Raw genomic sequence first — 57,009 nt, forward strand, 5'->3', positions numbered from 1 at the left:
GAGCCGCCGGCCAGGACGAGCTTCGCCGGGTCCGCGAGGCCGGACTTCACCGCCCACTCCCGTACCGCCGCGATGTCCTCCAGCTCGATCAGCCCCACCCGGTGCTTGAGCGCGTCCGTCCAGGCCCGTCCGTAGCCGGTCGAGCCGCGGTAGTTGACCCGGACGACCGCGTAGCCGTGGTCGACCCAGGCCGCGGGGCCGGCCGCGAAGGCGTCGCTGTCGTGCCAGGTGGGGCCGCCGTGGATCTCGAAGACCGTCGGGAACGGCCCCTCGGCGGGGGCCGCCGGACGCTGGACGAGCGCGTGGATCCGGCCGCCGGGCCCGTCCACCCACACGTCCTCGACGGGCACCGAGGCCGGGGCCTTGGCACCCGGCGGGTCGAGCACCACCGCGCCGGTCGTGGAGCGGACGACGGGCGGCTCGGCCGCCGACGACCACAGGTATTCGACCGTTCCGTCCGGGCGGGCTGTGGCGCCGGAGACCGTGCCGGTCGGCGTTTCCACCCGGACCGGCTTGCCGTCGGCTGCGGCGGGCTCGTACCGCCAGAGCTCGCTGCGGGCCTCGAAGCCGTGCTCGATGAGCAACGCGGAGCCGTCCGGATACCACTCGGCGCCCACATCGCCCGGCAGGTCGATGGCCAGGTCCGTCTGCGTGCCCGCCACCGGGTCCCAGATCATCGGCTCCCAGCGTCCGCGCCTCTGGTGTCCGACCAGCAGCCGGGTGTCCCCGGCGACCGGCGCGAAGCCGAGGACCGCGAGGCCGAGCTCCTTCGTACCCCCCTCGGTGTCGTCCAGCTCCGCGACCGTCGTCCCGTCCGGCCGGACCACACGCAGCGCGGAGTGCATCGCATCCCCGTGCTCGGTGTGCTCCAGCGCGATCAGCGTCCCGTCGTGGCTCAGGTCGCCGACCCCGGCCGACTCGCGGTGCCGGTAGATCTCCACGGGCGCCTCGCCGGGCCGTACGACGTGGACCGTCGTGCCGTCCTCGTCCGTCGAACGGCCGATCACCGCCGTGTTGTCCCGGCCGATCGCGAGCCCGGCCGGATAGGACGGGCCGAGACCGGGGGCGGCCGGGGAGGACTCGGTGTCGACGCCGCCGTGGAACGGCCGGCGCATCCACACCCCGAACTCGTCCCCGTCGGTGTCGTCGAACCACCACACGGCCTCGCCGTCCGGTGTCAGCACGCCGTCCGTCGTCCCGTTCGGCCGGTCGGTCACCTGGCGCTGCTCACCGGTCGCCCGGTCCCACGCGTACAGCTCATAGGTCCCCGTCGCGTTGGAGACGAACAACGCGCGGTCCGGCGCGTCCTCTGCCCAGTCGGGCAGCGATACCCGGGGAGCGCGGAAGCGCTGCTCCCACAGTGGAACGGATGCGGTCGTCGGCGAACCAGTGGCCTCAGTCATGACCCCATTCTGCGCAGAACCCCCGACAATCCGTTCGCTTCGTCCGCAGCCTGTGGATAACCTCGCGCACATGTCCACCGCTCCGATACCGCCCGACTGGCGCGAGGCCAACCGCAGGATGTGGGATGAGCGTGTGCCCATCCATGCAGGCGGTGACTTCTACGACCTGGGCTCCTTCCGCGCGGGGAAGGACGCCCTGAGGCCCTTCGAGCTGGCCGAGGTCGGTGATGTGACCGGCCGGTCGCTGCTGCACCTGCAGTGCCACATCGGACTCGACACGCTCTCCTGGGCGCGGCACGGCGCGGCGCAGGTCGTCGGCCTGGACTTCTCCGAACCGGCCGTCGAGACCGCCCGCGCCCTCGCCGAGGACCTGGGGCTCGGCCCCGACCGCGCGGCCTTCGTCGCCGCCGACGTGTACGACGCGGCCCAGGCCGTGCCGGATTCCTCGTACGACATCGTCTATACGGGCGTCGGCGCGCTGAACTGGCTGCCCGACATCGAGCGCTGGGCCGAGACGGCTGCGTCGCTGGTGAAGCCCGGTGGCTTCCTCTACCTCGCGGAGTTCCATCCGCTCACGGACTGCCTGGACGACGAGACGGGTTCGCGGATCGTGCACGACTACTTCAGCCGCGAGGCATGGGTGGACGAGACACCGGGTACGTACGCGGACTTCGATGCCCCGACCGTCCACAACCGCAGCGTCGAGTGGCAGCACCCGGTGGGCAGCGTGGTGTCGGCGCTGGCCGCCGCCGGTCTGCGGATCGAATTCCTCCACGAGCACGATGTCTCGCTTTTCGCGCGTTTCCCGGTCCTGAAACGAGGCGGGGACGACTTCTTCCGCTTCCCGTCGGACCGTCCGCGCATCCCGCTGATGTACTCCCTCAAGGCCACCCGCCCGGCGGCCTGACGGTGGAGCGGCGCCCCGGCTCTCCACCGGGGCGCCGCCTCCGTGTTACGCCGCCGAGCGGAACGCCGGCAGGTAGCCGCCGGACTGACCCTCGGGCTTGGGGTGGTACGAGTTGGAGACCGGGATCGAGACGCTGTGCAGCCACGGGTCTCCGGAGCACAGCTCGTGCCCGGTGAACTCGTCGGCGACCCCGGAGAAGGTGAACCCGGCGTTCGCCGCCTGCTTGGCGATGACACCGTTCAGCACGTCGGACGCGTTGTTGATGGCCGTACGCGCCTTGTCGGACAGGCCGACGACGCAGCTCCCGCCGATCTTGTAGAAGCGCGGGTACCCCAGCACCACGACATGGGCCTGCGGCGCCTTGGAGTGGATGGAGGAGTACAGCGAACTCAGCCCTGACGGCAGGGTGTTGTTCATCTTCCCGACGGCCGCGTTCACGGCCGAGATGCAGGCGGACTCGCCGGACAGTACGCAGTCCTGCATGACATCGGCGAACCCGACGTCATTGCCGCCCGCGGTGACGCTCACCAGCGAGGTAGACGAGCTGAGCGCCCCGAGCTGACCACTGGCCACGGTGCTCGAGGTGGCGCCCGAACAGGCGACGAAGGTGAACGAGGACGGCGAGTTCGCCGCCGCCCAGAGGTACGGGTACGCCTTGGTGCTGCGCTTGCAGTCACCGCTGTCGGACAGATAGCTTCCCGCGCCGACACCGGACGAGTACGAATCGCCCAGGGCGACGTACCCGCCGGCGGCGGCCGAGGAGGACGCCGAAGCCGGCTGGGCGATCCCCAGAGCGGCAGCGGCGGCGAGGAGCAGAGTGGATGCGGACGCCCAGAATCTCCGTACTGACATAGCTGTCAGCCCTCCGAAGTGTGGGGGGTGGGTGGGGGGTTGAGTGAGCGGTCCCTGTTGTAGCAGCTACCGGTACCAGTCGGTAATAGCTCTGCGAGAACCCGCCTGAATTGCCCGAATGATCGGTCGGCAGTCGTAGCTCCGCGCGTAGATAAACCCACAACTGCCCCTGAAATAAAGGTTCTAGAGCACTTGCTCCGCTACTTCGCAGGGGTGCCCTCTTCGGGGTTCCGAGCCCCGGGTGGCGTCTGTACCGGTCGAGTCGTGCCGCGTCATCGCTTCCTCGGCGTTCATCAGATCGGGGGAAGTGGATCTCGTTCCGTAGCTCGGATCGTCACTTGCGATTACTCTCAGTGACATTGCTGCTGACCAACGGCTGCCGGAGATCGGGGGAACCGCTCGCCATGGACGCCATCCTTCGCGCCACGGGCCTGGAGTTGAGCTATGGCTCACAACGCGCTGTGTCCGGAGTGGACTTCACGCTGAGGGCAGGTGAGGTGTGTGCGATCACGGGCAGCAGTGGATCAGGGAAGTCCTCGCTCCTCCACTGTCTGGCCGGGGTCGTGGCGCCCACGCGAGGGGACGTCTACTTCGGCGGAGTGGGGTTCCGGAGCCTCGGGGACGACGAGCTGAGCGCTGTGCGCCGAGAGCGGTTCGGGTTCGTCTTCCAGTACGGGGAACTGCTTCCGGAGCTGACCGTCGAGGAGAACGCCGCCCTTCCGCTGCGGCTGGCCGGGCGACGCAAGGCGGCTGCGCACGACGTGGCGGGGGAGGTGCTCGGCCGGCTGGGCCTCGCCGAGCTGCGGCAGCGCAGGACTTCGCAGATCTCGGGAGGCCAGAGCCAGCGGGTCGCGGTGGCCAGGGCGCTCGTCCACCGCCCCGCCGTGGTCTTCGCAGACGAGCCGACAGGTGCTCTCGACAGTGCCAACGCCGATGCGGTGCTGGAGGAGTTCCTGAACCTGGCGCGCTCCCAGGGCACCGCCGTGATCATGGTGACCCACGATGCCGCGGTGGCCGCCCGCGCCGACACTCGGTACACCATGACCGACGGTGCCCTGACCAGGCAGGCAGCGGCGTGAAGGCGCGTCCCGCGATCAGCCTGCTGATCGGGATCAGACTCCTGCGCGGTGCCGGCCGTGCCGGCCTGGCGCGCTTTCTTCTGATGTCCCTGGGCTGTGCGATGGGCGTCGCTTGCCTTGCCGCCGTGCTGACCATCCCCGCGATCCTGTCGGCGCACGACAGCCGGGCCGCAGCGCGCGAACCCCAGCCCGTGACCGGGGCCTTGCACGCCCGGTCCGCCGCTGACACCGTCTTCCTGACACGCCAGGACCCCTACGGCTCACAGCCGTTCACCCGGGTCTTCGTCGGGCATGTGGCCGGTGCCCACGTGCCCCGACCACCTGGCGTCGACCGCGTGCCGAGTCCCGGCGAGGTGCTCGTCTCGCCACACCTGCGAGAGGTCCTGGCCGGCCAGCCCGGACTCGCCGGACTACTTCCCGGCCGGATCGTCGGCACGATTGGACCCGCAGGGCTCACCGGGCCCGACGAGCTCTATGCCTACATCGGCCGCACTCCCGGGCAACTACCCCCCTCCGCAAGGCCGCTGGCCGGCTTCGGCTCGAAGTGGGCTCCGACTCCCGCGGTGGACTCCTCGACCCTCGACATCCTGCGCTTCGCCCTCGCCTGCCTCGTGCTGCTGCCCCTGGCCGTGTTCCTGTCCGTCTGCGCCAGGCTCTCCGCCGAGGCGCGGGCGCGCAGACTGGCCGCGCTGCGTCTGCTCGGACACAGCGTGAAGGGAACCCTGTGCGTCAACGCCGTGGAGACGGTGGCCGCCGCACTCCTGGGCGCGGTGATCGGCGTCGGCGTTTACGCGCTGGCCAACGAAGTTCTCGCGGAGGCCGGCCTGCCGGGGCTCCAGTGGTATCCGCCCGACGGACGCCCCACCACCACCGTCCTGGCCGTGTGTCTGATCGGCTGTCCCGCCCTGGCATGGTTTGTGGGACGCCACCGAGCCCGTGAGGCCGCGCTTCGCCCGCTCCAGGTACGGAGAGGGGCACGGCCGCGGTCCCCGAAGAAGTACGGGCTGCTGCTCCTTCTGCCGGGACTGGGCGTCATCTGCGGCTATTGCGTCCTCGGTGTCCTCGGCCGTGATCCCTCCGAGGGGCCGGCCAATTCGGTCTTCGTCCCCGTCGGGGTCCTGCTGACGGGGGCCGGCCTCGTCCTGGCACTCGCGCCGGTCACGGCGTGGCTCGCCCGTCGACTCGCCGGCACCACCGAGTCGTTGCCCATGGCCCTCGCCATGCGCCGCAACGAAGTCGAACCCGGCAGCTCACTGCGCGTCGTCACGGGGCTGGTCCTCCTCGTCTACGCCGCATCCCTCGCCCAAGGCCTCCTGGTCGAGCTCGCCCACATCAGCCGCCCCACCTCATCCACCCAGGAATACGCGATCCCGCTCAGCGATCTGAGTGACAGCCGCCGTGTACGGATGGGGCAGGTCGAAGGCGTGAAGGGGCAGGCGGTCGCCATGGGCTCCTGGATCCCGGATGCCGGTTCTTCCGAGCCCCGCATCACCGCCGTGGTCGCCGACTGCGCCCAACTCGCGGCGTTCAGCGCCGTGCCGCCCCGAGGATGCGTAGAAGGCAGGATCCAGCGCCTCACCGACCCCGAGGTGGCCGAGGACCCGGGCATCCGGCCCGGCCGCAGCTACCCCTTCCTCCTGAGCGGCAGCGGACGAGAGGGCGATACGGAGAAGTTCCGCGTCACACTCCCGCGCGATGCCCTCACCATCCGGGCGCATCAGCCCTCGGCCTTCGTCGGCGCCGACGTGCTCATCCCGCCTTCCGCCCTCCCCGCCGGCAGCCGGCCCACGGCGGGCAGCTTCCTCCTGCTGTCGGATTCGGACCCGGACACCGTACGCGCGGTGCTCGACGGCCTCGGAGCTCTCGCACCCACCGCCGAGGTGGAGGCGGTGGGCGTCAACGTGGAGGCGCTTCAACAGATCACCGTCGTCAAGAGTCTCCTTGCGGCCGGAATGGTCCTCGGACTCGCCATCGGTGTCGCCGCCTTCGCCGTGTCCGCCGCAGACCGTGCGATGGAGCGCCGAGGTCGGCTCGCCATGCTGAACCTCCTGGGTGCCCGTCCCCTGACCGTCCGCGCGGCCCAGTGCATCCAGGTCCTGCTCCCGCTCGCCGTCGGCCTCGTCGGTGCACTGGTCGCAGGCCGCCTGGCCGAGTCCAGCTACCTGATCACCGGAGGCGGGACCGTCCACTGGGACGCCGACGGGCTTCCGCTCCTGGTGGTCTGCACCGGCGGCATCCTGCTCGCAGCAGCCCTGGCCTCCCTGCCGCTCACCCGGCGCCACGTCGAGATCCAGCACATCCGCCGCGACTGACCGAGGTGCGCGCGAACACCGGCCGCGGGCGTTCGTGGCGCATCCCTGTCGATCACGGTCGTCACGCAGATAGACACGCACAAAGCAAGAGGGCCGGTACTGAGATCAGTACCGGCCCTCTTGCCTGCTGCTTAGCTGTCGGGGTGGCGGGATTTGAACCCACGACCTCTTCGTCCCGAACGAAGCGCGCTGCCAAGCTGCGCTACACCCCGATCGCCGCCGGTCTCCCGGCGACATCGACAACTCTAGCCCACCGGCGCCCGGAGACGAAATCCGGTTTTTGTCGTGATCGGCGGGAGCGCGGCGGTCAGGCGTCCCGGGGTGTCAGGGTGAGCAGGGTCGCCTCCGGGGGGCAGGCCACGCGGACCGGGGCGTAGCGGCTCGTACCGCAGCCCGCCGAGACGTGGAGGTAGGAGCGGTTGCCGCCGGAGTAGTGGGTGGAGAGGCCCTTCACGCGGTCCGTGTCCAGGTCGCAGTTGGTGACCAGGGCGCCGTAGAAGGGGATGCAGACCTGGCCGCCGTGGGTGTGACCGGCGAGGATCAGGGGGTAACCGTCCGTCGTGAACGCGTCCAGGGACCGCAGGTACGGGGCGTGGACCACGCCGATCGAGAGGTCGGCGCCGGTCTCGGGGCCGCCGGACACCTCGGCGTAGCGGTCGCGCTTGATGTGCGGGTCGTCCAGGCCGGTGAAGGCGAGCTCCAGGCCGTCCAGCTTCAGGCGACCGCGGGTGTTGGACAGGTTCAGCCAGCCCGCCTCGTCGAAGGCGTCACGCATCGGCTCCCACGGGTTGTGGACGACGCCGGTCGCCGGGGCGTTGCCGTTGAGGCCGTGCTTGCCCGACGCCTTCTCGAAGAGATAGCGGACCGGGTTGCGCAGCTTGGGGCCGTAGTAGTCGTTGGAGCCGAACACGTACACGCCCGGGAGCTCCATCAGCGGGCCGAGCGCGTCCAGTAGCTCCGGCACGGCCTCGGGGTCGGAGAGGTTGTCGCCGGTGTTCACCACGAAGTCGGGGCGCAAACCGGCCAGGGACTGCAGCCAGGCGCGCTTCTTGCGCTGTCCGCTGACCATGTGCACGTCGGAGACCTGGAGGACGCGCAGCGGGCGCGCCCCACTCGGAAGCACCGGGACCGTGACCCTGCGCAGGCGGAACGAGCGGACCTCGAAGCCTGCCGCGTAGGCGAGACCGGCGGCGCCGGCCGCGGCGGTGACCGCCGTGATTTTCAGGGGTACTCCGTAGCGTGCGCGCATGCGCCCATCGTCGCAGACGTCGTGCGCCCGCAGGAAAACAGGCGGGCGCCGGGCGCCCCGCACCTGCCACAATCACCTCATGACCACGCTCAAGTCCAAGCTCAAGGAAGACCTCACCACGGCCATGAAGGCGCGTGACGAGCTGACCTCGTCCACGCTCCGGCTGACCCTCACCGCGATCACGAAGGAAGAGGTCGGGGGCAAGACCGCCCGCGAACTCTCCGACGACGAGGTGCAGAAGGTGATCGCCAAGGAGGCCAAGAAGCGCCGTGAGGCCGCCGACGCCTTCGCCAAGGGCGGCCGGACCGAGCAGGCCGAGCGGGAGAAGAAGGAGGGCGCGATCCTCGACGCGTACCTTCCCCAGCAGCTGAGCGACGAGGAGCTGACCGCGATCGTGGCCTCCGCCGTCGAACAGGCGAAGGCCGCCGGGGCCGAGGGGCCGCGCGCGATGGGCGCCGTCATGAAGATCGTCAACCCGAAGGTCGCGGGGCGCGCCGAGGGCGGCCGGGTGGCCGCCACGGTGAAGAAGCTCCTCGCGGGCTGAGCGGAGCCGAAGCCGGAGCCGGACGGACCGGCCGTACGTAAGAGGGCGGGGCGCCCCGGATGATCCGGAGCGCCCCGCCCTCGTATGCGTAACGGCTGATCAGGGGCCGTTCGTACCGCCGTCGTTCTGACCGCGGCCGTGGCCGTTGTTCCCGCCGAGGATGTCCGGCGGGATGCTGATGCCGGGGAACGGGTTGTCGTCGCCGCCGGGCTTGTTGTCGCCCGGCTTCTTCTTGTCCCCGCCCTTGTTCTTGTCCTTGTCCTCCTTCTCCTTCGCCCGCGGTACGTCGACCGGGTTGAAGGAAGGGGTCTCGGACGGGCTCAGGGCGCCGGTCATCGCCGTCCGCCAGATCGGACCGGGCAGGCAGCCACCGCAGACCTTGTCGTAGTACTGGCCGCCGATGGTGATGCCGGTCATATCGTCCTGGTGGGCGCCGTCGCTGCCGACCCATACCGCCGTGGACAGGTTCGGCGTGTAGCCGACGAACCAGGCGTTCTTGCGCCCGTCGGTGGTACCGGTCTTGCCCGCGTTGTCACGGTCGCTGAGGCCGGCCTGCGTGCCGGTGCCGTCCTCGACGACGCCCTTGAGCATCTGGTTTATGGTGTCGGCCGTGTGCTCGCTCATCGCGCGGTTGCACTGCGACTTCGGTACGTCGATCGGCTTGCCGTCCGGCTTGGTGACCGAGAGGAGCGCGACCGGGGTGCAGTACGTGCCGCGGTTGGCGAAGGTGGCGTACACCGAGGCCATGGCCAGCGGGGTCGACTCCTGCCCGCCCAGCGTGGTGTTGGCGACCTGCCACAGCGGCTTGTTGTCGCCGCGTTCGTAGCCGACCTTCTTCGCCATCGCGAGCGTCTCGCAGAGGCCGGTCTTCTGTTCCAGCTTCGCGAAGTAGGTGTTGATCGACTTGCCCAGCGCGCTGGTCATGTCGAACATGCCCTTCTCCGACTCCGTCTCGTTCTGCACCTCCCACGGCTTGTCGTCCGTGGGGGCGCCCTCACAGGTGCGGAAGGCGTCGGCGGGCAGGCTGATCTTGCGCGGGGTGTCGAAGCTCTGCGCCGGGCTGATGCCCTTCTCCAGTGCCGCCGCCGCGGTGATCGGCTTGAACGTCGACCCGACCTGGAAGCCGACGTAGCTGCCGCCCATCGCGTGGTCGACGGAGAGGTTCAGCACGGTCTGGTGCTTGGAGGCGTCGAGACCGTACGGCCGGGACTGGGCCATCGCCAGGATCCGTCCGGTACCGGGCTGGACCTGGACGACCGCGTCGGCGACCTTGTCGTCCTTGTTGACCCGGGAGACGGCGGCCTCGTTGGACGCGGCCTGCGACCTCGGGTCCAGGGTCGTCTTGATGGTCAGACCGCCGGTCGCCCAGAGCTTCGCGCGGTCCTTCTCGGTCTTACCGAAGGCCGGGTTGTTCTTGACGATCTTCGAGACGTAGTCGCAGAAGAACCCGGCACCGCTCACGGCGGTGATGCAGCCGTTCTGCGGTCGCTTGACCTTCAGCTTGATCGGGGTGTTCTTGGCCTTGTCCGCCTCTTCCTGCGAGACCTTGCCGATGTCCGCCATCCGCTGGAGCACGGTGTTGCGGCGCTTGGTCGCTTCCTCCGTGTCGTTGATGGGGTCGTAGCGGCTGGGCGACTGCACGATCCCGGCCAGCAGCGCCGCCTCCTCCAGCTTCAGGTCCTTCGCCGACTTGGAGAAGTAGCGCTGGGAAGCCGCCTCGACGCCGTACGCCTGCTGCCCGAAGAAGGTGATGTTGAGGTAGTTCTCCAGGATCTTCCGCTTGCCAAGCTCTTCCTCGACCTGGATCGCGTACTTCAGCTCCTGGACCTTGCGGCCCAGCGTCTGCTGGGTGGCCTCGGCGACCTTGGCCGGGTCGTCGCCGGCCTCCTCCACGAAGACGTTCTTCACATACTGCTGGGTGAGGGTCGACGCGCCCTCCGCCGTACCGCCCGTCTGAACGTTTCGGTTGAGCGCGCGCAGGATGCCCTTGAGGTCGACCGCGCCGTGCTCGTAGAACCGGGCGTCCTCGATCGCGATGATCGCGTTCTGCATGTACGGGGAGATGCTCGTGAGCGGCACCACCGTGCGGTCGCGCGAGTAGACCGTGGCGATCAGGCCGCCCTTGCTGTCGAGGATCTTGGTGCGCTGGCTCAGCGGCGGGGTCTTCAGGTTGGCCGGGATCTCGTCGAACCCGTCGACCGTCCCCTTGGCCGCGAGGCCCAGTGCTCCGGCCGCCGGCAGCGCGATGCCCGCCAGGACGACTCCGGAGAGTGCGGCGACACCGAGGAACTTGGCGGCCTGCTGGGTCGTGGTGAGACCCCCGCCCGAGCGCTTCTTTGGCATGGGGGCAGCCTAATCCGTAGATATGAGCGTTCCGTAGGACCGGGGGTCTCTCGGAGCGTTCGCGTACCGGACCGTGACATTCGGAACCGGCGTGGGTGCCGCGCTGCGGCTGCTGGACCTGGTGGCATGGTGACGCGAGGCGGCTACGTTCCCATTCGCCGGACACACGGATATGCCTTGGCCTAAGCTGCTCTCAACTGTCACAGCAGTCCGGTTCCGTATCAACCCCCCGTGCACGATCCGGCCACACGCCCGGCGCTCCCGAATTCGCCCGGTGTGTCACCGAACGTCCGATGCGGTTCTGGCAGACTGTCCCGATTCTGACGGGATAGTCCTTCATGTCCTCACCTCACTCCCCTGGGTGATCTGCCGTATACGCATAGTCCGTTCGGGCCATTCAAGATTGGGCCCGAAGGGGGTGTTGTGCTGTCGCCACCTTCCGTAACGTCCTCAACTGGCAGCGGTGAATATGCCGCTGCCGCCGTGGGGGAGCCTCGATTCGGGAGAGGACGGCGCCGGGATGGGCTGGGTAACCGACTGGAGTGCGCAGGCAGCCTGCCGCACTACTGATCCGGATGAACTGTTCGTACAAGGGGCAGCGCAGAACAGGGCCAAGGCGGTGTGCACCGGATGCCCGGTGCGGACCGAGTGTTTGGCCGATGCGCTGGACAATCGCGTCGAATTCGGCGTGTGGGGCGGGATGACCGAGCGGGAGCGCCGCGCGCTGCTGCGCAGGCGGCCGACGGTGACGTCCTGGCGCCGGCTGCTGGAGACCGCCCGCAGTGAGTACGAGCGTGCCTCGGGCATCCTGCCCGTGGCGATCGGGCTGGAGGGCAGCGAGGAACTGCACGAGACGTTCGCCGCCGTCGGCTAGTCCCCGGCGGTCCGTACGCTGTACGGCTTACGCAGGACGAGGGGCTAGGCAGCTCCGGCCGGTGCGGAACCGGTCGCGAGGCGGTCCCCGATGGTGCGCAGGCCCGAGAGGTCATGGACGTCTCCGGGCAGCGCTGCCACGGCGGTCACGGCCACCTCGGGGTGCAGCGCGGTGAAGCGGTCGCGTGTGTTCTGTTCGCGCGCGACCACCTGCATCCGCTCGGCGTGCAGACGGAGCAGGCCCGCGGTCAGTTCTTCGGTGGTGACGGCCGCCGTGCTGTCCGGCCGGGGTTCGGAGTCCGTGGTGGGTGCGTGCCCGGCCGCGGGGGAGTCGGCGGGCTCACGAAGTCCAGCCTTCCCGGCCGCCTGATCCACAATGCCGTCGGTTTCAAGATTTTCTGCTTCAAGTTTCTCCGCGCCGGCGAGCGCCTGCTCGGCGGAGAGCCGCGCCGCCTCGCTGCCGTGGACCCGGTTGAGCACCAGCCCCGCGAGCGGCATGTCCTCCGCGGCCAGGCGCTCCACGAAGTACGCCGCCTCGCGCAGGGCGTCCCGCTCCGGAGTCGCGACGACGAGAAACGCCGTACCGGGTGCCTGAAGTAGTTTGTACGTGGCGTCCGCCCGGGTACGGAAGCCGCCGAACATGGTGTCCATCGCGGCGACGAACGTCTGTACGTCACGCAGGAACTGACCGCCCAGCAGCTTGCCCAGGGTGCCGGTCATCATCGACATGCCCACGTTGAGGAACTTCATCCCCGCGCGGCCGCCCATCTTCGCGGGTGCCATCAGCAGTTTGATGAACTTCCCGTCCAGGAACGACCCCAGACGCTTCGGGGCGTCCAGGAAGTCCAGCGCGGACCGCGACGGCGGGGTGTCCACGACGATGAGGTCCCACTCGTCCCGCGCCCGGAGCTGCCCCAGCTTCTCCATCGCCATGTACTCCTGCGTGCCCGCGAAGCCCGCCGACAGGGACTGGTAGAAGGGGTTCTCCAGGATCGCGCGGGCCCGCTCGCCGTCCGCGTGCGCCTCGACGATCTCGTCGAAGGTCCGCTTCATGTCGAGCATCATGGCGTGCAGCTCACCGGAGCCCTCGATGCCCTTCACCCGGCGCGGGACGTTGTCCAGCGAGTCGATGCCCATGGACTGGGCGAGCCTGCGGGCCGGGTCGATGGTGAGGACGACGACCTTGCGGCCGCGCTCCGCCGCCCGCACCCCGAGCGCCGCGGCGGTGGTCGTCTTGCCGACGCCGCCGGAACCGCAGCAGACGATGATCCGGATGCCCGGATCATCGATCAGGGCGTCGGTGTCCAGTACCGGCACGGGATCCGCCGCGTCGCCCCCGGCACCGCTCTCCGCCCCCGTCTTCGTGCGCGCTGTCATGAACCCGCCCCTCGTCCGGCTCCCGGTTGGCCCGCGCCCTGTTCGCGGAGTGCGGCCGCCAGGTGGTCGAGCCCGGCCCGGTCCACCCCCTCGCCGATCAGCGGCAGCTCGTACCCCGGCAGACCGAGCCCGGCCAGCACGCCGCGCTGTTCCCGCTCCAGCGCGACCCGCTGGGTGTGCTCGGCGGCCTGCTCGACCAGCGGGCGTACGAGCCCCGCCGCGCCGGTCACGCCCGCCCGCGTCAGCGTCTTGGCGATCTCCTTGCGCCGCCCGCCCACCGTGGCGCGCAGCGCGTCCCCGTCCAGCAGTTGCGGGCGCACCATGTTCACGATGACCCGGCCCACCGGCAGCTCGGCGGCGCGCAGCTCCGCGATGCCGTCCGCGGTCTCCTGGACCGGCATCTCCTCCAGCAGCGTCACCAGGTGCACCGCGGTCTCTGGCGACTTCAGCACCCGCATCACGGCCTGCGCCTGATTGTGTATCGGGCCGATCCGGGCGAGCCCGGCCACCTCGTCGTTCACGTTGAGGAAGCGCGTGATGCGGCCGGTCGGCGGGGCGTCCATGATCACGTAGTCGTAGACGAACCGGTTCTGCCGGTCCTTGCGGCGGACCGCCTCGCACGCCTTGCCCGTCAGCAGGACGTCCCGCACCCCGGGCGCGATGGTGGTGGCGAAGTCGATCGCGCCGAGCTTCTTGAGCGCCCGGCCCGCGCTGCCGAGCTTGTAGAACATCTGGAGGTAGTCGAGGAGCGCCAGCTCCGCGTCGATGGCGAGTGCGTAGACCTCGCCGCCGCCCGGAGCGACGGCGATCCTGCGCTCCTCGTAGGGGAGGGAGTCCGCCTCGAAGAGCTGGGCGATGCCCTGTCTGCCCTCGACCTCCACGAGGAGGGTGCGCCTGCCCTCGGCCGCGAGGGCGAGCGCGAGGGCGGCGGCGACCGTGGTCTTACCGGTACCGCCCTTGCCGCTGACGACCTGGAACCTGCTCACGTATTCGAGCCTAACCAGTCGCACCGCAGGCTACGCACGAGGCTGCGCGTGCCCCGGATTGTGCAGGCATTACAGTCGGGCCATGACCAAGTGGGAATACGCGACCGTGCCCCTTCTCGTGCACGCGACCAAGCAGATTCTGGACACCTGGGGCGAGGACGGCTGGGAGCTGGTCCAGGTCGTTCCCGGCCCGAACAACCCCGAGCAGCTCGTGGCCTACCTGAAGCGGGAGAAGCAGTAGTGGCGGGCGCCGTCGAGGCGAAGCTCGCCGAACTCGGACTGCCGCTGCCTGCCGTCGTACCGCCGCTGGCCGCGTACCAGCCGGCCGTGCAGTCCGGGGTGTACGTGTACACGTCCGGGCAGCTGCCCATGGTCGACGGCAAGCTGGCGGTGACCGGCAAGGTCGGCGCCGAGGTCACGGCCGACGAGGCCAAGGAGCTCGCGAAGACCTGCGCGCTGAACGCGCTGGCCGCCGTGAAGTCGGTCGCGGGCGACCTGGACCGGATTGCCCGGGTCGTGAAGGTCGTCGGCTTCGTCGCCTCGGCCACCGACTTCACCGGCCAGCCCGGTGTGATCAACGGTGCGAGCGAGCTGCTCGGCGAGGTTCTCGGGGACAAGGGTGTGCACGCCCGCAGCGCCGTGGGCGTCGCCGTGCTGCCGCTGGACGCGCCGGTCGAGGTCGAGATCCAGGTCGAGCTGACCGGAGCCTGATCCGTACCGTCTCCGCCCCTGATCCCGTCCGGCCGTGAGGACCGGGCGGGATCTTGTGTGTACACGCCATGTACGGATCCGGGGACCCCTCGAACATCGACGCGGTTCCGGATAGCCTCCGGCCATGTCCAATGGTCAGTGGTACCCCCCGGAATGGCCCGGCCGGATCAGGGCCCTCGCCGCAGGCGAGCTGACGGCCGCCGAGCCCCGGCGGGCCGCCACCGTGATGCTGCTCCGGGACGACGCCACCGGCGCGGGGGGCGCGCCCGCCGTCCACATGCTGCGCCGGCGCACCTCGATGGCCTTCGCCGGAGGGGCGTACGCCTATCCGGGTGGCGGCGTCGACCCGCGCGACGACGACCGGCTCGTCCGCTGGGCCGGGCCCGCGCTGGAGACCTGGGCGGACCGGCTGGGGGTCGGCACGCCTGCGGAGGCGCAGGCGATCGTCTGCGCCGCGGTCCGCGAGACGTACGAGGAGGCCGGGGTCCTGCTGGCCGGTCCGACGCCGGAGACCGTCGTCACCGACACCACCGGGGACGACTGGGAGGCCGATCGCACGGCGCTGGTCGCCCGGGAGCTGTCGTTCGCCGAATTCCTGGAGCGGCGCGGGCTGGTGCTGCGCTCGGACCTGCTGGGCGCGTGGGCGCGCTGGATCACGCCGGAGTTCGAGCCGCGCCGCTACGACACCTGGTTCTTCGTCGCCGCGCTCCCCGCGGGCCAGCGCACCCGGAACGCCTCGACGGAGGCCGACCGCACGGTGTGGATCACCCCGGGCGACGCGGCCGACGGATACGACCGGGGCGAGCTGCTGATGATGCCGCCGACCGTGGCGACGCTGCGGACCCTGCGGCCGTACGCCACCGCCGCGCGGGCGCTGGAGGCGGCGTCGGACCAGGACCTCACCCCCGTACTCGCGCAGGCGCGTCTGGACGGTGACGAGCTGGTGCTGAGCTGGCCGGGGCACGAGGAATTCACCAAGCACGTCTCCACGGCCGGGGCGGACGAAACGCACGGCGGGGAGAAAAAGGGCGACGCGGAAGGCGGTGCGGCATGAGTGACGCGGCGGCGCTGCCCGGACAGCCGCGCGGCAGTGTGCTGTCCGGTCCCGCCACGGCCCGTACGGTCAACGTCCTGGCGCCCAACCCCTCGCCGATGACGCTGGACGGGACCAACACGTGGATCGTCGCCGAGCCCGACTCGGACCTGGCGGTGGTCATCGACCCGGGCCCGCTGGACGACGCCCATCTGCGGGCCGTCATCGACACCGCCGAGCGGGCGGGCCGCCGGATCGCGCTGACGCTCCTCACCCACGGCCACCCCGACCACGCGGAGGGCGCGGCGCGGTTCGCGGAGCTGACCCGGACCAAGGTGCGCGCGCTCGACCCGGAGCTGCGGCTCGGTGACGAGGGCCTGAGCACGGGTGACGTGATCACGACCGGCGGCCTCGAGATGTACGTGGTGCCGACGCCGGGCCACACGGCGGACTCGCTGTCGTTCCACCTGCCGGCCGATCAGGCGGTGCTGACCGGGGACACGATTCTCGGACGCGGAACGACGCTGGTGGCGCACCCGGACGGGCGGCTCGGGGACTACCTCGACTCGCTGCGGCGGCTGCGCTCGCTGACGGTGGACGACGGGGTCCATACGGTGCTGCCCGGCCACGGGCCCGTGCTGGACGACGCGCAGGGGGCGGTCGAGTTCTATCTCGCCCATCGCGCGCACCGGCTGGCCCAGGTGGAGACCGCGGTGGAATCGGGCTACCGGACCTCCTCCGAGGTGGTGGCCCATGTCTACGCGGACGTGGACCGTTCGCTGTGGCCGGCGGCGGAGCTGTCGGTGCGGGCGCAGCTGGACTACCTGACCGAGCACGGGCTGATCTGACAGGCATGCATGAGAGAGGGGCCCGGCCGGCTGTCGGCGGGGCCCCTCACTCATGGCGTACGACGGGTCAGCGCGACCGCTTGGCCAGCCGCTCCACGTCCAGGAGGATCACCGCGCGGGCCTCCAGGCGCAGCCAGCCGCGGCCGGCGAAGTCGGCGAGGGCCTTGTTGACCGTCTCGCGGGAAGCGCCGACCAGCTGGGCCAGCTCCTCCTGCGTCAGGTCGTGCACCACGTGGATGCCTTCCTCGGACTGGACGCCGAAGCGGCGCGACAGGTCCAGGAGGGCGCGGGCGACGCGGCCGGGCACATCGGAGAAGACCAGGTCGGACATCTGGTCGTTGGTCTTGCGCAGGCGCCGGGCGACGGCACGCAGGAGGGCCGTGGCCACCTCGGGGCGCGCGTTGAGCCAGGGCTGGAGGTCGCCGTGGCCGAGGCCGAGGAGCTTCACCTCGGTCAGCGCGGTGGCGGTGGCGGTGCGCGGGCCCGGGTCGAAGAGCGAGAGCTCACCGATCAGCTCACCGGGGCCGAGGACCGCCAGCATGTTCTCGCGACCGTCGGGGGAGGTGCGGTGGAGCTTCACCTTGCCCTCGGTGACCACGTAGAGGCGGTCACCCGGGTCACCCTCGTGGAACAGCGCGTCACCGCGCGCGAGGGTCACCTCACTCATCGAGGCGCGGAGCTCCGCGGCCTGCTCGTCATCGAGCGCCGCGAAAAGCGGGGCGCGCCGCAGAACGTCGTCCACGAGTTCTCTCCTTGTCGGCCTGTTCAGGGAACCGTGGTCCCCATCATGCCGGACGGTAAAACAGTGCGATCAATCACAAACCAGTTTGACGCACGCGCGTGCCGAGGGGTACGGCAGGGGGCCGATTGGGGGCGGATCACCCGTGACCGGGGCGGATGTCAGTGCCGGGCTCTAGGCTGGCCGAGTGTCCGAATTGCCGGTGAGAGCGCAGGCCAAGGGGGCTGATGGGGTGTCGGAGGGCCGTGATTCCGCTGTGGGCGAACAGGGTGCGAGCAAGAGGAAAAACCTGAAGAAATCGGCTGAAAGCGGCTCCGAGGCGGCGAAGAGTCGGTCCGCCGGGGCGCCCGCAGCGGCCGCGCCGAAGAGGAAGCCGGGGCGGCCCGAATCGCATCTGGCCATGGTCCGCCGCGCCCGCCGGATCAACCGCGAGCTCGCCGAGGTCTACCCGTACGCCCATCCGGAGCTGGACTTCCGGAATCCGTTCGAACTGCTCGTCGCCACGGTTCTCTCCGCCCAGACCACCGACCTGAGGGTCAACCAGACGACGCCCGCCCTCTTCGCCGCCTATCCCACCCCCGAGGACATGGCCGCCGCCGTTCCGGAGAAGCTGGAAGAGATCATCCGGCCCACCGGCTTCTTCCGGGCCAAGGCGAGGTCGCTGCTCGGCCTGTCCGCCGCGCTCCGCGACGACTTCGGCGGCGAGGTGCCGGGGAGGCTCGCGGATCTCGTGAAGCTGCCGGGGGTCGGCCGCAAGACGGCCAACGTCGTGTTGGGCAATGCCTTTGGAGTGCCCGGAATTACCGTAGACACCCATTTCGGGCGGTTGGTCCGACGGTGGAAGTGGACCGAGCAGGAGGACCCGGAGAAGGTCGAGGCGGAGGTCGCGGCGATCTTCCCCAAGAGCGAGTGGACCATGCTCTCGCACCGCGTCATCTTCCACGGCCGCCGCGTCTGCCATGCCCGTAAGCCCGCCTGCGGCGCCTGCCCGATCGCCCCGTTGTGCCCGTCGTACGGTGAGGGCGAGACGGACCCGGAGAAGGCCCGCAAGCTCCTGAAGTACGAGATGGGCGGCAAGCCGGGCCAGCGGCTGAGCCCGCCGCCGGACTACCCGGGAAGCCCGGCACCTCCCCTGGGCGCCGACTGACGCGGACCGCCGCTGCGGAACGAATCGCGGGACGACGGGCGTTGTGAGACGGAGGGGTGCCTATGAAGACGCATGAGACCGGCACGGAGCGCGGTGGGCCGGACGGCCCTGCGGCCATGGTTTCGGAGGAGGGGCTGCCCGACTGGCTCGATCCCGTCGCCCGTGCCGCCCGCACGGTGCGGCCGCAGCAGCTCAGCCGCTTCCTGCCGCCGGAGAACGGGGCGGGACGCCAGTCGGCCGTGCTCGTCCTGTTCGGCGAGGGCGCGCGCGGTCCCGAGCTGCTTCTGATGGAGCGCGCCGGAAGCCTGCGCTCCCATCCGGGCCAGCCGTCGTTCCCCGGCGGCTCGCTCGACCCGGAGGACGGCGACCAGGCGACGACCGGGCCGCTCAGGGCCGCGCTGCGCGAGGCGGAGGAGGAGACCGGCCTCGATCCGCGCGGAGTGCAGATCTTCGGTGTGCTGCCCCGTCTCTACATCCCCGTGAGCAGCTTCGTGGTGACGCCGGTCCTCGGCTGGTGGCGGACGCCCAGCCCGGTCGATGTGGTCGACCCGGGCGAGACGGCGCGGGTCTTCACGGTCCCCGTGGCGGATCTCACGGACCCGGCCAACCGGGCGACGGCCGTCCACCCCAGCGGTCACCGGGGCCCGGCATTTCTGGTCGAATCAGCACTCGTCTGGGGGTTCACGGCCGGTGTGATCGACCGGATTCTGCACTTCGCGGGCTGGGAACGCCCGTGGGACAGAGCCAGGCAGGTGCCGCTCGACTGGCGCGCATGACAGGCTGACTTCCGTGCTCCGCCGATCCGGGACCGCCCGGACCACGGAGACGTACGGGCCCGGTGACGAATCTGCGAGGCTATAGACGGTGAACGTGCTGGACATCCTGCTGCTGGCCGGAGCCGTGTGGTTCGCGGTCATCGGCTATCGCCAGGGGTTCGTCGTCGGCATTCTGTCGGTGATCGGGTTCCTGGGCGGCGGTCTCGTCGCCGTCTACCTCCTGCCGGTCCTGTGGGACCAGATGACGGACGGTTCGGAGGTCTCCTCGACCGCGGCCGTCGTCGCGGTCGTCATCGTGATCGTGTGCGCGTCGATCGGCCAGGCGTTCACCACTCATCTGGGCAACAAACTCCGCCGCCACATCACGTGGTCGCCCGCGCGCGCCCTGGACGCGACCGGCGGCGCCCTGGTCAACGTGGTGGCGATGCTGCTCGTCGCCTGGCTGATCGGCTCCGCCCTGGCGGGCACCTCGCTGCCGACGCTCGGCAAGGAGGTCCGCAGCTCCTCGGTCCTGCTGGGCGTCTCCAGGGTGATGCCGCCCCAGGCGTCCACCTGGTTCACGGACTTCTCCTCGGTCCTCGCGCAGAACGGCTTCCCGCAGGTCTTCAGCCCGTTCGCCAACGAGCCCATCACCGAGGTCAGGGCCCCCGACCCGGCGTTGGTCGGCAGCCCCGTCGCCGCGCGCGCCAAGCAGTCCATCGTGAAGGTCGTGGGTACGGCCCCGAGCTGCGGCAAGGTGCTCGAAGGCACCGGGTTCGTGTTCTCCGACCGCCGGGTGATGACCAACGCGCACGTCGTCGGCGGCGTGGACGAGCCGACCGTGCAGATCGGCGGCCAAGGACGCCTGTACGACGCGAAGGTCGTCCTGTACGACTGGCGGCGCGACATCGCCGTACTCGACGTCCCGGACCTCGATGTGAAGCCCCTGCGGTTCACCGGGCCCGACAGCGACGCGGAGACGGGCGACAGCGCCATCGTCGCGGGCTTCCCGGAGAACGGCGCGTACGACGTACGCTCCGCGCGCGTCCGGGCCCGCATCGACGCCAACGGCCCCGACATCTACCACCGGGGCACGGTCCGCCGCGATGTGTACTCGCTCTACACCACGGTCCGCCAGGGCAACTCCGGCGGCCCGCTGCTGACCCCCGAGGGCAAGGTGTACGGGGTCGTGTTCGCGAAGTCGCTCGACGACCCGGACACGGGCTACGCGCTGACGGCGGACGAGATCCGCGACGACATCACGCAGGGCCGTACCGCCAACCAGCAGGTCGACAGCCAGGGATGCGCGCTCTGAAGGTCTCCGGACGGCCCGTGCGGGACCGTCGGTGCGTCAGTTACGGGGATGGCGCAGCCGCGCCGAGACCCAGCGGGCCCTGCGGCGGAGGATGCGTGAGATGCCGAGCCGAGGATCATGCATGACGTGCAAAGCGTGCACCCGGCCCTGAAGGCCGTCCCCCTCGTGAATGCCCGGATCCGCCGTGGCGGTCGAGCGACGGTTGCGTGCTGCGTCACCGAAGTCGTGCGTCCAGCCCATACCCGGACGTCTGCCCGTGCCTCATGGTCCGTAACCGCCTATCCGTCAGCCAATTGGCTTATGCGCCGGGCACGTGGCCGTTCGTAGGACATGTGTGCCAGAACGGCTAGCGATCCGGCTCGGAATCCTTGAGCCAGTTGATGAGTTCGGCCGAGAACCCCGCCGGATCCTCCTCGTGGGGGAAGTGGCCAAGACCGTCGAAAAGTCGCCAACGGTAGGGCGCCTCGACGTACTCGCCGGACCCGGCCGAGCTGCGCGTGCGGACCGCCGGATCGAGTGAACCGTGAAGGTGCAGCGTCGGCACCCGAACGGGCCGCTTCATGCGCCGGTTGAACTGGATGCCGTCCGGGCGCGCCAGCGAGCGCACCATCCAGCGGTACGGCTCGATCGAGCAGTGCGCCGTCGAGGGGATCGTCATGGCCCGCCGGTAGACGCCCAGCGTCGTCTCGTCGGGGAATTCCGCCTTGCCCGGCCCCGGCCCCGCCCACTCGCTGATCAGCCGGCCCACCAAGGCGCCGTCGTCGGCGACGAGCTGACGCTCCGGCACCCAGGGCCGCTGGAAGCCCCAGATGTACGAGCCGGCCCGGGACTGCGCGAAGTCGGAGAGCATCGAGGAGCGCCACCGCCGCGGGTGGGGCATCGAGGAGACGACCAGTCGGCGCACCAGCTTCGGGCGCATCACGGCGGCCGTCCAGGCCAGGTATCCGCCCATGTCGTGGCCGACGAGGGCGGCGTCCGGCTCGCCGAGGGACCTGACCACGCCTGTGATGTCGAGCGCCAGGTTGGCGGGGTCGTAGCCCCGGGGCGTGCGGTCGCTGCCGCCGACGCCGCGCAGGTCCATCGCCACGGCCCGGAATCCGGCCTCGGCGAGCGCCGGCAGCTGGTGGCGCCAGGTCCACCAGAACTGCGGGAAGCCGTGCAGGAGGAGGACCAGCGGCCCTTCACCCATTTCGGCGATGTGGAAGCGGGCGCCGTTCGCCGCGACGTCCCGGTGGGTCCAGGGGCCGTCGAGGCGGACGGGGCCGCCGGTCGGGGCGGACGGTGCGGGAACGGTCATGTGGACGAGCGTGCCACAGCCGACGCCTTGTCCTGGACCGGTGCGCTCTCGATGGCGCGGTCGGAGCGGGTGCTGCCACCCACCGGGAGGATCGCGTCGGCGGCGGTCTCGGGGCGCGGGTGCGGCTTGACGCCCTGGAGGACGGCGGCGGTCTGCTTGGCGGAGGCGATGGACTTCTCCGGCGGCTTGACCTTCTTGATCTTCGCGTACCCGAAGAGCGCGAGCAGAATGCCCAGCAGGATGAACGCGCCGCCCACGATCAGGAACGACCAGGCGAGGCCCAGTCCCAGGTTGTGGATGCCGTACGCGGCCGCGAAGCTCAGCACCGGGATCGCGAAAAGGATCAGCACGCCCGTGACGATGAACGCCACGCTGCCGATGACGCCGCGCTTGACGTCCTGCCGCACCTCGGCCTTGGCCAGGGCGATTTCGTCGTGCACCAGCGCCGACAGTTCGGCCGTCGCCGACGCGACCAGCTGGCCGAGACTGCGGTCGGCGCTGCCCGCGTAATTGCCGGGGTCGCTCATCCCTGACTCCCTCTCCTGTTCAACACGTCCGATGTCAGATCATGCCGGACTGTCCGGCCTGTTGCTCGCTGCCCCCGCCAGTCGGGCAAGGCGGCGGTGCTCGGCCGCCTTCTCCTCGTAGATGGCGGCCATCCTCAGGTGGTAGGCCGGATCGTCCTGTTCGTAGACGTCCGGTACCCCTGAACCGTCCTCGTCGAGCTCCTCGGCGTCGGACAGTGCCCTGTATCTGCGTACCCGGAGTTTGAGCAGTACACCGGAGAGTACGGCGGCAATGAGGGAGCCGAGCAGAACCGACGCCTTGATCTCGTTGATCATGTCGTCGTCACCGGCGAACGCGAGCTCCCCGATCAGCAGCGACACGGTGAAGCCGATGCCGGCGAGAGTGGCGATCGCGAAGACGTCCGCCCAGGCCAGGTCCTTGTTCAGTTCGGCCTTGGTGAGCCTGGTGGTCAGCCACGTACCGCCGAAGACGCCGATGGTCTTGCCGGCGACGAGACCCAGGACGACCCCGAGGGTCTCCGGGCGGTCGAACACGGAGGCCACCGCGCCGCCGGCGAGGGAGACCCCTGCGGAGAAGAGCGCGAAGACCGGCACGGCGAAGCCCGCCGACAGCGGGTGCACCAGGTGTTCGATGCGCTCACCGGGCGAGTGCTCCTCGCCCTCGCGGCGGGTGCAGCGCAGCATCAGGCCCATGGCGACACCGGCGATGGTGGCGTGGACGCCGCTGTTGTACATCAGCCCCCAGATGACCAGGGCGAGCGGTACGTAGACGTACCAGCCGCGCACTCCGATGCGGAGCAGCAGATAGAAGAGGCCCAGGCCGAGGAAGGCGCCGCCGAGCGCGAGGAAGTCGATGTCCTCGGTGAAGAAGACGGCGATGATGAGGATCGCGAAGAGGTCGTCCACGACGGCGAGCGTCAGCAGGAAGGCCCGGAGCGCGTTGGGCAGCGAGGCGCCGATGACGGCGAGAACGGCGAGCGCGAAGGCGATGTCCGTGGCGGTGGGGACGGCCCAGCCGCCCTTCGAGCCGTCGCCGAAGACGTTCACCAGGGTGTAGACGAGCGCAGGGACCGCCATGCCGCAGAGCGCGGCGGCCACGGGGAGCGCCGCGGCCTTGGGATCGCGCAGTTCTCCCGCTACGAGTTCGCGTTTGAGCTCGACGCCCGCGACGAAGAAGAAGATCGCGAGCAGCCCGTCGGCGGCCCAGTGCTCCACGGAGAGGTGCAGACCGAGGGTCTTGGGCCCGATATGGAAGTCACTGACGGCCGAGTAGCTCGAACCCGCGGTGTTCGCCCACACCAGCGCGGCCACGGCCGCGACCAGCAGGATGACGCCCCCGACGGTCTCCGTACGCAGGGCGTCGGCGACGTAATTGCGCTCGGGGAGCGGCAGCCGCCCCAGAAGGGTGCGGCGCGGGCCGGCAGGCGTAGGGGTGGGTGTGGCCACGGGGGGAGACCTCCGGGTCGGTACGGCAGCGATGGCATGGCTGATGCACTTGCCGACCAGACTTCCCGGCACCCCTGTGAAGATTTTCTTATCGTGTTGTCGATCAGCTGCCACTGTACCCGCGGGGCGTGGCGGTGAGGATGCTTGGGAGCGGTGCTCTCACCGTAAGCGCCCGAAGGGCACCCGGCGCGCTGCCGGGTGCCCTTCGGATCGTGCGTCGCTGTCAGTCCTCGGAGGAGGCCGACGGCAGCTGGCTCTGGATCAGATCCATGACCGAGGAGTCGGTCAGGGTCGTGACGTCGCCCAGGGCCCTGTTCTCCGCCACGTCACGCAGCAGACGGCGCATGATCTTGCCGGAACGGGTCTTCGGCAGCTCGGCCACCGGCATGATGCGCTTCGGCTTGGCGATCGGGCCGAGGGTCGCCCCGACGTGGTTGCGCAGCTCCGCGACCAGCTCGTCGGAGGCGGTCGCGGTGCCCCGCAGGATGACGAAGGCGACGATGGCCTGACCCGTCGTCTCGTCGGCGGCGCCGACCACGGCGGCCTCGGCGACCGAGGGGTGCGAGACGAGCGCCGACTCGACCTCGGTGGTCGAGATGTTGTGACCGGACACCAGCATGACGTCGTCCACCCGGCCGAGCAGCCAGATGTCGCCGTCCTCGTCCTTCTTGGCACCGTCGCCGGCGAAGTACTTGCCCTCGAAGCGCGACCAGTAGGTGTCGAGGAACCGCTGGTCGTCGCGCCAGATGGTGCGGAGCATCGACGGCCACGGCTCGGTGAGGACCAGGTAGCCGCCTCCGCCGTTCGGGACCTCGTTGGCCTCGTCGTCCACGACGGTCGCGGAGATGCCCGGCAGGGCGCGCTGGGCGCTTCCCGGCTTGGTCTCGGTGACGCCGGGAAGCGGCGAGATCATCATCGTGCCGGTCTCGGTCTGCCACCAGGTGTCCACGATCGGGCACTTGTCGGCACCGATGTGCTTGCGGTACCAGATCCACGCCTCGGGGTTGATCGGCTCACCGACCGAACCGAGGACACGCAGGGACGACAGGTCGAACTTGGCGGGGATGTCGTCCCCCCACTTCATGAACGTACGGATCGCGGTCGGCGCGGTGTAGAGGATCGTGACCCCGTACTTCTGGACGATCTCCCAGAAGCGCCCCTGGTGCGGGGTGTCGGGGGTGCCCTCGTACATCACCTGCGTGGCGCCGTTGGCCAGCGGTCCGTAGACGATGTAGGAGTGCCCGGTCACCCAGCCGATGTCGGCGGTGCACCAGTAGACATCGGTCTCCGGCTTGAGGTCGAAGACCGCGTGGTGGGTGTACGCCGCCTGGGTGAGGTAGCCCCCGGAGGTGTGCAGGATGCCCTTGGGCTTCCCGGTGGTGCCCGACGTGTACAGGATGAAGAGCGGCTGCTCCGCCTCGAACGCCTCGGGCGTGTGCTCGGCGGACTGGCGGCCCGTGATCTCGTGCCACCAGACGTCCCGGCCCTCGGTCCACGCGGTGTCCTGGCCCGTACGGCGGACGACCAGGACGTGCTCCACGCTGTCGATACGGGAGACGGCGTCGTCGACCGCGGGCTTGAGCGCGGAGGGCTTGCCGCGGCGATAGCCGCCGTCGGCGGTGATGACGACCTTCGCGTCCGCGTCCTGGATGCGGGCGGCGATGGCGTCGGCGGAGAACCCGCCGAAGACCACCGAGTGCGCGGCGCCGATGCGGGCGCAGGCCAGCATCGCGAAGGCGGCCTCGGGGATCATCGGAAGGTAGACGGCGACCCGGTCACCCTTGCCGACACCGAGCTCGGTGAGGGCGTTGGCGGCGCGGGAGACCTCGTCCTTCAGCTCCGCGTAGGTGATGGCGCGGCTGTCGCCGGGCTCGCCCTCGAAGTGGATGGCGACCCGGTCGCCGTTGCCCGCCTCGACGTGACGGTCCACGCAGTTGTACGCGACGTTGAGCTCGCCGTCCGCGAACCACTTCGCGAAGGGCGGGTTGCTCCAGTCGAGGGTTTCGGTCGGCTCGGTGGCCCAGGTCAGGCGGCGGGCCTGCTCGGCCCAGAAGCCCAGCCGGTCCGCTTCGGCCTGCTCGTACGCCTCTGCGGTGACGTTGGCGTTGGCGGCCAGCTCGGCAGGCGGAGCGAACTTCCGCTCTTCCCGAAGCAGGTTGGCCAGGCTCTCGTTGCTCACGACTTCTCCCAGTCCCAGGGTGTCCGTTGTGTCCCGGGGCATAGCTCATCAGTCCCAAGGCCAGGTGACAAGTGTCTGCCGGGAATTGGTTTAGACCTGTGTCTCGTGTATAGAGGCATGATCCCGCCTCCACGCCATGGCGGCGCGGTGGAGCACACCGTCGGTGCGGGCGCCGCCGACACGGAAACGGGATCACCAGGTCTTACGGATCTGAGCTGCCTGCGGTTCAGCCTCCGGTACGGGCCAGCTCGGCCGGGTCCGCCGATGCGGCCGGGTCCGCTGGTGTGATCGGGTGCGTCGGCGTGGCCGGGTGCGTTGGTGTGGCGGGGTGATCCGGTGCGATCGGGTCGAACACCTCGGCCGTGCCGCTCTGCGTGCTCGCGCCCTCGTCCAGCAGATACGACTGGGCCTCGGCCACGTGGAAGTACATGCCGTGGAGCTGAAGGGTGCCGTCGGTGATCCGGCGCGCCACCGATGGGTGGGCCCTCAGATGGTCGAGCTGCTGGACCACGTTGGTCAGGCAGAGCTGCTCCACCGCGTCGGCGGGCAGCCGTCCGGAGAGCCGGACCGGGGCGTCGCCGGCCGAGGTCACCCGGGCCAGGCTGGGCAGCCCATGCCGGAGCCAGCGCCACAGCGAGGTGTCCGGGGCTTCCGGGGCGGCCCCCAGCAACGCGTTCATCGCGCCGCAGTCCGAGTGGCCGCAGACGGTGATGGACTCGACGCCGAGCACGTCCACCGCGTACTCGATCGCGGCCCCCACAGAGTGGTCGCCCTCCTCGGCGTCGGGTGGTGGCACCAGGTTGCCGATGTTCCGCACGGTGAACAGGTCGCCCGGGCCGCTGGCCGTGATCATGCTCGTCACGAGGCGGGAGTCCGCGCAGGTGATGAAGAGTTGCGAGGGGCGTTGGCCCTCCCTGGCGAGCCGCGCCAACTCCCCCCGGACCAGGGGCGCCGTGTCCCGCTGGAACGAGCTGAGACCTCTGACCAGCCGGTGATCGCGGGCGGGGCGCGTGGGCCGGTCGGTGGATGCGGGCTGCCCGGTGGGGGCGGATTGGGCGGGGCGATCCGCGGGCGGGGCGGTGAGTGCTTGGGGGGAGGGGGCTGCGGGGGTGGCGGCGGTAGAGGTGCTGCTGCCGGTGTGAGGCGGGACGGGGGCGCGGCTGCCCGGGGCCGGGCCGGTGGAGGTTGCGATCCCGGTGGGGGTGGCTGTCGCGGGCCCGGTGGTGGCTGCGGGGCTCGGCGGGTGGACCATGCCCGGGGCGTTCGCCGGGTGCTGCGGGACCTCGGTCGCGGTGGCATCCGCGCCGGTGTCGGCCTCTGCGGGAGGGGCATGCTCGGGCTGGTCGTGGCAGTGGTGGTTGCGCCAGGGGGTCCATGGCCGGCAGCAGGAGTGGGCTGCCACGGCGGGCTCGGCGATCCTGCCGCCCGACCTCCCGGCGAACGCCACCTGGCCGCCGTGGGCCGCATGGGCGCTGGACCAGTCCTGGATCGTCTCGTATGCGGCGTGGTCCATGAACGACCCGTCCAGTTCCAGGACCACATCGGCATCCTGGGGGAGCCGGCCCAGTACCCGGCTGAGGCGAGGGACGGCCAGGAAGGTCAACTGGCCCCGTACGACCACGAGATGCTGCCCGTTCCGTTCGGACACCGAGATCCGGGTCTGGCCCAGCCGGTGCAGGGCGACGGCCACCGCTACGGCGATGCCGATCACCACGCCCTTGAGCACGCCGACGACCAGCACCCCGGCGATGGTCGCGCCGTACACCAGGAACTCCCGGTGCTTATGGACGTTGCGGATGTGCGCCAGGCTCACCATCTTGAGGCCGACCATCATCACCAGGGCCCCCAGGGCGGCGAGCGGGATGCGCTCCAGCAGGGTGACGAGCAGGCCGGATGCGACCAGGATCCATACGCCGTGCAGCACGGTGGATGCGCGGCTGGTCGCCCCGGCTCTCACATTCGCCGAACTGCGCACGGCGCCACCGGAGACCGCGAGTCCTCCCAGCAGGCCCGATACCGCGTTGGCGACGCCTTGTGCGCGTAGCTCCCGGTCGAGGTCGGACCGTTTGAGCAGGGGTGGCGCGGGTCGCTTGGTGCCGTCCGGGCCGGCGTGGGTGGTGGCTGCCCCGGAAGCGGCCGGGCGGTCCCCGTTGTCGCGGGCCGCGTCGCCTCGTACCTCACCGGGCCGCGCAGGAGAGTCTGCCGAGTGGGCGCGGCTCCGGTCAGCGGCCAGTTTGTCCACGGCGACGGCGGCGAGCAACGACTCCAGGCTGGCCACCAGCATCATCGTGAAGACGGCTGTGGCCAGGCCGAGCACCGGTCCATGCGGCATTTCCGGGAGGGCGTGCGAGCGCCAGGACGGCAGATCGACCCGGGCGATCGACGGTGCCGCCCACGCGGCCACGGCCGTGGCGAGGCCCACAGAGGCCAGGGCCGCCGGAACGCGGCGCAGGAGCCGCCCGGTCCGGCCGGGCAGCAGTGGCCACAGGACCAGGACGGCCACGGTGAGCGCGCCGATCAATGGGGCGGCGGGACTGACACGTGCAAGTTGGTCGGGGAGATGCAGCACGTTGGAGATCGCCGAGCTCTGCGGGGAACCGCCCAGCACGATGTGCAGTTGAGCCAGTGCGATGGCCACGCCGATACCGGCGAGCGTGCCGTGGACGATGGCGGGGCTGACGGCGAGTGCGCTGCGGGCCGCCCGCAATGAGCCGAGCGCGAGCTGAAGCAGGCCCGCCCCGATGGTGATGGCGCAGGTGGTGCGCCAGCCGTAGATCTGGATCGTCTCGGCGGTGACCACGGTCAGTCCGGCGGACGGGCCGGAGACCTGTAGGGGGGTGCCGCCGAGGAGTCCGGCGACGATGCCGCCGACCGCGGCGGAGATGAGGCCCGCCTCCAGAGGGGCTCCCATGGCGACAGCCAGACCGAGCGACATGGGGATGGCGAGCAGAAAGACAGTGATGGACGCGGACACGTCGGCGCCCGAGATGCGGAACCGTCCGCCGCGCGGCGGCGGTGGCGGGCTGTGTGGTCGCTTGACTCCCGAGGACCGGGAGGGGCGCGAGCTGCGGGATGAGTGGTCGTGGCGAGTGGGTACGCAGGCAGACATATTTCCCGTCTCTTCCTGGGCAGCGCGGTCGCGGAACTCGATGACGCGGCCGTGGGTCATGGCATGCAGCGGCGGGATTTCTCAACTCTCAGTAAACAGACAGTAATGGAGAGTAAAGAGGGGTGTCCAGGATTAAGGGCAAATGGGCCATCCGGCCACTCATTCCGGTGAATAGTCAGCTTTTCATTCGGCCTGTCGTGCTGGCTCTTGGACAGTGCGTGCGACTTTGGCGGCGCCGTGTCGGCACCCGGCGCAAGCTACCTGCGAGAAAGAGGTGGGCGGATGATGGCCGCCGCGAAGAAGTCGATGGGCGCCACGAGAAGGATCGGCCTGGGCGTCGTCACCGTCGTACTGGCCGTGGGGGCGGCCGGGTGCGCGGGGACCGGCTCCGGCGCGGAGGGCTCCGGCCTCGGGGCCGTGAACGGCGCTGCGGGAGAGAAGAAAAAGGGTGCTGAAGCCGCACCCAAGCGCGTGTTCCGGGCCATTGGCGATGGTTCCACCGCGTTCACGGGTGTCCAGCCCAAGCAGCCGGCGGTGGCGCGCCTGACGACCGGCCAGAAACCCCCGCAGTTCGTGGTGTTCTCGTGGGACGGGGCGGGCGAGGACAGCCAGCGGCTCTTCTCGCACTTCCGCGAGGTGGGCAAGAAGTACAACGCCGCCATGACGTACTTCCTCAGCGGCGTATATCTGCTGCCGGAGGGGAAGCGGGACCAGTACGACCCGCCCAAGCACAACGCCGGGGCCTCGGACATCGGCTTCAACGACACCAAGGGCATCCGCGACACCCTGACCCAGCTCCGCGGCGCTTGGCAGGACGGCGACGAGATCGGTACCCACTTCAACGGGCACTTCTGCGGGAAGGACGGCGGCGTCGGCACCTGGTCCGTCGAGGAGTGGAAGAGCGAGATCAGCCAGGCCAAGTCATTCGTGAAGGGCTGGAAGACGAACGACCCGGTCCTCAAGGACGAGAAGGCGCTGCCCTTCGACTACGACAAGGAGCTCGTCGGCGGCCGTACCCCCTGCCTGGAGGGTCAGAAGAACATGGTGGAGGCGGCCCGCACCATGGGGTTCCGCTACGACTCCAGCGGTGTCAACGACCAGGTGTGGCCCCAGAAGAAGAACGGTGTCTGGGACCTCTCCATGCAACTGGTGCCGGTCCCGGGGCGCGCGTTCGAGACGCTGTCGATGGACTACAACTTCATGTTCAACCAGTCCGGAACGACGCAGGGCGACCCCGACAAGCACGAGTACTGGGGGAACCAGATGCGGGACGGCCTGCTCCAGGCGTTCGACCGCGCGTATGACGGCAACCGCGCGCCGCTGATCATCGGCAACCACTTCGAGTCCTGGAACGGTGGCACGTACATGCGGGCCATCGAGCAGACGATCGCGACGGTCTGCACCAAGAAGGACGTGCGCTGTGTCTCGTTCAGGCAGCTGGCGGACTGGCTCGACGCCCAGGACCCGGAGACCCTGGCGAACCTCCGGACGCTGAAGGTCGGCCAGGCGCCCAAGGCCGGCTGGCCCGCCTTCCTCGAGGCAGGCCGGGAGCAGTCGCCCTCAAAGGCTCCGGCCGCTGCCGCGGGCAACCCGGCCGGTCGTTAGATCCGGTGGCTCCGGGCGCCGGGCAGGAGACACGCCCGGCGCCGTCCGGTGCGCCTCTCGGAGCCGCGGCGGCGCCGCGACCGGCCCGCCCGGGACCTCAGTCGCTCACGCGGGCTGGGCGGCTTCGGCGCGGATGAAGCGTTCGTCCAGTACGAAGCCGGGGTCGACCTGCGCGGCGAGGTCGGCGCCGGTCTTCTCGTTCCCCCAGCTCTCCGCGTTCCTCAGGTGGAAGTGGACCATCTGGCGCGTGTAACGGCCCCAGTCCCGGCGCTCGTACGAGTCCTCCGCCGCGTTCTGCAGGGCCTGCAGGGCCATCCGGTTGTCCGCCTCGAGCAGCTCGAAGCGAGCGGGACGGCCCTTCTCCATGGCCCGCACCCAGTCGGAATGGCCGACGGTCACCAGCAGGTCGTCGCCCACCTCGGAGCGCAGGAAGTCCAAGTCGTTTTCGTCCTGCACCTTGTTCCCGACGACCTTCAGGTCCACGCCGAAGTCCCGCGCGTACTCCTTGTACTGGCGGTAGACGGAGACGCCCTTGCGGGTCGGTTCGGCGATGAGGAACGTCATGTCGAAGCGGGTGAACATCCCCGAGGCGAAGGAGTCCGAACCGGCGGTCATGTCGACCACCACGTATTCGTCGGGGCCGTCCACGAGGTGGTTGAGGCAGAGCTCGACCGCTCCGACCTTCGAGTGGTAGCACGCCACGCCCAGGTCCGATTCGGTGAACGGCCCCGTGGCCATCAGCCGGATGTCTCCGTCGTCGAGCCGGACCGTACGGGCGCAGGCGTCGAAGATCGGGTTGTCCTCGCATACGCGCAGGAGGCGGGAGCCCTCACCCGGCGGCGTCGTCTTGATCATCGTCTCGGCCGAGGCGATGCGCGGATTGCTGCCGCGCAGATACTCCTTGATCAGGGGCAGCTGGGCGCCCATGGCGGGCAGCGCTGCGGATTCGTCCTCGTCGAGGCCGAGTGCGGCCCCGAGGTGCTGGTTGATGTCGGCGTCCACCGCGACGACGTGGGCTTCATTGGCTGCGAGGTGGCGGATGAAGAGCGAGGACAGCGTGGTCTTTCCGCTGCCGCCCTTCCCTACGAAAGCGATCTTCATGTTCACCTAGGGTAGTCGATTGCTCGCTATGAGTTGTGTGGTTTCGTGAAGAAGGCCACTCCCGGCGGGTAGGCGGGCGGGAGGCGCGTAGCCTCGCTACTTATGAGTACGACTTCCTCGGACCCGCTCGTCGCTCTGGGCGCTCTGCCGGGCGTGACCGACGCGGTGGACTCCGTACGCAAGGCGGTGGACCGCGTCTACGGCCACCGCGTGATGCGGCGCCGCAGCAACGAGGTCACGGCGGAGGCCGCTCTGCGGGGCGCGCGCGGATCTGCCGCCCTGTCCGGCGCCGATTGGAACCTCGAAGAGGTGCGCCGGCGCACCGATTTCAGCAGTGACGACGAGGCGCGTGTCGTCGGAGCCGCGCTTCGCCTGACGGCGGAGGCGGGGCAGCTTCTCTCCATCTGGCGGCAGTCGCCACTGCGGGTACTGGCCCGGCTTCACCTGGTGGCGGCCGGCAGCGCGGCCCCGGAGGATGCGGTCGGACGGCCCCGGCTCGCGGGCGAACCGGTGGACGAGCCCCTGATCGAGACACCGCTGCCGAACGCGGACGAGGTCGCAGGCCGACTGGACGGCCTCAGCAGGATCATCCTTTCGGGGAGTGAGGCGCCCGCTCTGGTGACCGCCGCCGTCGTCCACGGAGAGCTGCTGGCGCTGCGTCCCTTCGGTTCGCACAACGGCCTGGTGGCGCGGACCGCGGAGCGGATCGTGCTGATCGGAAGCGGGCTCGATCCCAAATCGATCTGCCCGGCCGAGGTCGGGCACGCCGAGCAGGGGCGGGCCGCCTACGTGGCCGCCTTCGACGGCTACCTGTCCGGTACGCCGGAAGGCATGGCGGCCTGGATCGGTCACTGTGGACGCTCGGCGGAACTCGGCGTCAGGGAATCGACAGCGGTGTGCGAGGCGCTGCAGCGAGGGGCTGCATAGGGCGGGCCGCCACGCGCCACCGGCGCGGGGCGGTGACTGCCCTGTACGGGGCGTCGCTGTCGTATGGGTCGAGCATTGTTGCGGCGGTACCGGTCCCGGTACCGCCGCTGGCACGTCCGCCCAGTTACCAAGCGTCCTCGATATGTGCCCATCAGGGCGGAGTCTTTGCCCGCTCCTGGTGTGGCTGGCCCGTAATCGACGGGTCGACGTCGCGTGGGTGCCGGGTTTTCATGCGCGGTCCGTGGGGCCTTTGCTGCGTAATTCAGGTCATCCTCGCGGATGTCCTTGGTCTCGCGGGCAGTGAATCCTTTGTACTCCAGGGGCCCGTGGAGCGGTAGTGGTGGCCGCACTTCTTTACTTTTAGGTTCAATTACGGACGAGTTGGTTCAATCGGTCGGTCGGGTCAAGCGGTAGCGGCGCCGGCCCGTCGGCGGGCCGCGTACCAGACAGCTCCCGCCGTCAGTGCGGCCGCGCTCACGGCAGCCGCGGCCACAAGTGCCGGTCGGGGCGGCAGGGAGAACGCCGAGAGGCGCTGCTTGAGGCGGACGGGCCGGTCGAAGGCGAGAATCGGCCACTCGCGGAGCGTGGCCTCCCGTCGCAGCGCGCGGTCCGGGTTGACCGCGTGGGGGTGTCCGACGGATTCCAGCATCGGGACATCGGTGGCCGAGTCGCTGTACGCGTAGCAGCGGGCCAGGTCGTATCCCTCGGACTCCGCGAGCGCCTTGATGGCTTCGGCCTTCGTGGGGCCGTATGCGTAGTACTCCACCTCGCCCGTGTAGCAACCGTCGTCACCGACGACCATGCGGGTGGCGACCACGCGGTCGGCGCCGAGCAGCTCACCGATCGGTTCGACCACCTCGGCGCCCGAGGTCGAGACGATCACGACATCGCGGCCGGCGGTGTGGTGCTCCTCGATGAGGGTCGCCGCCTCGTCGTAGATGATGGGGTCGATCAGTTCATGCAGGGTCTCGGCCACGAGTTCCTTGACCTGCTGCACGTTCCAGCCCTTGCAGAGCGCCGAGAGATATTCGCGCATCCGCTCCATCTGGTCGTGATCCGCGCCCCCGGCAAGGAACACGAACTGTGTGTACGCGGTACGCAGCACCGCGCGGCGGTTGATCAGCCCGCCGTGGTAGAAGGACTTGCTGAAGGTCAGTGTCGAGGACTTCGCAATGACCGTCTTGTCCAGGTCAAAGAAGGCGGCTGTGCGCGGCAAGAAGCGGTTTTCCACACGGCAGAGCATAGGGGCCCGCCATTCGGCGTAAACCCCGGCGCGTGGGTTTGCTTGAGAAGGGCCTCGGGTACACCATGGAAGTCACGGATCGTTCGCGACCGTGCTAACCCGGTCCGGCTCCTCCCCCCCCGAGTCGGCCGTGGGGACGACCCCCGCTCTCCCCCCCGGCGGGGGTCGTCGCATGTCCGGACGCGGTTTCTTGCGCGGAATCGACCATTTCTCCTCCTTCTGCTCTCTGTTGGGCCGTGTCCGCGCCCGACTCACTTCAGCGTGCACTGTGACGCTGGGTAGCGAAAGAGTCGCACCGGGAAGTCACCGGTATGAGCGACGAAGTTATTCACAACCACTGAGTTGTCCACGGTTTTTGAGCAAGATCCACATGATTTCCGGAAGCGCTGCACCTTGATTCCACCCGCGAACTCCGCGGGTACCGGAATCACCGTTCTCGGACGGGCTCCGAGATCGCCGCGACCCGCGGTGAAGGTGAGTGATGGAGGGGGAGAGCGTGGCTGAATCCAGTGCGCAGGGTCGATGGGCGGGCGTCACCACGCGCAGGGGTGGACCGCTGATCGTGACCGAGGACGTGGACCTGCTCGACGACCTGCTCAGGCTGTGTGCCGCCGCCGGCGCGGAACCGGAGGTGCATCACACGCTGCCGGACCATCGAGAGGGGTGGGAGCAAGCACCCCTGGTCCTTGTCGGCGACGACGCGGCCGCACGGTGCCACGGTGCGGCGCGCAGGCGGGGCGTCATGGTCGTGGGACGAGGCCGGGACGTGCCGGACGTGTGGCGTCGCGCCGTTGAGATCGGCGCCGAGTGCGTGATCCGCCTGCCTGACTCCGAGAGCTGGCTTGTCGACCAGATCGCCAACGCGTCGGAAGGCGTCGGCCGGCCGGCGGTCACGGTCGGGGTGATCGGGGGCCGGGGCGGTGCGGGAGCGTCCACGCTGGCCTGCGCCCTCGCGGTGACCGCGGCCAGGGCGGGGCAGCGGACCATGCTCATCGATGGGGACCCGCTGGGGGGCGGCATTGATGTGCTGCTCGGCGGCGAGCGGGCGGACGGCATGCGGTGGCCGGATTTCGCCCACTCCAAGGGCCGGGTCGGCGGAGGCGCGCTGGAGGAGTCGCTGCCCGCGCTGCATGGGCTTCGGGCGCTCAGCTGGGGCCGTGACGACTGGGTGGTGATCCCGCCACCCGCCATGCGGGCGGTGCTGGCCGCCGCGCGCCGGCTCGGCGGAGTGGTGGTGGTCGACCTGCCGCGCCGGGTGGACGAAGCGGTGGCCGAGGCCCTTGCCCAGCTGGACCTGGGGCTTGTGGTCGTTCCCGGCGAGCTGCGCGCGGTCGCGGCGGCGAAGCGGGTGGCGTCGATGGCGGGGATGGTGCTCAACGATCTGCGGGTAGTGGCGCGGGGTCCGTACGCGCCGGGGCTCGACGCGCAGTGGGTGGCTCGAGCGATGTGCCTGCCACTGGCCGGTGAGGTGCCGCTGGAAAGAGGTCTGTCGGCCGAGCAGGACGCCGGCGAGCCGCCCGGTGGCAACGCGCGCGGCCCGCTGGCCAGGTTCTGTGATGCCTTCTGGGAACAGGCCCTCGTGGGGGAGACCGTCAGCGGCCCGGCCGTCGGGGGCACCTCATGACCGAGGCGCTGCTCGATGCGGTGAGGCAGCGGCTCGCCTCCAGCGGCACTGCTCCGACCCCGGCCGGGGTTGCCGCCGCTCTGCGAGCCCAGGGACGACTGCTCGGTACTTCTGAGGTGCTCGGACGTGCGGACGAACTGAGGGGGGAGCTGATCGGGACCGGGGCGCTGGAACCGCTCCTCGCCGACCCCGAGGTCACGGACGTTCTGGTGTCCGCGCCCGACCGGGTCTGGGTGGACCGGGGCGGCGGACTCGAACTCACCGAGGTGACCTTCGCGGACGCGGCTGCGGTCCGCAGGCTGGCCCAGCGGCTCGCCGCCGTGGCGGGACGACGGCTGGACGATGCCAGGCCCTGGGTGGACGCGAGGCTGCCGGACGGCACCCGAATGCACGCCGTGCTTCCTCCGGTATCGGTCGGGTCGACATGCCTGTCGCTGCGGGTGGTCAGGCCCCGGGCCTTCTCACTGGCGGAGCTGGTCGCGGCCGGGACCGTGCCGCCCGGAGGCGACCGGGTGCTGAGGGCTCTGGTGGAGGCGAGGGTCTCCTACCTGATCAGCGGCGGGACGGGGGCGGGGAAGACGACCCTGCTTTCGAGCCTTCTGGGTGCGGTGGGGGAGCGCGAACGGATCGTGCTCGCCGAGGACTCGGCAGAGCTGCGACCGGACCATCCGCACGTCGTACGGCTGGAGTCGCGCCCTGCGAATCAGGAGGGTGCCGGACGGGTGACCCTTCGGGACCTGGTGCGACAGGCCCTGCGTATGCGTCCCGACCGGCTCGTGGTCGGGGAGGTACGTGGAAGCGAGGTGACCGAGCTCCTGGCTGCCCTCAACACGGGACATGAGGGAGGCTCGGGAACGGTCCATGCCAATGCCGCCGGGCACGTTCCGGCACGGTTGGAGGCGCTCGGAACCGCGGCCGGGCTGGACCGGCTGGCGCTGCACAGCCAGTTGGCGGCGGCCCTGTCGGTCGTGGTCCACCTTGTACGGGACCGGACGGGACGCAGGCGGATCGCGGACATCCATGTGCTGGAGCGGGACGCGGCCGGGCTGGTAGTGACCGTCCCGGCGCTGCGGTGGGGTGTCACGGGCTTTGAGCGGGAGCGGGGCTGGGAGCGGCTGCGCGAGCTCATTGGGGGTGCGCTGTGACCGTGGAGTCGGCGCACGTCGGGGTGCCGGACGTGGTGCACGCCGCGGCGCTGTGTGCGGCGATGGCGGCGTGGCTGGTGGTGATCGGACGCAGTCGGCCGCTGCGCCGGGCGCGAGCGCTGCTGACCGACGTTGGCGAGCGGTCAGCGGCCGGGGAGAGGTGGTGGAGGGTCCGCAGCCGGATCGAGAAGCGGTTGCGTGGGCGGTGGGAGTGGCTGTGTCTCCCGGTGGCTTCGGTGCCGGCGGTGCTCGGGCAGTCCGTACTGCCGTTGATCGCGGGGGCTGCCGCCGTTCCGCTGGCACGGAGATGGCTGCTGAAAAGGCGGTCACGCGAGGAACAGGAGGCTCGGGCGAACGGGGTCGTCGACCTGTGCGGTGCGCTGGTCGGCGAGCTCAGGGCCGGCCGCGAACCGGGGGAGGCGCTGCTCGTCGCGGTGCGCGGCACGGACGTCATGGGCGAAGCCGGATTCCGGGTGTCGGCCGCCGCGCGGTTCGGGGGCGACGTGCCGCGAGCTCTCGTCCAGGCGGCAGGGGAACCGGGGCTGGCTGGGCTGGCCGGGGTTGCCGCCTGCTGGCGGGTGGCGGTGGGCAGCGGGGCCGGGCTCGCGGCGGGCCTGGGGCGGCTCGAAAGCGCTCTGCGCGCCGAACGCCGTCAGCGGGATGAGCTGCGCGCGCAACTCGCGGGGGCGTGGTCGACGGTCACGGTGCTCGCCCTGCTCCCTGTGGTCGGGCTGGGGCTCGGCGCCGCGCTGGGCGCGGACCCGTTGGGGGTGTTGCTGCACAGCACCGCCGGTCTCGTCTGCCTGGTGGCCGGCCTCTTGCTGGAGGCGTGCGGTCTCTTCTGGGCTGCCCGCATCGTCCGGGTGGGGGAAGCGGGATGAGCGCTTCGGCCGAGGGGATGGTCCAGGCGGCGGAAGTCGTTGCGGTGGCGTTGGGCCTCCACTCGCGCGTGGTTCTTCCTCTGGCGCGGCGGCAGGCCGGCCGGCGGGTACGGCGTCGGGGTGAGCGGCTTCTGGCGGTAGGACCGGCGGTTCCCGGGGTCTGGACGGGCCCGCTTCGGTCCGGGCCCCGGGTGGGCCGGATGGTCTCCGTCGGCCCGGTCCGGCAGTGGGTGGTGCTGTCGGCGGTCGTGCTGACCGGGTGGTTCCTCGTGGGCGGCCTGGCGGGATGGGCGGTCGGCCTGGTTTCGGCCTGCGGTGCGCGGCGGTGGCAGCGGCAGAGGCTCGGACACGCCTCGCTCCTCGCCGCCGAGAGCAAGGCCCGAACGGCGGAGACCGTACGGCAACTCCCCATGGCGGCGGACCTGCTGGCGGCCTGCCTCTCCGCCGGTGCCGGCCCGGTGGAGGCGGCCCAGGCGGTGGGGGAGTCCCTGGGCGGTCCGGTGGGCGATCAGCTCGCCCGGACCGCGGCGGAGATCCGGCTCGGCGGAGACCCGGCCGTCGCCTGGGGGAGGTTCGGCGGGATACCGGGGGCGGCCGCCCTGGCCGGCTGCCTGGACCGGGCGGGCTCGACCGGGGCCCCGGCGGCGGAGCCGGTGGCCCGGATCGCCGAGGCACTGCGGGCCGAGCGGGCGAGGGCGGCCGTGGCGCGGGCGCAGAGAGCCGCCGTGATGGTCACCGCGCCCGTGGGGCTCTGCTTCCTTCCCGCGTTCCTGGCGGTGGGGGTGGCGCCCGTGGTGATCGGGCTGGCCGGGGGCCTGCTCCAGCCGGCGTAGTCCGGAAGGCCAAGACGTAAGAGCAGTTCAGCCGTGTTGTACGTAACCGATGTATCGGGGGTTTGAAGTGATGCGCAAGATCAAGAACTGGACGCGGTCCGTGGTCCGTCTCGCACGGTCCCGGGCCGACAGCGGAATGACGACGTCCGAGTACGCGGTGGGCACGATCGCTGCCTGTGCGTTCGCTGCCGTGCTCTACAAGGTCGTCACCAGTGCCGCGGTGATGTCCCAGCTGCAGTCGCTGCTGAAGGGCGCGCTCGATGCGAAGTTCTGAGGCCGTTGCGGGGGTGACAGGGGCCGGGCCCGGAGGCCGGGCGGGACGAGGGGAGGGCGGACGGTGCGGGGGCGCCGTGCTGGGCGGCAGGAGGTTTGGCGATCGGGGAGCGGTGACGGCGGAGGCCGCCATGGTGATTCCGGTGCTGGCGGTGTTCGCCCTGGCCCTGCTGTGGGCGCTGATGGCCGCGTCGGCCCAGATTCGCTGTGTGGACGCGGCCCGGGCCGGCGCCCGTGCCGCAGCCCGTTCGGAGCCGGCACCCCAGGTGCGGGAGGCCGCTCTTTCCGCCGCGCCCGGCGGGGCTTCGGTCGAGGTGGAACAGGCCGGAGAGCTGTGGCGTGTGACGGTGACCGCTCCGACGCCCGGGCCCGGGCGCCTCGCCGTGACGCTGAGAGCGGCCGCGGCGGCCGCGGCTGAAGACGCCCCGGTGCCTGCTGCTGCGACCGCCGCGGGCGCGCCGGACCCGGCGGTGGAAGGGCACGGCCGGTGAGGGGGCGGCGCCGGTGCCGGTGGGTCGGGGCTCCGGTCCGGTGGTGGGGGCGGCGTCGGATGCCGGTGGGGGATCAGGGGTTGGCGACCGTTTGGGCGGCGGTGACCACGACGACGCTGTGCACCGTGTTCGCGGTGGTCCTGGCGCTCGGGCAGGTGGTGGCCGCTCGGCACCGGGCCGGGGGCGCGGCCGACCTGGCGGCGTTGGCGGCGGCGGACCGGGCGCTCGAAGGCGTGGAGCAGGCCTGTGCGTCGGCCGAGGAGGTGGCCAGGGTGCAGGGGGCGGAGGTGGTGCGGTGCGCGGTGCTGGGGGAGGTCGCCGATGTGACGGCCCGGGTGCGGTTCGGGCCGTACGCACCGGAGGTCAGGTCCCGGGCGGGGCCGGCGGAGGCTGTTCCTCCGGCGGGCGTGCCGCCGCCCCGGGCGGGCCGGGATCAGCGCGGTGGCCCGGACCGGATTCAGCCGGGTGGCCCGGGCCCTCCGCCGTAGCGCGCCGGTTCTCCGGCGGAACGCCCGGGCCCTGGGGCGCCCCACCAGGCCCCTGATCCGCCCCGCCCGGCCCCTGATCCGCCCCGCCCGGCCCTTGGGCCGCCCCGCCGAGGCCGCCCAGCGCACCCTCCCGGCCCTCCGCCGCATCCCCCGGCTCGTCGGCCCCGACCGCCCCGCTCGTCTCCCCGCCCGGCGCGGAGCGGAGGAGTTCCGTGAGGAGGCGGACGGCGCCTCGTTTGTGCAAGGGGTCGTTGCCGTTGCCGCACTTGGGGGACTGGATGCAGGACGGGCAGCCCGCGTCGCACTCGCAGGACGCGATGGCCAGGCGCGTGGCGGACAGCCACTCGCGGGCGGTGTGGAAGGCGCGCTCGGCGAATCCGGCGCCGCCCGAGTGGCCGTCGTACACGAAGACCGTGGGCAGCAGGGTGTCGGGATGCAGGGGGACGGACACCCCGCCGATGTCCCAGCGGTCGCAGGTGGCGAAGAGCGGCAGCATGCCGATCGAGGCGTGCTCGGCGGCGTGGAGCGCGCCGCCGAGGATCTCGGGGTTGATCCGGGCGGCGTCGAGCTGGTCCTCGGTCACCGTCCACCAGACGGCGCGGGTGCGCAGGGTGCGGGGCGGCAGGTCCAGCTTGGTCTCGCCGAGCACCTCGCCGGAGATCAGCCTGCGGCGGAGGAAGGAGACGACCTGGTTGGTGACTTCGACGGACCCGTAGCAGAGGCGGCCGTCCCCCCAGGGGGTCTCGGTGTCGGTGTCCAGGACGGCGATGGAGGTGGTGTCGCGGGCGGTGGTCGAGTACGGCGGGTCGGCCTGTTCGACCAGGGCCACGGAGTCCTCCAGGTCCAGTTTGCGGACCAGGTAGGTGCGGCCCTGGTGGAGGTGGACGGCCCCCTCATGCACGGCGCTGTGGGCGGCGGACTCGTCCACGGTGCCCAGGAGCCGGCCGGTGCCCTCTTCCACGATCTGGACGGGGCGGCCGCCCTCGCCCCGGATGTCGGTGAGGTCGGCGGCCCGCTCGCGCCGGGTCCAGTGCCAGCCCGACGGCCGTTTGCGGAGCAGCCTGGCGGTTTCCAGCTGGGGGAGGAGCCCGGGCGCGGCCGGCCCGAAGAGCGGGAGGTCGTTCTCGGTGAGCGGCAGCTCCGCGGCGGCGGCGCAGAGGTGGGGTGCGAGGACGTACGGGTTGTCCGGGTCCAGGACGGTCGACTCCACGGGCTGCTCGAACAGGGCCTCGGGGTGGTGGACGAGGAAGGTGTCCAGCGGATCGTCGCGGGCCACCAGGATGGCGAGGGCGCCCTGACCCGCCCGCCCGGCCCGGCCCGCCTGCTGCCAGAGGGACGCCCTCGTCCCCGGGTAGCCGGATATGACGACGGCGTCCAGCCCGGACACGTCGATGCCGAGTTCGAGGGCGGTGGTGGCGGCGAGGCCCAGGAGGCTGCCGGAGTGCAGGGCGCGTTCCAGGGCGCGGCGTTCCTCGGGGAGGTACCCCCCGCGGTAGGCGGCGACCCGGGACGGCAGGGTGCGGTCGACCTCGGCGAGGCGCTCCTTGGCGATGACGGAGATCAGCTCGGCGCCGCGCCGGGAGCGTACGAAGGCGACCGAGCGGACGCCCTGGACGGTGAGGTCGGTGAGCAGGTCGGCGGTCTCGGCCGTGGCGGTACGGCGTACGGGAGCCCCCTTCTCGCCGTGCAGCTCGGTCAGCGGGGGTTCCCACAGGGCGAAGACCAGTTCGCCGCGCGGGGAGGCGTCGTCGGCCACCTCCGTGACGGGGAGGCCAGTGAGGCGGCCGGCCGCGAGGGCGGGCTCGGCGGAGGTGGCGGACGCGAGGAGGAAGACGGGATCAGAGCCGTAGCGGGCGCAGAGGCGGCGGAGCCGGCGCACCACCTGGGCGACGTGGGAACCGAAGACGCCCCGGTAGGTGTGGCACTCGTCGATGACGACATAGCGCAGGGAGCGCAGGAAGGAGGACCAGCGGGGGTGTGACGGGAGGATGCCCCGGTGCAGCATGTCGGGGTTGGTGAGGACGTAGTTGGCGTACTGGCGCACCCACTCGCGTTCCTCGACCGGCGTGTCGCCGTCGAAGACGGCGGGCCGGATGCCGTTGCCCAGCGGGGCCGCGAGTGCCTTGACCGAGCGTCGCTGATCGGCGGCCAGGGCCTTGGTGGGGGAGAGGTAGAGGGCGGTGGCGCCGCGCCCGTTCGGGGCTTCGGAGCCGTCCAGGAGGGCGCTGAGGACCGGGGCGAGGTAGGCCAGGGACTTGCCGGACGCCGTTCCGGTGGCGATCACGACCGACGTGCCGTCCAGCGCGTGCTCCGCGGCGGCCGCCTGATGGGCCCAGGGGTGGTCGATGCCGGCCTTCTGGATGGCGGCGATCACTTCCGGACGGATGCGGTCGGGCCAGACTGCATGGGTTCCCGCGCGCGGGGGCAAGTGCTCCGTATGAGTGATGCGCGCGGACCGGCCCGCCCCTGCGGCGAGCCGGTCGAGGACCATGTCGGGAGAGGGGCGGGAGCCCCCACTCCCCGGGGGTCGACTGGGGCGTTGATTCTTGGCCATCGGCACCGAGTGTGTCACTGGCGAGGCGGACAATGGTCCGAAGGCGTCGTGCATGGCTGCCGGTAAGTGATTGAATGCCATCGCGGCTGGCGATCCGTCCCCCGGCTCCGCCGGGGAGACCGAGGGGCGACCGCTCGATAGCAAGGTGCTGGAGGATCCGTGGACCTGTCCTTGTCGACTCGCAATGTGTCCGGCCCTGGTGGCGACCGTACGGTCGTCGAGGTCGGTGGCGAGATTGATGTGTATACCGCGCCCAAGCTGCGCGAGCAGTTGGTCGAGTTGGTGAATGACGGCAGCTACCACCTGGTTGTCGACATGGAAGGCGTCGACTTCCTCGACTCCACCGGCCTCGGCGTGCTCGTGGGCGGCCTGAAGCGAGTGCGGGCCCATGAGGGCTCGCTGCGCCTGGTGTGCAACCAGGAGCGCATTCTCAAGATTTTCCGGATCACCGGTCTGACCAAGGTGTTCCCGATCCACACCACGGTCGACGAGGCCGTCGCGGCCACCGACTGACGTCCGGCCCGGCGCCGGGCCGGTTCGTGCCGGTCCGGCGGCGGCCCCGCCCGCGGCGGCTCCGCAGGGAGCCTGCCGGGGCGGTAGTCCCTGTTCCGCCGTGACCGGTGGGGCGTGCCCGGGCTGCCGGGATCACCCGGTCGGCGGCCGTGGCCGATTTATTTGTCAGCTGTTGTTCGTCAGCCGCCCGATCCGTCGGGGAGAGTCCGCCCGGCGCCGGGAGCCAGGGTCCCCAGAGGGAGCCGGGGCTTCGGGCCGCGCGGCCTGTCCCTGGCATGCACATACGTACGTTCGAGGGGGATCGCATGGCCACCGTTGAACTCCGCTTCAGCGCCCAGCCCGAACACGTCAGGACCGCCCGTCTCGTGGCGGCGGCCGTGGCGCGCAGGGCCGGAGTGGACGAGGCCGTGCTTGACGAGGTCCGCCTCGCCGTGGGCGAGGCGTGCAGCCGCGCCGTCGGCCTGCACCGCAGCCACGGCATCACGGCTCCCGTCACGGTCCGCCTGATCGAGGAGGAGAAGACCTTCGCCATCGAGGTCGGGGACGAGGTGCCGGGCCCCGGCGCCGACGGCTCCGTTCCCGGTGGGGCCTCAGGGCGAGGCGGCACCTCCAGCGGAGGACCCGATGAGGCCGAGGCCGACGAGGAGGACGAGATGGGCCTCGCGGTCATCAGCGGCCTCGTTGACGACGTGGAGGTCAGGTCCGGTGCGGATGGCGGGGTCATCCGGATGAGCTGGCCGAAGACACCGGTCGCCGTTCTTCCCTGAGCGGTGCCGACGCGCGTCGCGAACGACGCACGCTCAGTTCTCCTCCCTGCGCGCTGTTCTGACGTCGCGTCCGCCCGGTCGGTCTCCCACGAGAGTGAAGAATCGTTCGCGTGTTCCCCTCGGTGAGGGCTGTCCGGGTGAGTTGCGTATCCCTCATTTCCCTTGGTGCAAATGGCTGCAAAAGCCTGCCTAACGGACGCCTGGCACCCGGATGGAGGGCGTTCGACGTGTAAGTTCCGGGGCCGAGAGCCTTGGAAGGGACCAAACCGGTGAACAAGAAGCTTGCAGCCGCGCTGTCCGGCGGTGCGGTACTCGTACTGGCACTGTCGGGCTGCAGCGACGACAGCGACGACAAGGTGAACGACTGGGCGAAGAAGGTCTGCGAACAGGTTCAGCCGCAGCTGCAGAAGATCGCGAACGCCAACGCGTCCATCCAGCAGCAGACCTCCGACAACAGCAAGCCCGCGGACGTCCAGAAGACCGACTCCGCAGCCTTCCAGCAGATCTCGCAGGCGTACAAGGCGCTGGGCTCGGCCGTCGACTCGGCGGGTCCGCCGCCGGTGGACGACGGCGAGACCACGCAGAAGGAGGCCGTGAAGGAACTCAACGCCTCCTCCGCGGCCTACGCGAAGCTCCAGGAGAAGGTCGACGACCTGGAGACGAAGGACCAGGGCAAGTTCGCCGACGGCCTCAAGGGCATCGCGGAGGAGCTGAACAAGATCAGCACCAGTGGTGACCAGGCGCTGCAGAAGCTCCAGTCCGGCGAGGTCGGCACCGCGATGGCCAAGCAGGAGGGCTGCCAGAAGCCGACCGCCTCGGCGTCTCCCTCGGGCGGCTCGTCGGACGACTCCGAGCCCTCCTCCAAGCCTTCGACCGAGCCGTCGAAGGAAGCGTCTCCCTCCGCGTCCGCCAGCAAGAAGGCGTAATCGGGCGGTCGGCGTCACGGCCCGCGGAGAGCGGACGGAAACCGGGTGAGCGGCCCGGCCACCCCGGGGATACCCGGTGCGGTGGCCGGGTCGCTGCCGTTGTCAGTGGGAGCCGTCACAATGGACCACGTGAGTAAGACCAGCCTTTTCGCAGCAGACCTTCCCGCGGCGGACCACGCGCACCGGTTCCGCGAGGCCCTGCTCGCGGCCGCGTTCACGGCCGACGGGCTCCTCGACCGGCTCGGCGGGTCCGCCTACGCCGCGCTGGCGCGCAGCGAGACGGTCCCGGCGCTGCGGGCCACCCGTGGCGACGCGCCGCTCGACACGCTGGTGCGCCTCTTCCTCCTCCAGCGCCCCGTGCCCGTCGAGCGGGCGGCGGGCGTGCTCCCGCTGAAGGAGTGCGTGGCGGACGGCTGGCTGGCCGAGACAGCCGGCGAGGTGCGGGCGACCGTCGATGTGCGGCCGTACGGCGGGCCGGACGGCGAGGACTGGTTCATCGTCTCCGACCTCGGCTGCGCGGTGGGCGGCGCCGGTGGGATCGGCTCGCACGAGAAGGGCGTCGTCCTCGGGATCGGCGGGGCCTCCACCACCCTGGCCGGGATCACCGTCCGCAAGCCCGTCGGCTCCGCCCTCGACATCGGTACGGGCTCCGGCATCCAGGCGCTGCACGCCGCACAGCACGCCACCAGGGTCACGGCGACCGACCTCAATCCGCGCGCCCTCGCGTTCACTCGGCTCACCCTCGCCCTCTCCGGCGCCGCCCCCGCCGACCTGCGCGAGGGCTCGCTGTACGAGCCGGTCGGCGCCGAGACCTTCGACCTGATCGTTTCCAATCCGCCGTTCGTCATCTCCCCGGGCGCCCGGCTCACCTACCGCGACGGCGGAATGGCCGGTGACGACCTGTGCCGGACCCTGGTGCGGCAGACCGGCGACCGGCTCAACGAGGGCGGCTTCGCGCACTTCCTGGCCAACTGGGAGCACACCGAGGACGAGGAGTGGCAGGACCGGCTGCGCACCTGGGTCCCGGAGGGCTGCGACGCCTGGATCGTGCAGCGCGAGGTGCAGGACGTCACGCAGTACGCCGAGCTCTGGCTGCGCGACAGCGGCGACCACCGCACGGACCCGGCGGAGTACGAGGCGCGTTACGACGCCTGGCTGGACGAGTTCGAGGCGCGGCGGACGAAGGGCGTCGGCTTCGGCTGGATCACGCTGCGCAAGTCCGCCGCGGCCGCCGCCGGGAAGCCCTCCGTCGTGATCGAGGAGTGGCCGCACGCGGTGGAGCAGCCGCTCGGCCCCGCCGTCGAGGCGCACTTCGCCCGCCAGGACTATCTGCGCGAGCAGGACGACGCCGCGCTCCTCGCCGCCCACTTCACCCTGGCCGCCGAGGTGGTACAGGAGCAGGTGGGACTCCCCGGCGCGGAGGACCCGGAGCATGTGGTGCTCCGTCAGAACCGGGGCATGCGCCGGGCCACCAAGGTCGACGCGGTCGGCGCCGGGTTCGCCGGTGTCTGCGACGGCTCGCTGCCCGCCGGGCGCATCCTCGACGCGATCGCCCAGCTGATGAACGAGGACCCGGTGCTGCTCCGGGACCGCACCCCGCAGGCCATCCGGCTGCTGGTCGAGGAGGGCTTCCTGGAGCCGCTGCCCCCGGGCGGGCGGTGACCGGATGATCCGGATCGAGCTGGACGAGGCGTCGCTCGGCGCGACCCGTATCGCCATCAGCCCGCTGTGGGACGCCTTCTGCAGCCTCCACCTCGCGATGCCGCACCGCCACCCCTCCCGCCCGTACGAGGAGTGGGTGGTACGGGCCCGCGAGGTGCTGCGCGAGGACGAGCGGACGCATGCGCTCCGGCTGCTGATCGACGGCCCGCTCCAGTTCCCCGACTTCATGCTGCCCCGGCCGGTCGGCGCCACCTCCGTCGGGGCGGAGCTCGACGCCGTACGGACCACCCCCGCCGATGCCGTACGCGCGGGGATCGCCGAGCACTACGCGGGGCTGGAGGACCATCCGTACGTACGCCCCTATCTCGTCGATCCCGAAGGCGCGTGCGCGGCGCTCGCCGATGCGTACGCGGCGTACTGGGAGGGCGCGATGGCAGCCCACTGGCCCGTCATGCGCCGCCTTGTCGAGGACGAAGTGCTCATCCGGGCACGGACCTTCGCCACCGAGGGCATCGACGCGCTCTTCACCGGCCTGGAGAGCCGGGCCAAGTGGCAGCCACCCGTCCTGGAGCTGACGAAGCACATCGACGCGGAGTACCGGGCGGGCGAGCGGCGGCTCCTGCTCGTGCCCCTCGTCTTCGCGGAGGGCTGCCGCCTCTACTCCACCGACGACCCCGAGGTCCTGACGGTGTCTTTCCAGGCGCGCGGCGCGGGCGCCCTGCGCGAGCGTCCGGTGGAGCGCGCCGACAGTGGCGACCGGCTCGGACTGCTGCTGGGCCGGGGCCGGGCCTCCGTACTGCGCCAGCTCGGCGGACCGCTCACCACCGCCGGGATAGCCGACCGGCTGGGGCTCGCGCCGAGCACGGTCTCCGAGCATCTGTCGGCCCTCGCCGAGGCCGGTGTCGTCACCCGGCACCGGATAGGCCGCAGCGTCTACTACCAGCTCACCGACACCGGCCGCGCCCTCCTCGCGCTGCTCTCCGGGGAGGACGTGCTGCGCGCGGTCTCGTGAGCGCGAGCGCGGACGATTCGGGGGGTTCCGAATCGATGGCAGGGCGGCAGCGGCGGACCTAGCGTCCGGGCCATGCTTGCGATCGAGGCGAAGAACCTGCGCCGCACCTACACCAGCCGGACCGGCTTCCTGCGTCCGCGCCGCACCGAGACCGAAGCCGTGCGGGGGATCACCTTCGAGGTGGCGCGCGGCGAGCTCTTCGGGCTGCTCGGGCCGAACGGCGCGGGCAAGACCACCACCATCAAGATGCTCAACACCCTGCTGCTGCCCACCTCCGGCACGGCCCGGGTGCTGGGGCACGACGTGGCGTCCGACCCGGTCGCCGTACGCCGCCGGATCGGGTACGTCTTCGGCGGCGACCGGGGGCTGTACGACCGGCTCTCCGCCCTCGACAACCTGCGCTATTTCGCCGAGCTGTACGGAGTCGAGCCCCGGGACCAGAAGCGGCGGATCGCCGCCCTCCTCGACCTGGTCGGCCTCGCCGGGCGGGAGAAGGAGCGCGTCGAGGGGTACTCGCGGGGCATGCGGCAGCGGCTGCACATCGCGCGCGGCCTGCTGCACAGCCCCGACGTGCTGTTCCTGGACGAACCCTCCATCGGCGTGGACCCGGTGGCGGCGCGCGACCTCCGCCGCACCGTCGCCGACCTGCGCGCCGACGGCACCACGGTGCTGCTGACCACGCATTACATGGCCGAGGCCGACGAGCTGTGCGACCGGATCGCCGTCATCGCGGGCGGCACCATCCGGGCGCTCGGCACCCCGGACCGGCTCAAGTCCCGCGTCCAGGAACGCGGCATCCTGGAGATCGAGGCCTACGGGGCGGGCGAGGACCACCTCGAACGCATCCGCGCCGTGGCCGGTGTGCAGGGGGTGGCCGCCGAGGACCGGGGCAGCCGACAGGCCGTCATCGTGCAGACCGAGCGCGGTGCCGACCTGCACGGACAGGTCCTGGCAGCGCTCGACGGAGTCCGCCTCGGACGGGTCGTCACCCGCGAACCCACGCTGGAGGACGCCTACATCGCGATCGTGGAGGAGGCGGACGAGCCCTCCCGCGCGGAGCCCGCACCGACCGGGCCGGGCCCCGCCGAGCAGGCCCCCGGCGCCGGAACGGACCGCCACCTCGACGGCGAGGTCGCCGCATGACGCCCGCCCGGGCCCTGCGCCTGACCGCCGTCGGCGTGCGGACGCACGTGTCGTACATGAGCCGTTCGCCGCTGGAGATCACCTTCGCCGTCCTCGTGCCCCTGGTCTACGCGACGCTCTCCGTCTACCTCTTCCGCGCCGCCGACGACCCCGACCGGCTGCTGACCGCGGCCGTCGGCGCGGGGCTGATGGGCATCTGGTCCTCGGTCCTCTTCGGATCCGGCGGGGCCGTGCAGAACCAGCGCTGGCTGGGCACCCTGGAAACGCTCGTTGCCTCGCCCACCCCGCTCGCCCTCGTCCTGCTGCCCATCACCCTGGCCACCGCCGTGATCGGCACCTACTCCATGGGCGCGACGGTGCTCTGGGGCGCCGTGCTCTTCGACGTGCCGCTGGACTTCGCGCATCCGGTGCTCTTCCTGGCCGCCGTCCCGGTCTGTGTGCTCTCGCTCGGGATGATGGGGCTGCTGCTCGCGGCCACCTTCGTCCTGCTGCGCAACGCGAACGCGCTGGCCAACCCGCTGGACGCCCCCGTGTGGCTGCTCTCCGGAATGCTCGTGCCGATCACCGTCCTGCCGGACTGGACGCGTCCGGTCTCCTGGGCGCTCCCCACCACCTGGGGCTCCCGCGCGGTCCACGCGGCGACCTCCGGCGGCGCGGGTGCGGCCGAGGTGCTGGCCTCGATGGGCGCCGCCCTCGGACTCGGGGCGCTCTACGCACTGCTCGCCGTCCTCGTGCTGGGACGCGTCGAACAGCGGGCGCGGGCCGCCGCGACCCTGGCCCTGGCCTGACCCGGCGCGCCGCCCGCGCCGACCCTGCCCTCCCCGCATCCCCTTCCGTCACACCCCCAGGAGTTGCCGCATGCCCGCCCGTATCCCCCACGCGGATTCCGGTTCCGCGCCCGGCCTCCGCCGCCGGATCGTTTCCTCGGCCAGGCTCGTGGTGATCGGCGGCGCGCTCTCGTACCGGGCGCTCTTCAACTGGACGACACCGCCCATGTTCATCGGCACCCTGCTCGTCGGCCCGCTGCTGCAACTCCTCTTCTTCGTCTTCCTGGGACGACAGCTGGGCGTCGCCGACGACCGCTTCTACCTGCTCGGCAACGCCGTGATCTCCTCGTCCACAGCCTGTGTGTACGGCGGCACGATGGCCGTCGCCAACGAGCGGCGCTACGGGACGCTCGGCGCGGTCCTGCTCAGCCCCCGCCACCGTGCTCCGCTCTGGTTCGGCCGGGCCCTCCCGTATGTGCTGAACGGTCTCGTCATCAGCGTCTTCACGCTCTCCGCCGCCTGCCTCCTGCTCGGCCTGCGCATTCCGCTTGGGGCTCTTCCCGGGCTCGGCGCGGTGCTGCTCGCCGCCGCTGCCGGATGCTCCGCGTTCGGCCTGGCGCTGGGGGCCCTGGGGCTGCGCTTCCGGGACGTCTTCCTCGTATCGAACGTGGCCGCTTCCGTACTCCTGCTCCTGACCGGTGCGAACGTGCCGCGGGAGACCCTGCCGGGCTGGATGCGGGCCGTCGGGGACGTACTGCCGCTGACTCACGCCGCCGACGCCGCGCGCCAGTTGTCCGCCGGGGCCGGGCTCGACGGCCGGGGCATCGCCGCGGAACTGCTGACGGGCGCCGGGTACGCCCTCCTCGCCGTCGTCCTGCTCGCCCTGTTCGAACGGGGGAGCAGGCGGCGCGCGACGCTCGACGTGATGTGACGCGCCCTGCTGTTCACCCCGCGTTGGCGTCCGCGACGCTCCGCGGTGGGAGCCTCCCCGCGTATCCGAGATGTGGCAGGGGAAGAGGGAGGCGTACGGAATGGAGAGCGGGCCCGCTGTCCTCGCCGGAACGACGTTCGCACTGTTCGGCGCGGCGCTGCTGCTGTGGACGGGGGCGCGCGTGCTGAACCGCGCGCCGGTGGCGTACGGGGTGCGCCCCCTCGTCTCCACCGCACTCGCCACCGTGTTCGGCGTACTTTTCCTCGTCCTCGGGGTGTGGTGCTTCGGTCGCGCGTGAGTACGCCGGTGCGGCAGGTGTACGAGGCCGGGCCGCTCCGGGACCCGGTGGTGAGGCCGGAAACACGCCCGGGCCGCGTGACCCTCGCGCCCCGCACCCGCAGGGCGGTCCGGACCGTACCGAAACCCGCAGGCCGTGGCCGTGCGCGCGGCGGACCGAGCGGGCCGGGCGGCAGGAATGGCGGAAGTCGGGTTACCGTTCGAGTGGCCGTTGCGGGCTTTTGCCGTTTGACACGGGGGCGGGTTGTACCGTCACACTCCGCAGCGACAGCACTGTCGGCAGCGCCCTCGCGCTGCCCCGGATGCCCACCGAGCGTCGACCGGAGAGAAGAGCGAAGTTGTCCCCGACCAGCGAGACCGCACAGGGCGGCCGCCGACTCGTCATTGTCGAGTCCCCTGCCAAGGCGAAGACGATCAAGGGCTACCTCGGCCCCGGATACGTTGTCGAGGCGAGCGTCGGGCACATCCGCGACCTCCCGAACGGTGCCGCCGAGGTGCCCGACGAGTACACCGGTGAGGTGCGCCGTCTCGGCGTCGACGTCGAGAACGACTTCGAGCCGATCTACGTCGTCAACGCGGACAAGAAGGCCCAGGTCAGGAAGCTGAAGCAGCTGCTGGCCGAGTCCGACGAACTCTTCCTCGCCACCGATGAGGACCGCGAGGGCGAAGCCATCGCGTGGCACCTCCAGGAAGTCCTGCGGCCCAAGGTCCCCGTCCACCGGATGGTCTTCCACGAGATCACCAAGGACGCGATCCGCGCCGCCGTCGCCAACCCGCGCGAGCTGAACCAGCGCATGGTCGACGCCCAGGAGACCCGCCGCATCCTCGACCGCCTCTACGGCTACGAGGTCTCGCCGGTCCTCTGGAAGAAGGTCATGCCGAAGCTCTCGGCGGGCCGCGTCCAGTCCGTCGCCACCCGCCTCGTCGTCGAGCGGGAGCGCGAGCGCATCGCCTTCCGCTCCGCCGAGTACTGGGACCTGACCGGAACCTTCGCCACCGGGCGGGGCGGCGACGCCTCCGACCCCTCGACCTTCACGGCCCGGCTCAGCGCCGTCGACGGGCGCCGCATCGCCCAGGGCCGCGACTTCGGCGCGGACGGGCAGCTGAAGTCCGGCTCCGGCCAGACGCTGCACCTGGACGAGGCGAACGCCCGGGCCCTGGCCGCCGCGCTCGCGGACTCCTCGTTCGCCGTGCGGTCCGTCGAGTCGAAGCCGTACCGCCGCTCCCCGTACGCGCCCTTCCGTACGACGACCCTCCAGCAGGAGGCGAGCCGGAAGCTGGGCTTCGGGGCGAAGGCCACGATGCAGGTCGCGCAGAAGCTGTACGAGAACGGCTTCATCACCTATATGCGTACCGACTCCACGACTCTCTCGGACACTGCGGTCTCCGCAGCCCGGGCGCAGGTCACGCAGTTGTACGGGGCGAACTACCTGCCCGAGAAGCCGCGTACGTACGCCGGCAAGGTCAAGAACGCGCAGGAGGCGCACGAGGCGATCCGCCCCTCCGGCGACCGCTTCCGCACGCCTGCCGAGACCGGCCTCACCGGTGACCAGTTCCGGCTGTACGAGCTGATCTGGAAGCGGACCGTCGCCTCCCAGATGAAGGACGCGACCGGTAACTCGGTCACCGTCAAGATCGGCGGCCGGGCGAGCGACGGGCGGGACGCCGAGTTCTCCGCGTCCGGCAAGACGATCACCTTCCACGGCTTCATGAAGGCGTACGTCGAGGGCGCCGACGACCCGAACGCCGAGCTGGACGACCGCGAGCGGCGGCTGCCGCAGGTCACCGAGGGCGACGCGCTGTCCGCCGAGGAGATCTCGGTCGACGGCCACGCGACGAAGCCGCCCGCCCGGTACACCGAGGCGTCGCTGGTCAAGGAGCTCGAAGAGCGCGAGATCGGCCGGCCGTCGACGTACGCCTCGATCATCGGGACGATCCTCGACCGCGGCTATGTGTTCAAGAAGGGCACGGCCCTGGTGCCGTCGTTCCTCTCGTTCGCCGTGGTCAACCTGCTGGAGAAGCACTTCGGCCGGCTCGTGGACTACGACTTCACGGCCCGCATGGAGGACGACCTCGACCGCATCGCACGCGGTGAGGCCCAGTCCGTGCCGTGGCTGAAGCGGTTCTACTTCGGTACGCAGGAGGGCGACGACGCGGCCGGTGCGGGGGCGGCCTCCGACGCGGGCAACGGCGACGGCGACCATCTCGGCGGGCTCAAGGAGCTCGTCACCGACCTCGGGGCGATCGACGCGCGGGAGATCTCGTCCTTCCCCGTCGGCAACGACATCAAGCTTCGCGTCGGCCGCTACGGCCCGTACATCGAGCGCGGCGAGAAGGACTCCGAGGGCCACCAGCGCGCGGACGTCCCCGAGGACCTGGCCCCCGACGAGCTGTCCGTCGAGTACGCGGAGGAGCTGCTGGCGAAGCCGAGCGGCGACTTCGAACTCGGCGCGGACCCGGTCAGCGGGAACCAGATCATCGCCAAGGACGGCCGCTACGGGCCGTACGTCACCGAGGTGCTGCCCGAGGGCACGCCGAAGACCGGCAAGAACGCGGTGAAGCCGCGGACGGCCTCGCTGTTCAAGTCGATGTCGATCGACACGGTGACGCTGGCCGACGCGCTCAAGCTGATGTCGCTGCCGCGGGTGGTCGGCGTGGACGCCGAAGGAGTCGAGATCACGGCGCAGAACGGGCGCTACGGGCCGTACCTGAAGAAGGGCACGGACTCGCGGTCGCTCACGTCGGAAGATCAGATCTTCGACATCACGCTCGAAGAGGCGCTCGCGATCTACGCGCAGCCGAAGCAGCGGGGGCGGGCCGCGGCCAAGCCGCCGCTGAAGGAGCTGGGCACGGATCCGGTGAGCGGGGCTCCGGTCGTCGTGAAGGACGGGCGGTTCGGTCCTTACGTCACCGACGGGGAGACGAACGCGACGCTGCGTACCGGGGACAGTGTCGAGGACATCACGCCGGAGCGGGGGTTCGAGCTGCTGGCGGAGAAGCGGGCCAAGGGGCCGGCGAAGAAGAAGACGACGAAGAAGGCCGCGGCGAAGAAGGCGCCGGCGAAGAAGGCTGCTGCGACGAAGAAGGTTGCGGCGAAGAAGACGACGGCGAAGAAGACGACGGCGAAGAAGGCTGTCGCCAAGAAGGCTGCGGCGGAGGAGTAGGCGGCTGGGTGGGGTGGGGCGCCTGCGGCGGGCGCCTTCCCCCACCCGCCCCTTCCCGAAACCGGGGCTCCGCCCCGGACCCCGCGCCTCAAACGCCGGCGGGGCTGGATGGTGCGGCGGGGTGGGTTTCGGGGCTCTGCCCCGGGCCCCGCTCCTCAGACGCCGGAGGGGCTGGATTGGCGGGCGGGGCACGGGGGATGTGGGTGGGCCGTTAGGCTGGGCGGATGACGCGAGCCGAGCAGCCTACGGTCGTGAGCCCCACCTCCGACGCACTTGCCGCAGACTCACGCGAGCGCGCCGTGCGAGCCCTGTTGCGTGTTCCTCCGCTGAAGCGGTTGTGGAGCGCCCAGCTCGTCGGCAGTACCGGCGATGCACTCGCCCTTCTCGTGCTGGTGCTGCTGTCGCTGCAAGCGGCGGTTCTCGAGGGCTCATTCGGGACCGGATACCGGGGGGCGGCCTTTGCCGTCGCCGCCGTGTTCGGGGCCCGGATCATTTCCACCCTGCTCTTCGGAGCCGTACTTCTGGGGCCGTTGACGTCGCTCACGGCGCCCGGCGGCCCGGTCGACCGGCGGTGGCTGATGATCGGCGCCGACGGGTTGCGGCTCCTGCTGCTCGTCGTGGCGCCCCTGTGGATCGACTGGACGCCCGCCAACGCGCTCACGATGATCCTCGTCACCGTTTTCGTGGCCGGGGTGGCCGAACGGCTCTGGACCGTCGCCAAGGAGAGCGCGGCGCCCGCGCTGCTGCCCGCCCCGCTGATCGAGGGCGCCGCCGTGCGCCCCCTGCCGGACCACCTCGACGCACTGCGCCGGCTGTCCCTGCGTACGGACTTCGCGGCCGTTCCGCTCGCCGCGGCCGTTCTGCTGGTCGCCACGGTGATCGGCAGCCTGCTGGGCTCCGGCCTGGACTGGTTCTCCTTCCACCAGGCGGCCCTCGGTTCGTACGTCGCGGCCGGGCTGTTCTCCGCCTCCATCTCCACCCTGTACTTCCTACAACTGCCCGCTACGCAGACGCCCCGCCCGCGCTCGCCCCTGGAGGGGTTGCGCCGGCCGTCCGCGGGGAACGGCCCCGACAAGGGCCGCACCGGTTCCATCCCGCTGATCGTCGCCACCTGTGCGGCGGTCGCCGGAGCCATCGCGGCCGCGGCCGCCGTCGCCGTGCTGCACGCCAGCGACCTCGGCGGCGGGCCCGTCACGCTCGCCCTGCTGGTCCTCGCCCTCACCGGCGGTACGGGTGTGGGCATCCGTACGGCGGGGAAGGTGCTGCCCACCCTGTCGCGGCGGCGGATGCTCTCGTTCGCCACCGCCGTCACGGGCATCGCACTCCTGGCGATGGGCCTCGTCCCGGACACCGCGACCGTCGTCCTGCTCGCCGTACTCGCCGGATACGCGGCGGGCGTCGCCGCGAACACCGGTCACGTCCTGGCCGACCAGGAGACCGAGGAGGCCCGCCGGACCCGGATCACCGAGCACCTCCAGGCCGTCGTCCGGATCCTCATCGCGCTCGGCGCGGTCGGCGGCCCCCTGGTCGCCGCGGCCATCGGCACCCACCGGCTGACCATCGGCGACTTCGTCTTCGCGCACGGCGGCGCCGCGTTCACCCTGATGCTGGTCGGCGCCCTGCTGCTGCCCGTCGCGGTCATCGTCCTCGCGAAGACGGACGACCGTTCCGGCGTACCGCTGCGGCGCGATCTGCGCGAGGCGCTGCGCGGCGGCGACCCGGCCGTCGCGCCCGCCGCGAACGGCTTCTTCATCGCCCTGGAGGGCGGCGACGGAGCCGGGAAGTCCACCCAGGTCGAGGCGCTCGCCGAGTGGATCCGGGCCAAGGGCCACGAGGTCGTCGTCACCCGTGAGCCGGGCGCGACCCCGATCGGGAAGCGGCTGCGGTCCATCCTGCTCGACGTGTCGTCGGCCGGGCTCTCCAACCGGGCCGAGGCCCTGCTGTACGCCGCCGACCGCGCCGAGCACGTCGACTCGGTCGTCCGCCCGGCCCTGGAGCGCGGCGCGATCGTCATCTCCGACCGCTACATCGACTCGTCCGTCGCCTACCAGGGCGCGGGCCGCGATCTGGCCCCCACCGAGATCGCCCGCATCTCGCGCTGGGCGACGAGTGGCCTCGTACCGCACCTGACCGTCCTCCTGGACGTCGCGCCCGAGACCGCGAGGGAACGGTTCACCGAGGCGCCCGACCGGCTGGAGTCCGAGCCGCCCGAGTTCCACGCCCGGGTGCGTTCCGGCTTCCTGACCCTGGCCGCCGCCGACCCGACGCGCTACCTCGTGGTGGACGCCGCGCAGGAACCTGAGGCCATCACCACCGTCGTACGCCACCGCCTCGACCAGGTCCTGCCGCTCTCCGAGGCCGAGATCAAGGCCCGCGAGGAGGCCCGCAAGGCCGCCGAGGAAGAGGCCCGGCGCCGCGCCGAGGAAGAGGCCGCCCGCAAGGCCGAGGAGGAGCGCCTGGAGCGCGAGCGGCAGGAACAGCTCGCCAAGCTCCGCGCCGAGGAGGAGGAGCGCAAGCGCCGCGAGGAGGAGGAAGCCCGCCGCCGCGAGGCCGAGCGCCAGGCGGAAGAGGCCCGGCAGCGCGCCGAGGAAGCCAGGCTCCGCGCTGAGGAGGAGGCTGCCCGCAAGGCCGAGGAGGAGCGGCAGCGTGCCGAGGAGGCCCGCCGCGTCGCCGAGGCCGAGCGTGTGCGCCGCGAGGCCCAGGAAGCGGCGTACGAAGCGGAGCAGGCCCGGCTGCGCCGGCAGGCGGAAGAGGAAGCCCGGCTCCGCAAGGAGGCCGAGGCCGCGCGGCTGGAGAAGCAGCGCAAGGCCGAGGAGGCCCTGCTCCGGGCCGAGGCCGCCCGCCGTCAGGCCGAAGCGGAGGCCCAGGCGAAGGCTCAGGCCGAAGCGGATGCCGCCGAGGAGCGTGCCCGTGAGCGGGCCGCCCGCGAGGAGGAGGCCCGCGCCCTGGCCGCACGGCAGGAGGCTCGTACCCGGGCCGCCCGGGAGGAGGAATCCCGGCTGCGGCAGGACTCCGGGGGTTCGTCGGAGGCCAAGGGTTCCGGCAGCGGCGACCGGCCCGCCGGGCCCGACAACGAGTTGACCGTGCCCACGCCGATCGTGGACCCGAACGAGATCACGCAGCCCGTTCCCGCGCCCGGGGATCCGGAGTCCGGCTCCGGCCGGGGGCCCTGGCCGTCCGACCAGGACGAGACGACCGTGATCCCGAAGTTCTCGGACGACTCCGAGGAGACGACCGTGCTGCCCGCCGTGCCGGACACCGGGCGCGGTGCCGGCGTACGGGACTCCGACCCGGCCGACCGGGTGCCGCGCGGCATCTTCCGGGACGAGCGGCAGCCGGAGGGCGACAACGAGCGCACCCGTGAGCTGCCGCAGATCACCGACCCGCACGCGGAGCAGCAGCGGCCCCGGCGCCCCCGGCCCGACTGGGCGGAGGAGACCCCGCTGGACGACCTGCCCAGCCTGGCCGACGAGCTGCTGGGCGGTTACGACGACGAGGGCCCGGAGTCCTCGGGCGGCCGGGGACGACGGCCGCGCCGCTGACCGGGACACCCTTACGGGACGACGCCGATGGCCCCGCACCTTTCCCTGGTGCGGGGCCATCGGCGTCCGAGTTGTCAGACCCGTCCCTC

General features: G+C 71.2%; 47 protein-coding genes, 1 tRNA gene and 1 pseudogene (1 of these 49 cut by a window edge). 32 read left to right on the plus strand and 17 right to left on the minus strand.

Going from position 1 to position 57,009, the window contains the following annotated elements; translation table 11 throughout:
- Positions 1 to 1,403: the 5' portion of a S9 family peptidase gene (locus AMK18_RS21715; RefSeq protein WP_198957053.1), read on the minus strand. The gene continues 484 nt to the left of window position 1, outside the view; 1,403 of the gene's 1,887 nt are visible here — the first part of the coding sequence; it begins with the start codon at positions 1,401 to 1,403; its stop codon lies off the left edge, out of view.
- A 70-nt stretch (positions 1,404 to 1,473) separates the two neighbouring features.
- Between AMK18_RS21715 and AMK18_RS21720 the strand changes: the two genes are divergently transcribed.
- Positions 1,474 to 2,310 carry a class I SAM-dependent methyltransferase gene (locus AMK18_RS21720; RefSeq protein ID WP_073864024.1) on the plus strand — a complete coding sequence of 279 codons (837 nt, stop codon included), beginning with the start codon at positions 1,474 to 1,476 and terminating at the stop codon, positions 2,308 to 2,310.
- A gap of 45 nt (positions 2,311 to 2,355) precedes the next feature.
- On the opposite strand, the gene AMK18_RS21725 is transcribed toward AMK18_RS21720, so the two are convergent.
- Positions 2,356 to 3,162 carry an SGNH/GDSL hydrolase family protein gene (locus tag AMK18_RS21725; protein WP_018102126.1) on the minus strand — a complete coding sequence of 269 codons (807 nt, stop codon included), beginning with the start codon at positions 3,160 to 3,162 and terminating at the stop codon, positions 2,356 to 2,358.
- 404 nt (positions 3,163 to 3,566) lie between these two features.
- Between AMK18_RS21725 and AMK18_RS21730 the strand changes: the two genes are divergently transcribed.
- The gene (locus AMK18_RS21730) at positions 3,567 to 4,241 is read left to right on the plus strand and encodes an ABC transporter ATP-binding protein (protein WP_073864025.1); all 675 of its coding nucleotides are present in this window, start codon (positions 3,567 to 3,569) and stop codon (positions 4,239 to 4,241) included.
- Positions 4,238 to 6,553, plus strand: a complete 2,316-nt coding sequence (locus AMK18_RS21735; RefSeq protein WP_073864026.1) for an FtsX-like permease family protein — start codon at positions 4,238 to 4,240, stop codon at positions 6,551 to 6,553. Before AMK18_RS21730 ends, AMK18_RS21735 begins: the two co-directional genes overlap by 4 nt.
- Positions 6,554 to 6,691: 138 nt before the next feature.
- Here AMK18_RS21735 and AMK18_RS21740 read toward each other — a convergent pair.
- Together AMK18_RS21740 and AMK18_RS21745 are read right to left on the minus strand one after the other, a co-directional pair.
- Positions 6,692 to 6,765 (minus strand) — tRNA-Pro (locus AMK18_RS21740).
- Between the two features lie 95 nt (positions 6,766 to 6,860).
- Positions 6,861 to 7,802, minus strand: coding sequence for a metallophosphoesterase (locus AMK18_RS21745; RefSeq protein ID WP_018102129.1), 942 nt, complete (start codon positions 7,800 to 7,802; stop codon positions 6,861 to 6,863).
- Between the two features lie 79 nt (positions 7,803 to 7,881).
- Here AMK18_RS21745 and AMK18_RS21750 point away from each other — a divergent pair, with 79 nt between their 5' ends.
- A complete protein-coding gene (locus AMK18_RS21750) occupies positions 7,882 to 8,346 on the plus strand; it encodes a GatB/YqeY domain-containing protein (RefSeq protein ID WP_073864028.1) in 465 nt (154 codons plus the stop codon).
- A gap of 99 nt (positions 8,347 to 8,445) precedes the next feature.
- Here AMK18_RS21750 and AMK18_RS21755 read toward each other — a convergent pair whose 3' ends face one another.
- Complete coding sequence (locus AMK18_RS21755; protein ID WP_073864030.1) at positions 8,446 to 10,689, minus strand: transglycosylase domain-containing protein; 2,244 nt, start codon at positions 10,687 to 10,689, stop codon at positions 8,446 to 8,448.
- Positions 10,690 to 11,209: 520 nt separating this feature from the next.
- Between AMK18_RS21755 and AMK18_RS21765 the strand changes: the two genes are divergently transcribed.
- On the plus strand, positions 11,210 to 11,563 hold the full coding sequence (locus AMK18_RS21765; protein ID WP_018102132.1) for a WhiB family transcriptional regulator: 354 nt from the start codon (positions 11,210 to 11,212) through the stop codon (positions 11,561 to 11,563).
- 44 nt (positions 11,564 to 11,607) lie between these two features.
- Here AMK18_RS21765 and AMK18_RS21770 read toward each other — a convergent pair whose 3' ends face one another.
- Together AMK18_RS21770 and AMK18_RS21775 are read right to left on the minus strand one after the other, a co-directional pair.
- The gene (locus AMK18_RS21770) at positions 11,608 to 12,939 is read right to left on the minus strand and encodes an ArsA family ATPase (RefSeq protein ID WP_073864034.1); all 1,332 of its coding nucleotides are present in this window, start codon (positions 12,937 to 12,939) and stop codon (positions 11,608 to 11,610) included.
- A complete protein-coding gene (locus AMK18_RS21775; RefSeq protein ID WP_018102133.1) occupies positions 12,936 to 13,925 on the minus strand; it encodes an ArsA family ATPase in 990 nt (329 codons plus the stop codon). Before AMK18_RS21775 ends, AMK18_RS21770 begins: the two co-directional genes overlap by 4 nt.
- A gap of 82 nt (positions 13,926 to 14,007) precedes the next feature.
- Between AMK18_RS21775 and AMK18_RS34480 the strand changes: the two genes are divergently transcribed.
- From AMK18_RS34480 to AMK18_RS21790, 4 genes are all read left to right on the plus strand, one after another.
- The gene (locus AMK18_RS34480; protein WP_003991873.1) at positions 14,008 to 14,166 is read left to right on the plus strand and encodes a DUF4177 domain-containing protein; all 159 of its coding nucleotides are present in this window, start codon (positions 14,008 to 14,010) and stop codon (positions 14,164 to 14,166) included.
- Positions 14,166 to 14,636 (plus strand): RidA family protein, encoded by a 471-nt coding sequence (locus AMK18_RS21780; RefSeq protein ID WP_073864036.1) that lies wholly within the window; start codon positions 14,166 to 14,168, stop codon positions 14,634 to 14,636. The genes AMK18_RS34480 and AMK18_RS21780 overlap by 1 nt, the downstream gene beginning before the upstream one ends.
- Positions 14,637 to 14,760: 124 nt before the next feature.
- Complete coding sequence (locus tag AMK18_RS21785) at positions 14,761 to 15,690, plus strand: NUDIX hydrolase (protein ID WP_073864038.1); 930 nt, start codon at positions 14,761 to 14,763, stop codon at positions 15,688 to 15,690.
- Positions 15,687 to 16,517: an MBL fold metallo-hydrolase gene (locus AMK18_RS21790; protein WP_018102136.1), complete on the plus strand. Its 831-nt coding sequence runs from the start codon at positions 15,687 to 15,689 to the stop codon at positions 16,515 to 16,517. The genes AMK18_RS21785 and AMK18_RS21790 overlap by 4 nt, the downstream gene beginning before the upstream one ends.
- 67 nt (positions 16,518 to 16,584) lie before the next feature.
- Here AMK18_RS21790 and AMK18_RS21795 read toward each other — a convergent pair whose 3' ends face one another.
- Positions 16,585 to 17,259: a Crp/Fnr family transcriptional regulator gene (locus AMK18_RS21795; RefSeq protein ID WP_014046869.1), complete on the minus strand. Its 675-nt coding sequence runs from the start codon at positions 17,257 to 17,259 to the stop codon at positions 16,585 to 16,587.
- 253 nt (positions 17,260 to 17,512) lie between these two features.
- Between AMK18_RS21795 and nth the strand changes: the two genes are divergently transcribed.
- From nth to AMK18_RS21810, 3 genes are all read left to right on the plus strand, one after another.
- Positions 17,513 to 18,403 (plus strand): endonuclease III, encoded by an 891-nt coding sequence (gene nth / locus AMK18_RS21800; RefSeq protein WP_073864039.1) that lies wholly within the window; start codon positions 17,513 to 17,515, stop codon positions 18,401 to 18,403.
- Between the two features lie 62 nt (positions 18,404 to 18,465).
- The gene (locus tag AMK18_RS21805; protein ID WP_073864040.1) at positions 18,466 to 19,179 is read left to right on the plus strand and encodes an NUDIX hydrolase; all 714 of its coding nucleotides are present in this window, start codon (positions 18,466 to 18,468) and stop codon (positions 19,177 to 19,179) included.
- A gap of 88 nt (positions 19,180 to 19,267) precedes the next feature.
- A complete protein-coding gene (locus AMK18_RS21810; protein ID WP_073864042.1) occupies positions 19,268 to 20,473 on the plus strand; it encodes a MarP family serine protease in 1,206 nt (401 codons plus the stop codon).
- 36 nt (positions 20,474 to 20,509) lie between these two features.
- Here the strand turns inward: AMK18_RS21810 and AMK18_RS35280 are convergent, their stop codons facing one another.
- The 6 genes from AMK18_RS35280 to AMK18_RS21840 all read right to left on the minus strand — a co-directional run bounded on the left by AMK18_RS35280 (position 20,510) and on the right by AMK18_RS21840 (position 29,031).
- The gene (locus tag AMK18_RS35280; RefSeq protein ID WP_073864044.1) at positions 20,510 to 20,713 is read right to left on the minus strand and encodes a hypothetical protein; all 204 of its coding nucleotides are present in this window, start codon (positions 20,711 to 20,713) and stop codon (positions 20,510 to 20,512) included.
- A gap of 106 nt (positions 20,714 to 20,819) precedes the next feature.
- Positions 20,820 to 21,770 carry an alpha/beta fold hydrolase gene (locus AMK18_RS21820; protein WP_073864045.1) on the minus strand — a complete coding sequence of 317 codons (951 nt, stop codon included), beginning with the start codon at positions 21,768 to 21,770 and terminating at the stop codon, positions 20,820 to 20,822.
- Positions 21,767 to 22,297, minus strand: coding sequence for a phage holin family protein (locus AMK18_RS21825; protein WP_018102141.1), 531 nt, complete (start codon positions 22,295 to 22,297; stop codon positions 21,767 to 21,769). Before AMK18_RS21825 ends, AMK18_RS21820 begins: the two co-directional genes overlap by 4 nt.
- Before the next feature lie 39 nt (positions 22,298 to 22,336).
- A complete protein-coding gene (gene nhaA / locus AMK18_RS21830; protein WP_018102142.1) occupies positions 22,337 to 23,743 on the minus strand; it encodes a Na+/H+ antiporter NhaA in 1,407 nt (468 codons plus the stop codon).
- A 223-nt stretch (positions 23,744 to 23,966) separates the two neighbouring features.
- The gene (gene acs, locus AMK18_RS21835; RefSeq protein WP_020207268.1) at positions 23,967 to 25,964 is read right to left on the minus strand and encodes an acetate--CoA ligase; all 1,998 of its coding nucleotides are present in this window, start codon (positions 25,962 to 25,964) and stop codon (positions 23,967 to 23,969) included.
- A gap of 184 nt (positions 25,965 to 26,148) precedes the next feature.
- Positions 26,149 to 29,031, minus strand: a complete 2,883-nt coding sequence (locus AMK18_RS21840; RefSeq protein ID WP_241836612.1) for a bifunctional SulP family inorganic anion transporter/carbonic anhydrase — start codon at positions 29,029 to 29,031, stop codon at positions 26,149 to 26,151.
- A 282-nt stretch (positions 29,032 to 29,313) separates the two neighbouring features.
- Between AMK18_RS21840 and AMK18_RS21845 the strand changes: the two genes are divergently transcribed.
- The gene (locus AMK18_RS21845; RefSeq protein WP_073864049.1) at positions 29,314 to 30,636 is read left to right on the plus strand and encodes a hypothetical protein; all 1,323 of its coding nucleotides are present in this window, start codon (positions 29,314 to 29,316) and stop codon (positions 30,634 to 30,636) included.
- A 105-nt stretch (positions 30,637 to 30,741) separates the two neighbouring features.
- Here the strand turns inward: AMK18_RS21845 and AMK18_RS21850 are convergent, their stop codons facing one another.
- The gene (locus tag AMK18_RS21850) at positions 30,742 to 31,737 is read right to left on the minus strand and encodes an ATP-binding protein (protein WP_073864216.1); all 996 of its coding nucleotides are present in this window, start codon (positions 31,735 to 31,737) and stop codon (positions 30,742 to 30,744) included.
- A 102-nt stretch (positions 31,738 to 31,839) separates the two neighbouring features.
- On the opposite strand from AMK18_RS21850, the gene AMK18_RS21855 reads away from it, so the two are divergent.
- Positions 31,840 to 32,664, plus strand: a complete 825-nt coding sequence (locus tag AMK18_RS21855; RefSeq protein ID WP_073864051.1) for an oxidoreductase — start codon at positions 31,840 to 31,842, stop codon at positions 32,662 to 32,664.
- Positions 32,665 to 33,067: 403 nt separating this feature from the next.
- On the opposite strand, the gene AMK18_RS21860 is transcribed toward AMK18_RS21855, so the two are convergent.
- Entirely contained in the window at positions 33,068 to 33,907 is an 840-nt protein-coding gene (locus AMK18_RS21860; RefSeq protein WP_073864053.1) for an HAD family hydrolase, read from the minus strand.
- Between the two features lie 562 nt (positions 33,908 to 34,469).
- Between AMK18_RS21860 and ssd the strand changes: the two genes are divergently transcribed.
- The 7 genes and pseudogenes from ssd to AMK18_RS35285 all read left to right on the plus strand — a co-directional run.
- Positions 34,470 to 35,531, plus strand: a complete 1,062-nt coding sequence (gene ssd / locus AMK18_RS21865) for a septum site-determining protein Ssd (protein WP_073864217.1) — start codon at positions 34,470 to 34,472, stop codon at positions 35,529 to 35,531.
- Positions 35,528 to 36,676 (plus strand): TadA family conjugal transfer-associated ATPase, encoded by a 1,149-nt coding sequence (locus AMK18_RS21870; protein ID WP_073864054.1) that lies wholly within the window; start codon positions 35,528 to 35,530, stop codon positions 36,674 to 36,676. The genes ssd and AMK18_RS21870 overlap by 4 nt, the downstream gene beginning before the upstream one ends.
- Positions 36,673 to 37,557: a type II secretion system F family protein gene (locus AMK18_RS21875; protein WP_018102151.1), complete on the plus strand. Its 885-nt coding sequence runs from the start codon at positions 36,673 to 36,675 to the stop codon at positions 37,555 to 37,557. The genes AMK18_RS21870 and AMK18_RS21875 overlap by 4 nt, the downstream gene beginning before the upstream one ends.
- Positions 37,554 to 38,390 carry a type II secretion system F family protein gene (locus AMK18_RS21880; protein WP_443333228.1) on the plus strand — a complete coding sequence of 279 codons (837 nt, stop codon included), beginning with the start codon at positions 37,554 to 37,556 and terminating at the stop codon, positions 38,388 to 38,390. Before AMK18_RS21875 ends, AMK18_RS21880 begins: the two co-directional genes overlap by 4 nt.
- Positions 38,391 to 38,460: 70 nt before the next feature.
- Positions 38,461 to 38,664 (plus strand): DUF4244 domain-containing protein, encoded by a 204-nt coding sequence (locus AMK18_RS21885; RefSeq protein WP_073864057.1) that lies wholly within the window; start codon positions 38,461 to 38,463, stop codon positions 38,662 to 38,664.
- A gap of 112 nt (positions 38,665 to 38,776) precedes the next feature.
- Positions 38,777 to 39,154 carry a TadE family type IV pilus minor pilin gene (locus AMK18_RS21890; RefSeq protein ID WP_073864059.1) on the plus strand — a complete coding sequence of 126 codons (378 nt, stop codon included), beginning with the start codon at positions 38,777 to 38,779 and terminating at the stop codon, positions 39,152 to 39,154.
- A 59-nt stretch (positions 39,155 to 39,213) separates the two neighbouring features.
- A pseudogene (locus tag AMK18_RS35285) lies at positions 39,214 to 39,477 on the plus strand (Rv3654c family TadE-like protein); the annotation flags it as partial.
- A gap of 40 nt (positions 39,478 to 39,517) precedes the next feature.
- Here AMK18_RS35285 and AMK18_RS21900 read toward each other — a convergent pair.
- Positions 39,518 to 42,277: a DEAD/DEAH box helicase gene (locus tag AMK18_RS21900; RefSeq protein ID WP_198957054.1), complete on the minus strand. Its 2,760-nt coding sequence runs from the start codon at positions 42,275 to 42,277 to the stop codon at positions 39,518 to 39,520.
- A gap of 78 nt (positions 42,278 to 42,355) precedes the next feature.
- Here AMK18_RS21900 and AMK18_RS21905 point away from each other — a divergent pair, with 78 nt between their 5' ends.
- The 11 genes from AMK18_RS21905 to tmk all read left to right on the plus strand — a co-directional run bounded on the left by AMK18_RS21905 (position 42,356) and on the right by tmk (position 56,920).
- Positions 42,356 to 42,709 carry an STAS domain-containing protein gene (locus tag AMK18_RS21905; protein WP_003967428.1) on the plus strand — a complete coding sequence of 118 codons (354 nt, stop codon included), beginning with the start codon at positions 42,356 to 42,358 and terminating at the stop codon, positions 42,707 to 42,709.
- A 305-nt stretch (positions 42,710 to 43,014) separates the two neighbouring features.
- Entirely contained in the window at positions 43,015 to 43,476 is a 462-nt protein-coding gene (locus tag AMK18_RS21910) for an ATP-binding protein (protein WP_073864219.1), read from the plus strand.
- Between the two features lie 269 nt (positions 43,477 to 43,745).
- The gene (locus AMK18_RS21915; protein WP_073864062.1) at positions 43,746 to 44,402 is read left to right on the plus strand and encodes a small secreted protein; all 657 of its coding nucleotides are present in this window, start codon (positions 43,746 to 43,748) and stop codon (positions 44,400 to 44,402) included.
- 120 nt (positions 44,403 to 44,522) lie between these two features.
- Positions 44,523 to 46,064 carry a DUF7059 domain-containing protein gene (locus tag AMK18_RS21920; protein ID WP_073864063.1) on the plus strand — a complete coding sequence of 514 codons (1,542 nt, stop codon included), beginning with the start codon at positions 44,523 to 44,525 and terminating at the stop codon, positions 46,062 to 46,064.
- Positions 46,065 to 46,068: 4 nt separating this feature from the next.
- The gene (locus tag AMK18_RS21925) at positions 46,069 to 47,076 is read left to right on the plus strand and encodes a helix-turn-helix domain-containing protein (RefSeq protein ID WP_073864064.1); all 1,008 of its coding nucleotides are present in this window, start codon (positions 46,069 to 46,071) and stop codon (positions 47,074 to 47,076) included.
- 72 nt (positions 47,077 to 47,148) lie between these two features.
- Positions 47,149 to 48,219, plus strand: a complete 1,071-nt coding sequence (locus AMK18_RS21930) for an ABC transporter ATP-binding protein (RefSeq protein ID WP_073864066.1) — start codon at positions 47,149 to 47,151, stop codon at positions 48,217 to 48,219.
- Complete coding sequence (locus AMK18_RS21935; RefSeq protein WP_073864068.1) at positions 48,216 to 49,007, plus strand: ABC transporter permease; 792 nt, start codon at positions 48,216 to 48,218, stop codon at positions 49,005 to 49,007. The genes AMK18_RS21930 and AMK18_RS21935 overlap by 4 nt, the downstream gene beginning before the upstream one ends.
- A gap of 70 nt (positions 49,008 to 49,077) precedes the next feature.
- The gene (locus tag AMK18_RS21940) at positions 49,078 to 49,917 is read left to right on the plus strand and encodes an ABC transporter permease (RefSeq protein WP_073864069.1); all 840 of its coding nucleotides are present in this window, start codon (positions 49,078 to 49,080) and stop codon (positions 49,915 to 49,917) included.
- Between the two features lie 100 nt (positions 49,918 to 50,017).
- The gene (locus AMK18_RS21945; RefSeq protein ID WP_026171399.1) at positions 50,018 to 50,215 is read left to right on the plus strand and encodes a hypothetical protein; all 198 of its coding nucleotides are present in this window, start codon (positions 50,018 to 50,020) and stop codon (positions 50,213 to 50,215) included.
- A 337-nt stretch (positions 50,216 to 50,552) separates the two neighbouring features.
- Positions 50,553 to 53,378 (plus strand): type I DNA topoisomerase, encoded by a 2,826-nt coding sequence (gene topA / locus AMK18_RS21950; RefSeq protein ID WP_073864071.1) that lies wholly within the window; start codon positions 50,553 to 50,555, stop codon positions 53,376 to 53,378.
- Between the two features lie 224 nt (positions 53,379 to 53,602).
- Positions 53,603 to 56,920 (plus strand): dTMP kinase, encoded by a 3,318-nt coding sequence (tmk, locus tag AMK18_RS21955; protein WP_198957055.1) that lies wholly within the window; start codon positions 53,603 to 53,605, stop codon positions 56,918 to 56,920.
- Positions 56,921 to 57,009 lie beyond the last annotated feature (89 nt).

It is taken from the genome of Streptomyces sp. CB01249, from assembly GCF_001905735.1.
In the GTDB taxonomy this organism is placed as follows: Bacteria; Actinomycetota; Actinomycetes; order Streptomycetales; family Streptomycetaceae; genus Streptomyces.

Bases quoted from the DNA above. Each gene is read 5' to 3' on its own strand.
- AMK18_RS21805 (WP_073864040.1), top strand. From the start codon at position 18,466: ATGAAGACGCATGAGACCGGCACGGAGCGCGGTGGGCCGGACGGCCCT.
- AMK18_RS21845 (WP_073864049.1), top strand. From the start codon at position 29,314: ATGATGGCCGCCGCGAAGAAGTCGATGGGCGCCACGAGAAGGATCGGC.
- AMK18_RS21720 (WP_073864024.1), top strand. From the start codon at position 1,474: ATGTCCACCGCTCCGATACCGCCCGACTGGCGCGAGGCCAACCGCAGG.
- AMK18_RS21850 (WP_073864216.1), bottom strand. From the start codon at position 31,737: ATGAAGATCGCTTTCGTAGGGAAGGGCGGCAGCGGAAAGACCACGCTG.
- AMK18_RS21930 (WP_073864066.1), top strand. From the start codon at position 47,149: ATGCTTGCGATCGAGGCGAAGAACCTGCGCCGCACCTACACCAGCCGG.
- AMK18_RS21885 (WP_073864057.1), top strand. From the start codon at position 38,461: ATGCGCAAGATCAAGAACTGGACGCGGTCCGTGGTCCGTCTCGCACGG.
- AMK18_RS21860 (WP_073864053.1), bottom strand. From the start codon at position 33,907: ATGCTCTGCCGTGTGGAAAACCGCTTCTTGCCGCGCACAGCCGCCTTC.
- AMK18_RS21790 (WP_018102136.1), top strand. From the start codon at position 15,687: ATGAGTGACGCGGCGGCGCTGCCCGGACAGCCGCGCGGCAGTGTGCTG.
- AMK18_RS21730 (WP_073864025.1), top strand. From the start codon at position 3,567: ATGGACGCCATCCTTCGCGCCACGGGCCTGGAGTTGAGCTATGGCTCA.
- AMK18_RS35280 (WP_073864044.1), bottom strand. From the start codon at position 20,713: ATGGGCTGGACGCACGACTTCGGTGACGCAGCACGCAACCGTCGCTCG.
- acs (WP_020207268.1), bottom strand. From the start codon at position 25,964: ATGCCCCGGGACACAACGGACACCCTGGGACTGGGAGAAGTCGTGAGC.
- AMK18_RS21840 (WP_241836612.1), bottom strand. From the start codon at position 29,031: ATGTCTGCCTGCGTACCCACTCGCCACGACCACTCATCCCGCAGCTCG.
- AMK18_RS21820 (WP_073864045.1), bottom strand. From the start codon at position 21,770: ATGACCGTTCCCGCACCGTCCGCCCCGACCGGCGGCCCCGTCCGCCTC.
- AMK18_RS21745 (WP_018102129.1), bottom strand. From the start codon at position 7,802: ATGCGCGCACGCTACGGAGTACCCCTGAAAATCACGGCGGTCACCGCC.
- AMK18_RS21880 (WP_443333228.1), top strand. From the start codon at position 37,554: ATGAGCGCTTCGGCCGAGGGGATGGTCCAGGCGGCGGAAGTCGTTGCG.
- AMK18_RS21935 (WP_073864068.1), top strand. From the start codon at position 48,216: ATGACGCCCGCCCGGGCCCTGCGCCTGACCGCCGTCGGCGTGCGGACG.
- AMK18_RS21765 (WP_018102132.1), top strand. From the start codon at position 11,210: ATGGGCTGGGTAACCGACTGGAGTGCGCAGGCAGCCTGCCGCACTACT.
- AMK18_RS21770 (WP_073864034.1), bottom strand. From the start codon at position 12,939: ATGACAGCGCGCACGAAGACGGGGGCGGAGAGCGGTGCCGGGGGCGAC.
- AMK18_RS21755 (WP_073864030.1), bottom strand. From the start codon at position 10,689: ATGCCAAAGAAGCGCTCGGGCGGGGGTCTCACCACGACCCAGCAGGCC.
- AMK18_RS21920 (WP_073864063.1), top strand. From the start codon at position 44,523: ATGGACCACGTGAGTAAGACCAGCCTTTTCGCAGCAGACCTTCCCGCG.
- AMK18_RS21825 (WP_018102141.1), bottom strand. From the start codon at position 22,297: ATGAGCGACCCCGGCAATTACGCGGGCAGCGCCGACCGCAGTCTCGGC.
- AMK18_RS21940 (WP_073864069.1), top strand. From the start codon at position 49,078: ATGCCCGCCCGTATCCCCCACGCGGATTCCGGTTCCGCGCCCGGCCTC.
- AMK18_RS21750 (WP_073864028.1), top strand. From the start codon at position 7,882: ATGACCACGCTCAAGTCCAAGCTCAAGGAAGACCTCACCACGGCCATG.
- AMK18_RS21870 (WP_073864054.1), top strand. From the start codon at position 35,528: ATGACCGAGGCGCTGCTCGATGCGGTGAGGCAGCGGCTCGCCTCCAGC.
- AMK18_RS21785 (WP_073864038.1), top strand. From the start codon at position 14,761: ATGTCCAATGGTCAGTGGTACCCCCCGGAATGGCCCGGCCGGATCAGG.
- tmk (WP_198957055.1), top strand. From the start codon at position 53,603: ATGACGCGAGCCGAGCAGCCTACGGTCGTGAGCCCCACCTCCGACGCA.
- AMK18_RS21945 (WP_026171399.1), top strand. From the start codon at position 50,018: ATGGAGAGCGGGCCCGCTGTCCTCGCCGGAACGACGTTCGCACTGTTC.
- AMK18_RS21925 (WP_073864064.1), top strand. From the start codon at position 46,069: ATGATCCGGATCGAGCTGGACGAGGCGTCGCTCGGCGCGACCCGTATC.
- AMK18_RS21900 (WP_198957054.1), bottom strand. From the start codon at position 42,277: ATGGCATTCAATCACTTACCGGCAGCCATGCACGACGCCTTCGGACCA.
- AMK18_RS34480 (WP_003991873.1), top strand. From the start codon at position 14,008: ATGACCAAGTGGGAATACGCGACCGTGCCCCTTCTCGTGCACGCGACC.
- AMK18_RS21855 (WP_073864051.1), top strand. From the start codon at position 31,840: ATGAGTACGACTTCCTCGGACCCGCTCGTCGCTCTGGGCGCTCTGCCG.
- AMK18_RS21910 (WP_073864219.1), top strand. From the start codon at position 43,015: ATGGCCACCGTTGAACTCCGCTTCAGCGCCCAGCCCGAACACGTCAGG.
- AMK18_RS21725 (WP_018102126.1), bottom strand. From the start codon at position 3,162: ATGTCAGTACGGAGATTCTGGGCGTCCGCATCCACTCTGCTCCTCGCC.